The sequence below is a fragment of the Acidithiobacillus caldus ATCC 51756 genome, assembly GCF_000175575.2.
GTDB lineage: Bacteria > Pseudomonadota > Gammaproteobacteria > Acidithiobacillales > Acidithiobacillaceae > Acidithiobacillus_A > Acidithiobacillus_A caldus.
Genome location: NZ_CP005986.1, coordinates 2,685,001 through 2,739,629 on the forward strand (window position 1 = coordinate 2,685,001; position 54,629 = coordinate 2,739,629).

The 54,629-nt window shown below is 64.0% G+C and carries 63 protein-coding genes and 1 rRNA gene (2 of these 64 only partly in view); 36 read left to right on the forward strand and 28 right to left on the reverse strand.

Annotated features, from left to right (window positions below):
• From ACAty_RS13130 to tyrS, 3 genes are all read right to left on the reverse strand, one after another.
• Window positions 1-77 (reverse strand): 16S ribosomal RNA (locus ACAty_RS13130); it reaches 1,461 nt to the left of the window's first position.
• Window positions 78-315: 238 nt separating this feature from the next.
• Window positions 316-813, reverse strand: a complete 498-nt coding sequence (locus ACAty_RS13135; RefSeq protein ID WP_004873265.1) for a glutathione peroxidase — start codon at window positions 811-813, stop codon at window positions 316-318.
• A complete protein-coding gene (gene tyrS / locus ACAty_RS13140; protein ID WP_051620826.1) occupies window positions 806-2,035 on the reverse strand; it encodes a tyrosine--tRNA ligase in 1,230 nt (409 codons plus the stop codon). Before tyrS ends, ACAty_RS13135 begins: the two co-directional genes overlap by 8 nt.
• A 297-nt stretch (window positions 2,036-2,332) precedes the next feature.
• Between tyrS and ACAty_RS13145 the strand changes: the two genes are divergently transcribed.
• The 3 genes from ACAty_RS13145 to ACAty_RS13155 all read left to right on the forward strand — a co-directional run bounded on the left by ACAty_RS13145 (window position 2,333) and on the right by ACAty_RS13155 (window position 5,620).
• The gene (locus tag ACAty_RS13145) at window positions 2,333-3,595 is read left to right on the forward strand and encodes an IS256 family transposase (protein ID WP_004868469.1); all 1,263 of its coding nucleotides are present in this window, start codon (window positions 2,333-2,335) and stop codon (window positions 3,593-3,595) included.
• A 184-nt stretch (window positions 3,596-3,779) separates the two neighbouring features.
• On the forward strand, window positions 3,780-5,108 hold the full coding sequence (locus ACAty_RS13150; protein WP_004873267.1) for a hypothetical protein: 1,329 nt from the start codon (window positions 3,780-3,782) through the stop codon (window positions 5,106-5,108).
• An 11-nt stretch (window positions 5,109-5,119) separates the two neighbouring features.
• Window positions 5,120-5,620 carry a DsrE family protein gene (locus tag ACAty_RS13155; protein ID WP_004873268.1) on the forward strand — a complete coding sequence of 167 codons (501 nt, stop codon included), beginning with the start codon at window positions 5,120-5,122 and terminating at the stop codon, window positions 5,618-5,620.
• A 124-nt stretch (window positions 5,621-5,744) separates the two neighbouring features.
• Here ACAty_RS13155 and ACAty_RS13160 read toward each other — a convergent pair whose 3' ends face one another.
• The 3 genes from ACAty_RS13160 to ACAty_RS13170 form a co-directional block, all read right to left on the reverse strand.
• The gene (locus ACAty_RS13160) at window positions 5,745-6,929 is read right to left on the reverse strand and encodes a GspE/PulE/PilB domain-containing protein (protein ID WP_004873269.1); all 1,185 of its coding nucleotides are present in this window, start codon (window positions 6,927-6,929) and stop codon (window positions 5,745-5,747) included.
• Window positions 6,919-8,454, reverse strand: a complete 1,536-nt coding sequence (locus tag ACAty_RS13165) for a DUF202 domain-containing protein (protein ID WP_082179284.1) — start codon at window positions 8,452-8,454, stop codon at window positions 6,919-6,921. The genes ACAty_RS13160 and ACAty_RS13165 overlap by 11 nt, the downstream gene beginning before the upstream one ends.
• 255 nt (window positions 8,455-8,709) lie before the next feature.
• Window positions 8,710-9,375 (reverse strand): MarC family protein, encoded by a 666-nt coding sequence (locus ACAty_RS13170; protein WP_014003596.1) that lies wholly within the window; start codon window positions 9,373-9,375, stop codon window positions 8,710-8,712.
• A gap of 155 nt (window positions 9,376-9,530) precedes the next feature.
• On the opposite strand from ACAty_RS13170, the gene ACAty_RS13175 reads away from it, so the two are divergent.
• The 14 genes from ACAty_RS13175 (at window position 9,531) to tolB (ending at window position 20,676) form a co-directional block, all read left to right on the forward strand.
• On the forward strand, window positions 9,531-9,788 hold the full coding sequence (locus ACAty_RS13175; protein ID WP_014003597.1) for an FmdB family zinc ribbon protein: 258 nt from the start codon (window positions 9,531-9,533) through the stop codon (window positions 9,786-9,788).
• 70 nt (window positions 9,789-9,858) lie between these two features.
• Window positions 9,859-11,649 (forward strand): aspartate--tRNA ligase, encoded by a 1,791-nt coding sequence (aspS, locus tag ACAty_RS13180; RefSeq protein ID WP_004869354.1) that lies wholly within the window; start codon window positions 9,859-9,861, stop codon window positions 11,647-11,649.
• The gene (nudB, locus tag ACAty_RS13185) at window positions 11,633-12,082 is read left to right on the forward strand and encodes a dihydroneopterin triphosphate diphosphatase (protein WP_077272679.1); all 450 of its coding nucleotides are present in this window, start codon (window positions 11,633-11,635) and stop codon (window positions 12,080-12,082) included. Before aspS ends, nudB begins: the two co-directional genes overlap by 17 nt.
• 44 nt (window positions 12,083-12,126) lie before the next feature.
• Window positions 12,127-13,224: a quinolinate synthase NadA gene (nadA, locus tag ACAty_RS13190; protein ID WP_004869359.1), complete on the forward strand. Its 1,098-nt coding sequence runs from the start codon at window positions 12,127-12,129 to the stop codon at window positions 13,222-13,224.
• An 83-nt stretch (window positions 13,225-13,307) separates the two neighbouring features.
• Entirely contained in the window at window positions 13,308-13,844 is a 537-nt protein-coding gene (locus ACAty_RS13195) for a lysophospholipid acyltransferase family protein (protein WP_226047790.1), read from the forward strand.
• A gap of 66 nt (window positions 13,845-13,910) precedes the next feature.
• Window positions 13,911-14,663, forward strand: a complete 753-nt coding sequence (locus ACAty_RS13200; protein WP_004869364.1) for a YebC/PmpR family DNA-binding transcriptional regulator — start codon at window positions 13,911-13,913, stop codon at window positions 14,661-14,663.
• Between the two features lie 15 nt (window positions 14,664-14,678).
• Window positions 14,679-15,179 carry a crossover junction endodeoxyribonuclease RuvC gene (gene ruvC / locus ACAty_RS13205; protein WP_004869369.1) on the forward strand — a complete coding sequence of 167 codons (501 nt, stop codon included), beginning with the start codon at window positions 14,679-14,681 and terminating at the stop codon, window positions 15,177-15,179.
• On the forward strand, window positions 15,176-15,751 hold the full coding sequence (gene ruvA / locus ACAty_RS13210; RefSeq protein ID WP_004869372.1) for a Holliday junction branch migration protein RuvA: 576 nt from the start codon (window positions 15,176-15,178) through the stop codon (window positions 15,749-15,751). Before ruvC ends, ruvA begins: the two co-directional genes overlap by 4 nt.
• Window positions 15,752-15,801: 50 nt before the next feature.
• Window positions 15,802-16,839, forward strand: a complete 1,038-nt coding sequence (gene ruvB, locus ACAty_RS13215; RefSeq protein ID WP_004869376.1) for a Holliday junction branch migration DNA helicase RuvB — start codon at window positions 15,802-15,804, stop codon at window positions 16,837-16,839.
• On the forward strand, window positions 16,832-17,254 hold the full coding sequence (gene ybgC / locus ACAty_RS13220) for a tol-pal system-associated acyl-CoA thioesterase (protein ID WP_038472361.1): 423 nt from the start codon (window positions 16,832-16,834) through the stop codon (window positions 17,252-17,254). Before ruvB ends, ybgC begins: the two co-directional genes overlap by 8 nt.
• 6 nt (window positions 17,255-17,260) lie before the next feature.
• Window positions 17,261-17,962, forward strand: a complete 702-nt coding sequence (gene tolQ / locus ACAty_RS13225; RefSeq protein ID WP_004869381.1) for a protein TolQ — start codon at window positions 17,261-17,263, stop codon at window positions 17,960-17,962.
• Window positions 17,959-18,369 (forward strand): protein TolR, encoded by a 411-nt coding sequence (gene tolR, locus ACAty_RS13230; protein ID WP_004869384.1) that lies wholly within the window; start codon window positions 17,959-17,961, stop codon window positions 18,367-18,369. Before tolQ ends, tolR begins: the two co-directional genes overlap by 4 nt.
• The gene (gene tolA / locus ACAty_RS13235; protein ID WP_038472363.1) at window positions 18,366-19,409 is read left to right on the forward strand and encodes a cell envelope integrity protein TolA; all 1,044 of its coding nucleotides are present in this window, start codon (window positions 18,366-18,368) and stop codon (window positions 19,407-19,409) included. The genes tolR and tolA overlap by 4 nt, the downstream gene beginning before the upstream one ends.
• Window positions 19,402-20,676, forward strand: coding sequence for a Tol-Pal system beta propeller repeat protein TolB (tolB, locus tag ACAty_RS13240; RefSeq protein WP_004869390.1), 1,275 nt, complete (start codon window positions 19,402-19,404; stop codon window positions 20,674-20,676). The genes tolA and tolB overlap by 8 nt, the downstream gene beginning before the upstream one ends.
• A gap of 102 nt (window positions 20,677-20,778) precedes the next feature.
• On the opposite strand, the gene queC is transcribed toward tolB, so the two are convergent.
• The 4 genes from queC to pal are packed head-to-tail and all read right to left on the reverse strand — an operon-like array spanning window position 20,779 to window position 23,560.
• Complete coding sequence (gene queC, locus ACAty_RS13245) at window positions 20,779-21,465, reverse strand: 7-cyano-7-deazaguanine synthase QueC (protein WP_004869392.1); 687 nt, start codon at window positions 21,463-21,465, stop codon at window positions 20,779-20,781.
• Between the two features lie 23 nt (window positions 21,466-21,488).
• Entirely contained in the window at window positions 21,489-22,130 is a 642-nt protein-coding gene (gene queE / locus ACAty_RS13250; protein WP_004869395.1) for a 7-carboxy-7-deazaguanine synthase QueE, read from the reverse strand.
• Entirely contained in the window at window positions 22,131-22,961 is an 831-nt protein-coding gene (ybgF, locus tag ACAty_RS13255; RefSeq protein WP_004869397.1) for a tol-pal system protein YbgF, read from the reverse strand.
• A 17-nt stretch (window positions 22,962-22,978) separates the two neighbouring features.
• On the reverse strand, window positions 22,979-23,560 hold the full coding sequence (gene pal / locus ACAty_RS13260; protein WP_004869400.1) for a peptidoglycan-associated lipoprotein Pal: 582 nt from the start codon (window positions 23,558-23,560) through the stop codon (window positions 22,979-22,981).
• A gap of 124 nt (window positions 23,561-23,684) precedes the next feature.
• Here pal and hemC point away from each other — a divergent pair, with 124 nt between their 5' ends.
• The 4 genes from hemC (at window position 23,685) to ACAty_RS13280 (ending at window position 27,106) form a co-directional block, all read left to right on the forward strand.
• A complete protein-coding gene (gene hemC, locus ACAty_RS13265; protein ID WP_038472366.1) occupies window positions 23,685-24,620 on the forward strand; it encodes a hydroxymethylbilane synthase in 936 nt (311 codons plus the stop codon).
• A complete protein-coding gene (locus ACAty_RS13270; protein WP_004869410.1) occupies window positions 24,617-25,405 on the forward strand; it encodes a uroporphyrinogen-III synthase in 789 nt (262 codons plus the stop codon). Before hemC ends, ACAty_RS13270 begins: the two co-directional genes overlap by 4 nt.
• A complete protein-coding gene (hemB, locus tag ACAty_RS13275) occupies window positions 25,402-26,409 on the forward strand; it encodes a porphobilinogen synthase (RefSeq protein ID WP_004869413.1) in 1,008 nt (335 codons plus the stop codon). The genes ACAty_RS13270 and hemB overlap by 4 nt, the downstream gene beginning before the upstream one ends.
• A gap of 61 nt (window positions 26,410-26,470) precedes the next feature.
• Entirely contained in the window at window positions 26,471-27,106 is a 636-nt protein-coding gene (locus ACAty_RS13280) for an energy transducer TonB (RefSeq protein WP_004869416.1), read from the forward strand.
• Window positions 27,107-27,166: 60 nt separating this feature from the next.
• Here the strand turns inward: ACAty_RS13280 and ACAty_RS13285 are convergent, their stop codons facing one another.
• The 3 genes from ACAty_RS13285 to trhA all read right to left on the reverse strand — a co-directional run bounded on the left by ACAty_RS13285 (window position 27,167) and on the right by trhA (window position 30,517).
• A complete protein-coding gene (locus ACAty_RS13285) occupies window positions 27,167-28,426 on the reverse strand; it encodes an EAL and HDOD domain-containing protein (RefSeq protein ID WP_004869419.1) in 1,260 nt (419 codons plus the stop codon).
• Between the two features lie 102 nt (window positions 28,427-28,528).
• Entirely contained in the window at window positions 28,529-29,863 is a 1,335-nt protein-coding gene (locus tag ACAty_RS13290) for an MFS transporter (protein ID WP_004869422.1), read from the reverse strand.
• Between the two features lie 21 nt (window positions 29,864-29,884).
• On the reverse strand, window positions 29,885-30,517 hold the full coding sequence (trhA, locus tag ACAty_RS13295) for a PAQR family membrane homeostasis protein TrhA (protein ID WP_004869425.1): 633 nt from the start codon (window positions 30,515-30,517) through the stop codon (window positions 29,885-29,887).
• Between the two features lie 292 nt (window positions 30,518-30,809).
• On the opposite strand from trhA, the gene ACAty_RS13300 reads away from it, so the two are divergent.
• Together ACAty_RS13300 and ACAty_RS13305 are read left to right on the forward strand one after the other, a co-directional pair.
• Window positions 30,810-33,305, forward strand: a complete 2,496-nt coding sequence (locus ACAty_RS13300) for a heavy metal translocating P-type ATPase (RefSeq protein WP_004869429.1) — start codon at window positions 30,810-30,812, stop codon at window positions 33,303-33,305.
• A gap of 66 nt (window positions 33,306-33,371) precedes the next feature.
• Window positions 33,372-33,578, forward strand: a complete 207-nt coding sequence (locus ACAty_RS13305; protein ID WP_004869430.1) for a CopZ family metallochaperone — start codon at window positions 33,372-33,374, stop codon at window positions 33,576-33,578.
• A gap of 43 nt (window positions 33,579-33,621) precedes the next feature.
• Here ACAty_RS13305 and ACAty_RS13310 read toward each other — a convergent pair whose 3' ends face one another.
• The 9 genes from ACAty_RS13310 to nadD form a co-directional block, all read right to left on the reverse strand.
• Window positions 33,622-34,341, reverse strand: coding sequence for a hypothetical protein (locus ACAty_RS13310; RefSeq protein WP_004869433.1), 720 nt, complete (start codon window positions 34,339-34,341; stop codon window positions 33,622-33,624).
• Window positions 34,342-34,379: 38 nt separating this feature from the next.
• On the reverse strand, window positions 34,380-35,084 hold the full coding sequence (locus ACAty_RS16650) for a hypothetical protein (protein ID WP_004869434.1): 705 nt from the start codon (window positions 35,082-35,084) through the stop codon (window positions 34,380-34,382).
• Between the two features lie 240 nt (window positions 35,085-35,324).
• On the reverse strand, window positions 35,325-36,815 hold the full coding sequence (gene rng / locus ACAty_RS13320; protein WP_014003604.1) for a ribonuclease G: 1,491 nt from the start codon (window positions 36,813-36,815) through the stop codon (window positions 35,325-35,327).
• Window positions 36,808-37,422 carry a Maf family protein gene (locus tag ACAty_RS13325; RefSeq protein WP_004869436.1) on the reverse strand — a complete coding sequence of 205 codons (615 nt, stop codon included), beginning with the start codon at window positions 37,420-37,422 and terminating at the stop codon, window positions 36,808-36,810. The genes rng and ACAty_RS13325 overlap by 8 nt, the downstream gene beginning before the upstream one ends.
• Window positions 37,409-38,299, reverse strand: a complete 891-nt coding sequence (locus ACAty_RS13330; RefSeq protein WP_014003605.1) for a coiled-coil domain-containing protein — start codon at window positions 38,297-38,299, stop codon at window positions 37,409-37,411. Before ACAty_RS13330 ends, ACAty_RS13325 begins: the two co-directional genes overlap by 14 nt.
• Window positions 38,296-38,727, reverse strand: coding sequence for a hypothetical protein (locus ACAty_RS13335; RefSeq protein WP_226047572.1), 432 nt, complete (start codon window positions 38,725-38,727; stop codon window positions 38,296-38,298). Before ACAty_RS13335 ends, ACAty_RS13330 begins: the two co-directional genes overlap by 4 nt.
• Window positions 38,728-38,734: 7 nt before the next feature.
• Window positions 38,735-39,208, reverse strand: a complete 474-nt coding sequence (gene rlmH / locus ACAty_RS13340; protein ID WP_004873273.1) for a 23S rRNA (pseudouridine(1915)-N(3))-methyltransferase RlmH — start codon at window positions 39,206-39,208, stop codon at window positions 38,735-38,737.
• Window positions 39,209-39,214: 6 nt separating this feature from the next.
• A complete protein-coding gene (gene rsfS / locus ACAty_RS13345; RefSeq protein ID WP_004873274.1) occupies window positions 39,215-39,568 on the reverse strand; it encodes a ribosome silencing factor in 354 nt (117 codons plus the stop codon).
• 16 nt (window positions 39,569-39,584) lie between these two features.
• Window positions 39,585-40,247, reverse strand: a complete 663-nt coding sequence (gene nadD, locus ACAty_RS13350; protein WP_004873275.1) for a nicotinate-nucleotide adenylyltransferase — start codon at window positions 40,245-40,247, stop codon at window positions 39,585-39,587.
• A gap of 188 nt (window positions 40,248-40,435) precedes the next feature.
• On the opposite strand from nadD, the gene ACAty_RS13355 reads away from it, so the two are divergent.
• The 4 genes from ACAty_RS13355 to ACAty_RS13370 all read left to right on the forward strand — a co-directional run bounded on the left by ACAty_RS13355 (window position 40,436) and on the right by ACAty_RS13370 (window position 44,156).
• On the forward strand, window positions 40,436-41,650 hold the full coding sequence (locus ACAty_RS13355; RefSeq protein ID WP_004873276.1) for a carbohydrate porin: 1,215 nt from the start codon (window positions 40,436-40,438) through the stop codon (window positions 41,648-41,650).
• A 64-nt stretch (window positions 41,651-41,714) separates the two neighbouring features.
• Window positions 41,715-42,653: a metal ABC transporter solute-binding protein, Zn/Mn family gene (locus tag ACAty_RS13360; RefSeq protein ID WP_014003609.1), complete on the forward strand. Its 939-nt coding sequence runs from the start codon at window positions 41,715-41,717 to the stop codon at window positions 42,651-42,653.
• A gap of 51 nt (window positions 42,654-42,704) precedes the next feature.
• Window positions 42,705-43,628: a lysophospholipid acyltransferase family protein gene (locus tag ACAty_RS13365; protein ID WP_004869455.1), complete on the forward strand. Its 924-nt coding sequence runs from the start codon at window positions 42,705-42,707 to the stop codon at window positions 43,626-43,628.
• A gap of 81 nt (window positions 43,629-43,709) precedes the next feature.
• A complete protein-coding gene (locus ACAty_RS13370) occupies window positions 43,710-44,156 on the forward strand; it encodes an Hsp20/alpha crystallin family protein (protein WP_004869457.1) in 447 nt (148 codons plus the stop codon).
• Window positions 44,157-44,222: 66 nt separating this feature from the next.
• Here the strand turns inward: ACAty_RS13370 and mnmE are convergent, their stop codons facing one another.
• From mnmE to rpmH, 5 genes are read right to left on the reverse strand one after another with little or no spacing between them, the layout of a single operon-like run.
• Entirely contained in the window at window positions 44,223-45,572 is a 1,350-nt protein-coding gene (gene mnmE, locus ACAty_RS13375) for a tRNA uridine-5-carboxymethylaminomethyl(34) synthesis GTPase MnmE (RefSeq protein WP_004869458.1), read from the reverse strand.
• A gap of 12 nt (window positions 45,573-45,584) precedes the next feature.
• Window positions 45,585-47,201, reverse strand: a complete 1,617-nt coding sequence (gene yidC / locus ACAty_RS13380; RefSeq protein WP_004869461.1) for a membrane protein insertase YidC — start codon at window positions 47,199-47,201, stop codon at window positions 45,585-45,587.
• A gap of 14 nt (window positions 47,202-47,215) precedes the next feature.
• Window positions 47,216-47,434, reverse strand: a complete 219-nt coding sequence (yidD, locus tag ACAty_RS13385; RefSeq protein ID WP_004869464.1) for a membrane protein insertion efficiency factor YidD — start codon at window positions 47,432-47,434, stop codon at window positions 47,216-47,218.
• The gene (gene rnpA / locus ACAty_RS13390) at window positions 47,434-47,778 is read right to left on the reverse strand and encodes a ribonuclease P protein component (protein ID WP_004869466.1); all 345 of its coding nucleotides are present in this window, start codon (window positions 47,776-47,778) and stop codon (window positions 47,434-47,436) included. The genes yidD and rnpA overlap by 1 nt, the downstream gene beginning before the upstream one ends.
• Entirely contained in the window at window positions 47,775-47,909 is a 135-nt protein-coding gene (rpmH, locus tag ACAty_RS13395; RefSeq protein ID WP_004869469.1) for a 50S ribosomal protein L34, read from the reverse strand. Before rpmH ends, rnpA begins: the two co-directional genes overlap by 4 nt.
• A 175-nt stretch (window positions 47,910-48,084) precedes the next feature.
• Between rpmH and ACAty_RS13400 the strand changes: the two genes are divergently transcribed.
• The 8 genes from ACAty_RS13400 to pdxA are packed head-to-tail and all read left to right on the forward strand — an operon-like array spanning window position 48,085 to window position 53,362.
• A complete protein-coding gene (locus tag ACAty_RS13400; RefSeq protein WP_266098592.1) occupies window positions 48,085-48,909 on the forward strand; it encodes an ABC transporter ATP-binding protein in 825 nt (274 codons plus the stop codon).
• The gene (mlaE, locus tag ACAty_RS13405) at window positions 48,906-49,688 is read left to right on the forward strand and encodes a lipid asymmetry maintenance ABC transporter permease subunit MlaE (RefSeq protein ID WP_004869475.1); all 783 of its coding nucleotides are present in this window, start codon (window positions 48,906-48,908) and stop codon (window positions 49,686-49,688) included. Before ACAty_RS13400 ends, mlaE begins: the two co-directional genes overlap by 4 nt.
• 14 nt (window positions 49,689-49,702) lie before the next feature.
• Window positions 49,703-50,218 (forward strand): outer membrane lipid asymmetry maintenance protein MlaD, encoded by a 516-nt coding sequence (gene mlaD / locus ACAty_RS13410; protein ID WP_004869477.1) that lies wholly within the window; start codon window positions 49,703-49,705, stop codon window positions 50,216-50,218.
• Between the two features lie 19 nt (window positions 50,219-50,237).
• The gene (locus tag ACAty_RS13415; protein WP_004869480.1) at window positions 50,238-50,840 is read left to right on the forward strand and encodes an MlaC/ttg2D family ABC transporter substrate-binding protein; all 603 of its coding nucleotides are present in this window, start codon (window positions 50,238-50,240) and stop codon (window positions 50,838-50,840) included.
• A complete protein-coding gene (locus ACAty_RS13420) occupies window positions 50,833-51,177 on the forward strand; it encodes an STAS domain-containing protein (protein ID WP_004869483.1) in 345 nt (114 codons plus the stop codon). The genes ACAty_RS13415 and ACAty_RS13420 overlap by 8 nt, the downstream gene beginning before the upstream one ends.
• A complete protein-coding gene (locus ACAty_RS13425; protein ID WP_004869486.1) occupies window positions 51,167-52,099 on the forward strand; it encodes an ABC transporter ATP-binding protein in 933 nt (310 codons plus the stop codon). Before ACAty_RS13420 ends, ACAty_RS13425 begins: the two co-directional genes overlap by 11 nt.
• Window positions 52,080-52,358, forward strand: a complete 279-nt coding sequence (locus ACAty_RS13430) for an RNA-binding S4 domain-containing protein (protein WP_077272737.1) — start codon at window positions 52,080-52,082, stop codon at window positions 52,356-52,358. The genes ACAty_RS13425 and ACAty_RS13430 overlap by 20 nt, the downstream gene beginning before the upstream one ends.
• Entirely contained in the window at window positions 52,355-53,362 is a 1,008-nt protein-coding gene (pdxA, locus tag ACAty_RS13435; RefSeq protein ID WP_004869493.1) for a 4-hydroxythreonine-4-phosphate dehydrogenase PdxA, read from the forward strand. Before ACAty_RS13430 ends, pdxA begins: the two co-directional genes overlap by 4 nt.
• Here the strand turns inward: pdxA and ACAty_RS13440 are convergent.
• Entirely contained in the window at window positions 53,359-53,913 is a 555-nt protein-coding gene (locus ACAty_RS13440) for an HNH endonuclease (protein WP_004869496.1), read from the reverse strand. The two genes, pdxA and ACAty_RS13440, sit on opposite strands and share 4 nt — an antisense overlap.
• A 65-nt stretch (window positions 53,914-53,978) precedes the next feature.
• Between ACAty_RS13440 and rsmA the strand changes: the two genes are divergently transcribed.
• Window positions 53,979-54,629: the 5' portion of a 16S rRNA (adenine(1518)-N(6)/adenine(1519)-N(6))-dimethyltransferase RsmA gene (rsmA, locus tag ACAty_RS13445; protein WP_004869498.1), read on the forward strand. It continues 198 nt past the right edge of the window; only the first 651 of its 849 coding nucleotides appear in the window; its start codon is at window positions 53,979-53,981; its stop codon lies beyond the right edge, outside the window.

The window sequence follows — 54,629 nt, forward strand, 5'->3', positions numbered from 1 at the left end:
ACCTGCTGCCGTCCGACTTGCATGTGTTAGGCATGCCGCCAGCGTTCAATCTGAGCCAGGATCAAACTCTCGCGTTCAATCCATCTACTACCAAATACTTCAGGACAACCCAGAAATACCCCTCCAGGCCGCCCCAGGGCCTAAACCCCACACATCTCCACTCGGTTGGGAAAGAACGATCGGGAGGCCCTGAGGCTTCCCGCGCAGCGCCGTGCTGCGTGGTGAGGGCGCATTATACGCGGGCTCGGGGGGCTGTCAACAGTCGTCTGCACACTTCGATGGGGCTGCAGACCCGACGCAGGGAGCAGCCAGTGCTCAGGCCCGTCGGCGCAGGAGCGCCTCTATGGCGGGTGCTATCTTCTGCGGCGCAACGCGGGGGGCAAAGCGACGCTGCGGACACCCCTCGGCGTCGACGAGAAACTTGGTGAAGTTCCAGGTGATGCGGGGTCCGAACCAGCCGGGCAGGGCGCTCTTGAGGTATTGAAAGAGGGGGGCGGCGTCGGGGCCATTCACCTCGACCTTGGCAAAGACCGGGAAGGTGACGGCATAGCGACCGTAGCAGGTGTCACCGATGGCGTCGGCACTGCCCGGCTCCTGACGCGCAAACTGGTTGCAGGGGAAGGCGAGCACGCTGAAACCCCGACTACCATAGTCCTGATAGAGCTTCTGCAGCCCGGCATACTGCGGGGTAAAACCGCACAGGCTTGCGGTGTTGACGATGAGCAATACCTGGCCGGCAAAATCCCGCAGGCAGCGTTCGCGCCCATCCAAAAGCGGCAGACAGTAGTCGTACAGCGACTGCGCCTCAGCCATGGTCACTCTCCTGCGCGAGCAGACAAACGCGGGCGACGTGGCGTTTGCCAAATTGCAGAAAATATTCCGGGCCGGGCTCCAGGGCGAGGCTGGGATCTTCGATGCGGGTTTCGCCAAGGTGCACGGCCCCCTCACGGATCTTGCGCATGCCTTCGCTGCTGCTGCGCACCCAACCCAGGGCCTGCAGGGTCTTGGCCAGGGTCAGGGGTGGAGGGAGGCGCAGGGTCTGCAGGGCCAGATCGTCGGGACGTTCGCGCCGCTGGAATTGGGCGAGGAAAGTCTCGCGCGCTCGCACACCGGCGCTGCTACCGTGAAAGCGCGTGACCAGTTCTTGCGCCAGATCCAGCTTGCAGTCTCTGGGGTTGATCTCTCCGGCTTCGGCCTTTTGGCGCAGGGCCACTTGCTCGGGCTGCGATTTTGCCGAAAGCAAGGCATAGTAGCGCCACATCAGGGTATCGGAGATGGACATGAGTTTACCGAACATCTCTTCCGGGGTGTCCTCCAGGGCAATGGTGTTACCCAGGGATTTGGACATCTTCTGGACCCCGTCGAGACCCTCCAGGATGGGCATGGTTAGCACGACCTGTGGTCTTTGGCCGTATTCCTTTTGCAGTTCGCGCCCAACCAACAGATTGAAACGTTGGTCCGTCCCGCCCAGCTCCACATCGGCGCGCAAGGCCACGGAGTCATAGCCCTGCAGTAGCGGATAGAGAAATTCGTGGACAGCAATGGGCTGCTGGGCGTGATAGCGCTTGCTGAAGTCGTCCCGTTCCAGCATGCGGGCCACCGTGTAGCGCGCCGCCAGTTGGATGAGCTCCTGTGGCCTGAGACGATCGAGCCAGTGCGAATTGAAGACGACCTCGGTCCGCGCCGGGTCGAGGATACGAAATATCTGCTGACGATAGGTCTCGGCATTGGCCTGGACAGCCTCGGCGGACAGGGGTGGGCGGGTGCTGCTCTTTCCCGTGGGGTCGCCGATGCGGGCAGTGAAGTCACCGATGAGAAACAGCACCTGGTGACCGAGATCCTGGAACTGGCGTGCTTTGTGCAGCAGTACGGTGTGTCCCAAGTGCAGATCCGGCGCCGTTGGGTCCATCCCCAGCTTGACCCGCAGCGCCCGGCCCTCCTGCGCCGCCCGTTGCAGGGCCTCGTTCAGGGCTCCCTCGGGTAGGATATCGCTGCTCCCAAATGCCAGCTGCGCGCCGGCCGACTCGCCATCCATTTCCACCTCTTGGCCTCACCCGCCATCGTCACTTGGATAATGCCGAGAGGATAGCATCGAGCGGTCTGGCGGAGTAAGTCATGCCCGCACTTACCGGTGCATCACCATATCGACGGATGCTGAACAGGATGGCCTTAACTGCCCAGAGTTGCGGCGACGGATCGTGGTTCGTGGTCCAGAATCGGAGCTATGCTCGAATCTGGTGTACGGGAGGTCTACAACTAGCTTGAGGAGGGTGGCGCACTGTTGCTAGAAAAGGGTTTCTGGATCCGATTCGCAACGAATGAGGAGTGCGCCATGCAAGAGAGTACTGGTTTCGACGGAGGAATGGGAGAGTTGGGCCTGAACATCGAGGGCTTATTGCGGCGGTCCGCGCGCCAGCTGATCCAACAGGCCATCGAGGGCGAGGTGCAGGTGCTGCTGGAGGAGTATGCCGCGGTACGCATGGTCGATGGTCGCCGGGCCGTCGTGCGGAATGGATATCTGCCGGAGCGGGAGATCCTGACAGCGGTCGGCCCCGTGCCTGTACAGGTCCCCAAGGTGCGAGACCGCTCCGGTTCGGGCGTGGTCTTCCGTTCTTCCCTGGTACCGCCCTACGTGCGCAAGTCGCGGACCGTGGCCGCAGCGCTCCCCTGGTTGTACCTGCACGGGGTATCGTCGGGACGGATGCACGAGGCGCTGTCTGTTCTCCTGGGCGAGGAGGCCAAGGGGCTTTCTCCGGCCGTGCTGGGACGCTTGAAAGTCGAATGGGCGCAAGAGCATGCCCAATGGCAGCGCCGGTCTCTACAGGGAAAACGCTACGCCTATTGGTGGGCCGACGGGGTCTATACCCAGCTGCGGGCGGAGGACGATCCCCGGATGTGTCTCTTGGTCATTATTGGCGTGACGGCCGAGGGCAAGAAGGAGGTCGTGGCGGTCACCGACGGTTTACGGGAGTCCAAAGCCTCCTGGCTAGAGATCCTGCGGGACTTGCGCGACCGCGGGCTGCAGGAGGCGCCACTACTGGCCATAGGAGATGGGGCGATGGGTTTCTGGGCCGCCCTGGACGAGATTTACCCACAAACCCGTCATCAGCGCTGTTGGGTGCACAAGACGGCCAACATCCTCAACGAGCTACCGAAGCGCCTTCAGGGGAAAGCCAAGGCCGCCCTGCAGGCGATCTGGATGGCCGACACCCGTGAAGCTGCGGAGAAAGCCTGGCAAGCCTTCGTGCGGGACTACCAGGCCAAATATCCCAGAGCGGTCGCAAAGCTCGAGAAGGACCGGGACGTGCTGCTGACCTTCTTCGACTTCCCGGCAGAGCACTGGCGGCATATCCGCAGCAGCAACGCCATCGAATCGACCTTCGCCACCGTACGGCAACGCAGCAGCCGCACTAAAAACTGTGTCTCTCGAGCCACTTTCCTTGGCCTGAGCTACAAGCTCATCCAGCAGGCAGAGAGACACTGGCGCGGGATTCAGCATCCGGAAAGACTGCGCGAGCTCTTTGCCGGGGTGACATTTGTCGATGGGATGCCTGCCAACGAAACCCGGCTGGATCCTCAACAGGACGCCGCCTGAATCGTGTTAGCAAATGCTCATACACCAATCTTGACCATAGCTCCCAGAATCGGCCATTACGGCACTACCGGGGGCGTCGAGTGTTCCGGAATTTGTGGGGGAATTCCGGATTTTTGCGGAAATGGCACACAACTTGCTCTCGTGTCCGTGAAGGAATTCATTCACATACCGCGAGACGACGATCATGCACAGAATAAAACGCAAAGGCCACATCCAGAGCATACTCCCCGTAACGCTTGCCGCCCTTGCCTGGATGCCCCTGGCGCAGGCGGCGAACTGGTTTGCGCTGCAGGGCGTATCGCCACCCACAGCGCCGCTCTTTGGCGTATCGGGATTCATCGAGCCAAGCCTTTACGCCCAGTCGGGCACTGAAGATGGCTTGTATCATCAAATACCGAACATCAATCTGGTCGGCCCCAACTTCAGCCAGAGTACCACGGCGCAGATCCTGCGCGCGCGGATCATGCTGCGCGGCAATATCAATCACCATATCTCCTATTTCTTCGGTGGCGAATTCGGTAATAACGGCTTTACCAATATCCGCGGTAAATACCAGCCGGGCCTGATCGACGGTCATTTTACTTTCAGCTATATCCCCGGAGCCCGTGTCGAGGTCGGTCTGATCCGCGCGCCCAGCACCGAGGGGGCGATGCAGGGCTTCATGAGCTACAACTACGTCATCAGCCCGACCGTGGTCACCCAGCTGATGAATCAGACCATGTACGATTCGGGCAAGCCCTACAAGCCGGTCCCGACGCTGGGTGGAAATTATCTCGTGCCGGGAAGCGATACCTTGGGTATCAATGGCTTTCGTTACCCCGGGGTGATGCTGTTCGACTGGTTCCGCCATGGTCCCTGGGAGTTTACCTACGGCGCCATGGTGGGCATGTACGGCAGCGTTGCTGCCGGCAATCAATCCAACAGTCCCATGGAGGCAGCACGGCTGCAGTTGGCCTACGTCCTCGGCGGGAAAGGGCCTTTCCGCAGCGACATTCAGGGCGGCATCTGGTATCAACACGCCCAGCCGCTACTGGACGGGCAGAGCTACAACATGGATCGCTACGGTGTCGATCTGCAATACCTCCAGGGTTATATGCAGCCTTGGGGTCGACAGCTGCGCTTTGAGTACATCCGTGGTTCGGGCTGGATCGATGCGCCGGCGGCCTTCAGTAACGCTCCAGGTCTCGCGGCGCCACTGACGAACACCCAGCTCTACCCCGGTCAGGAAAATCGGGCCTGGGGTTATATGGCGGAAGTGGGCCTATTCTTTAGCCACCACATCGAGGCCAACCTGCGCTACGACTATTACAACCGGCTGCCCAACAATCCCGCACAGAACCGCATCTTCAAGACCTTTGCCATCGGCTTGCAATACCACTTTACGCCGTTGACCAAAGTCATGGCGGGTTACTATTTCCGTACCCTGAATGTGCCCCATCCCAACCCTGTCTCTGCCAGCGTTGCCAATGCCGTGGACAACGTCTTTGCCATGCAGGCCATGATCGCCTTTTAAGGAGAATGTCTATGTCACCAGTCCGCTTGCCCCGTCTGTTCGCCGCACTGGCTCTGCCCCTTCTGCTGCTGGGTGCCGTGCCGTCCTGGGCCAACGTGTCCATGCTCAAGGATTTCGATTACGCCAAGCCCACATTTATCCACGATCATCCCTTTGCCATCGCCCACGTGGTGCTGCAGGTGAGCCAGGATAACCCGGCCCGCTGGAACCTTACGCTCAACAACGCGCAGAACCTGCTGAATTACTTTGGTCAGGAAAAGGTGCAGATCGTGGTGGTGGCCTTTGGTCCTGGCATAAAGATGTACCTACCCAAAAACAAAGCCATCGCCGCTCGCATCGCGGCCATCAATGCCGAGGGGGTGGAGTTTGATGTGTGCCACAACAGCATGGAGGAATTCAAGAAAAAGACCGGACACTTGCCGCCCTTGGATCCCTCGGTGGTGATCGTACCCGCCGGAATCGTCCGTATCATGCAATTGGAGTCCCACGGTTTCAACTACGTAAAGCCCTAAGCCGTTCTCAGCCCGCTTGAGGCGCTCTGGACTTGACCAGGACGCCTTTTTTATCGTGCCGCACGTGCCCACCGCGCAACGGTCCCCACATGGAGATCCCTGCAGGACGCAGCAACAAAACTTTTCAGGGCTTGATCTCGCGCCCTATGCCGTACTTGAGGCGACGCACCGGTAGATACCAGATGAGTCCATCCACCAGCATCAGCACGCCCGCGCCCATGAGCAGATATTCCGAGAAGCCGTAGGGGCTGACTCCAAGCATCTTATGGATGGCAATACCCAAGCCGATGAAGGCGACACCGGTGCGGATGAGGGACAGGCCGGTACGGGCGCGGGCGTAGGAGGTTCGGTGGCTGCTGGCGATGGTGCGCTGCGCTGCCAGCATGTTGCGCTCACGGGCAAGGTACGTCCGCTCCTTGCTGGCGGGCACGGGTGGGATGATGGAGCAGTACGGTGGAATGGTGGCCGCCAACCGGGCCAGATGCGTGTCGTCCTGTGCCTGGCAGGGTCTTTCGGCCAGATGGTAGCGCTCGGTGAAGCGGACGTTGGCGGCGGTGATCCGGATCAGCTCTTTCTGACAGGGGAGATCCATGCGCGACCCGCGCACCTGGAGATAGTCGAAAAGACCAATGGCTGCCAGCACGATACCCACCACGAGAATGGGCAGGTAGTAGGGCGACAGGATGTTATCGCGCAGGTGCGTGAGCACATGGGCCAAGGCCACCATAGCCAAGCCCCAGCGCAAGAGCTTCATGGAAGTTCGCGCCCGGGCATGGGCGGTACGATGGGCCGCGAGCTTGGTCCGCCATAGGGCCATGGTATTGCGCCAGTAGGCGAGCCCAGTGCGCTCGATACCGATGAGCAGCGGTGCCGCAGCATGCAGATAGTCCTGAATATACCAATGGATATCCTCGCGCAGGGCAACCCGGAACTCGTAGTTCGCTGCCGACAGGGTCGTGCGCACCTGGGCGCGCATGGTGGGGCTGTCGGGTACGGCCGCTGCCACCACCACCGTATCGCCCAGCTGGCGCACCGGAAACCAGGCCTCGGCCCTGAGCATCTTGGGGTCGAGTCCAGCAAAGAGGCTCGTCGGTACCGGCAGACGCTCGTCGTACTGGACGAAGGGACAAGCGTAATGGCGGGAAAGGACCTCGAGCAGGGCACAGCGCGAGAGCCCAAAATCCCGGAGCAGGACACGCTCCACCGGAATCTGGCGGCGGCTGGCACTTTCCTGGGCTGCCTGCCATTGCGCGGGACTGAGGTGGCCCGAGTCCACCAGGCCAGCATAGGGAGAGGGCTCAGGATTCACGATGGTAGTGCTCCCGTGTCCACATGCTTTTGGGCAGGCTGTAGTCGGCATCGGCAATTTCGAAATGCGGCGCCACGAAGGGCGAACGCCGCTTGGCGCGTTCCGCCGGAAGGTACCAGAACAGGCCGTCCACGATCAGGTAGAGACCGACGAGCACGAGGCCAGCATCGAAAAGGGTCCACCAGAGATCTTCCTGCCGTGCGAAATGAAAATAGATGTAAAGACCTGCGCCCACGGTCATGAGGCTGAAGCCGGTGCGGATGAAGGCCATTCCCGTGCGCGCACGCGCCATGACCGTGCGCAGGCGCGACATGGCATTGCGCTTGTCCGCCAGGGTGGTGCGCTCCAGGGCAAGGCCGGTGGTGGCATAGACACCGGGCTGGGCCGCGACCCCGCTGGCCTCGGCGACGGGATCCACACCCTGTCGGTACAGGCAGGAGGAAGGGAAAATGCGATCCCACAGCCCCACGTGATCGCGCTTCTTGGCGACGACGGCGAGGGCATGATTGGCGGCGTGACGGCCCGGGTGATACCAGAGGAAGCCCTCGACGAGCATGACGATACCGATGCCAATGAGACTCCAGTCGAAGACCGACCAGGGCCCCGGCGGAAACTTCCGGACGAAGGCGATACCGATACCGGCAAAGGCGATCCCCGTGCGGGCGAAGGCCAGTCCAGTGCGGGCGCGGGCCATCATCACCCGCAGATACGCCAGGATGGTACGCTCCTCAGCGAGGTCCGTGCGGTCGTTGGCCAAAAAGCGGCGACGCTCTACCGGGGAAAGCGCATCCCAGTCTTCGCGCAGGGCCGTTGCCGTGGGCACCACGGGGCTGCGCCGAAAACGCCACCTGCCGTCAGCGGTGTCCACCTCCAGTGCGCTGTATTCGGGAGGGATGTCGTACGGCGGGTAATCCCGGATCTGTCGCGACTCACGCCGGGCTGGCCAGTACCAGAGAATGCCATCGATGATGGCAAGCACACCCAGCACCAGTAGCGGCAATTCGAAAAAGAGCAGGGTACCGCCACCAAAAAACCGGAGAAAGGCGACGGCGATACTGATGAAGGTCAGGCCAGTGCGCGCCAGGGCAAGTCCCGTCCGGCTCCGGGCAAAGCGCGTCCGTTGGGCGGCATAGCGGGTGCGCAGGGCGGCCAGGTAGGTGCGCACCCTGGCCAGAGGTGTGCGCCCACCGGAAACCGGGAAGTGTGCGTTGAGGTCGGCACTGTTCTCGATGAGGCGGACGAGATCTTCACGGGTGGCCACGCGAAAGCGCAGTTCCGAAACCCCGAGGACATTCCGGATGTGCTCCACCAAGGCGGGATTCTCGGGGTCACAAACGATGACCTCGGCGCGGTCTTTATCCCAGGAGATGGGTAACCAGAGTTCGCGGCGCAGAACGTCCACGCCGAGCCTGCGCAAGGTGGAGGATGCGGCGGTCAGTCCTTCTTCGTATTCTACCGTCGGCCAAGTATAGCGGGCCTGCAGTTCTTGAAGTCGTTCGTCCTTGGCTAAGGTTTGTGCGCTTATTTTTTGTCACCCCAACACATCACTGGCAGCGGGGCCGGCATCTCGCCCAGGCTCCGAGCGCGGCACGATGCCTTGCGCGCCCCGAAGCGTCCGTCCGCCCTGGAAAATCCCGCCATTGTACGCAACTCGGCGGGTTTCTTACTACCCCCTACCACGGTCCGAAGCGCGAGGCCGGTACCCTGCCGCCGCGGCGTTTGGAAATGCCGGGCCGGCGGCGCCAAAGGCGCCGCGCCACTGGCGTCGGGTCGATCCGCGTCAACTACTCTGAGCGATGAATCCGTGGGCGAGAGCGGGAAAGAGGGCGGAAAGCCCGTTGGCGATGAAGGTCACCGCAATGGAAGCGAGGACCAGCCCAAAGATACGCGTGGAGATATTGATGCCCGTGACCCCCAAGCGTCGCGACAAGGGTCCCGCCAGACGCAGGGCGACATAGGCTACCCCGGCAATGGCCAGGATATCCAGCACCAGGAGGCCGCTGGACAGCCAGGAACTGCTCTTGTGATGGGCGATGATGACGGTGATCATGGTACCCGGTCCGGCGAGGAGCGGGATGGCCAAGGGAACGACGGCAACGTCCTCCTTTTGCATGCCTTCGGCGGCCTCTTCCGGCGTGTGTCGGTAGCGACTGGATTTGGCCTGTAACATGTTGAAAGCAAGCAGCATCAGTACCATGCCTCCCGCCACCTGGAATGCGGCGATACTGATCCCGAAGAATTGCAGGATGTACTCACCGAGAAAGGCCGATATCAGCAAAACGATGGCCACCGCCCGCGCTGCCAGGCGCGCCGTGGCCAGGCGCTGTGGCGGGGTTTCATCGCTGGTCAGGGCAATGAAGATGGGGATTGCACCGACGGGATTGAGAATGGCGACCAGGGCGATGAAGGTCTGCAAAGCGGCATGAAACTGATCGGCGACGCTCATTCCTCACCCCCTCGCGGCGGCTGAGGGTGGGCACGAAAGCGCGCGTCGGGACGGTACAGCAACACGGCGGTGGACTTCCCTCTTGAAAATCGTGGCCAGTGGTCGTATTTATACTTCAGCAAATTCTGCTGTTCAGAACCGTGGAGAATACCACAATGCCAACCTACGAGTATGTATGCAAGGACTGCGGGCATGCCCTGAGTGTCGAGCAGCGCATGTCCGATGCGCGCTTGGTGGATTGTCCCGCCTGCGGCCAGCCGGGTCTGGAGCGGCAGCTGGCGGCGGGCGGCTTTGCCCTGAAGGGCACTGGCTGGTATCAGACGGACTTCAAGGGGGGAAGCAAAACGGTCAGCAGCGCGCCCAGTGAGTCGGCGGCGCCACCCTGTGCCGGCGGTAGTTGCGCCTGTCATTGACGTCGCCGGCGGCGCAGGACAACATGTACAGGCCCTTCGGGGCCTTTTTCCTTATCTGGGCCAGACTCACATGCGCACACATTACTCCAACGAAACCGGAACCGAGCTCATCGGTTCGGAAATCATTCTCTGCGGCTGGGTGCAACGGCGCCGCGACCATGGCGGTGTCATCTTCCTCGACCTGCGGGATCGCGAGGGGCTCATACAGATCGTTGTCGATCCCAGTCAGGAGGAGGCCTTTGCCCTGGCCGAGCAGGTCCGCTCCGAGTACGTGCTGCGCGTGCGCGGTCCGCTGCGGGCGCGCCCTGCCGGGAGTGAGAATCCCGACATCGCCAGTGGCGCCGTCGAACTGCAGGCGGTGGCCATCGAGGTCCTCAATCGTTCCGAGCCCCTGCCCTTTCCCCTGGACGAGGACGGCATCAGCGAAAACCTGCGTCTCAAATACCGCTACCTGGACCTGCGCCGCCCAGAGATGGCAGGGCGCCTGCGGCTGCGCCACCAGGTCAATCGCTACCTCCGCCGGTACTTGGACGAGCGCGGCTTCGTCGACGTGGAGACGCCGATCCTGACCCGCTCGACGCCGGAGGGTGCGCGCGATTACCTGGTCCCCTCACGGACCCAGCCAGGCCATTTCTTTGCTTTGCCCCAGAGCCCGCAGATATTCAAACAACTGCTCATGGTCGGCGGACTGGAACGCTATTATCAGATAACCCGCTGCTTTCGCGATGAGGATCTGCGCGCCGACCGGCAACCGGAATTCACCCAGGTGGATATCGAGGCCTCCTTCGTGGACGAGGCGGCGGTCATGGCCATTGCCGAGCCCATGATCCGCGGTCTCTTTCGAGAGCTTCTGGATGTCGATCTGGGCGATCCCTTCCCGCGCATGCCCTATGCCGAGGCCATCCGCCGCTACGGTGTCGATCGCCCGGACCTGCGCAATCCCCTGGAGCTGACCGAGCTGACGGACCTGGCCCGGACCGTGGAATTCAAGGTCTTCCGCGCCGCGGCCGAACTGCCACAGGGGCGGGTGGCCTGCCTGCGCGTACCGGGGGGAGCGGATCTCAGTCGCACCCAGATCGACGCCTATACCGAGTTTGCTGCCATCTATGGGGCCAAAGGTCTCGCCTGGATCAAGATCAATGCCCTCGATGGCGGCAGCGAGGGTCTGCAATCGCCCATCGTCAAATTTCTGCCCGAAACCTTCCTGCAGGAGATGCTCCAGCGCAGTGGCGCCCAGGTGGGGGACATTCTTTTCTTTGGCGCCGATCGCGCAAAGATCGTCAACGAGACCCTGGGTAACCTGCGCAACCGCGTTGCCGCAGATCGCGGACTGCTGGAGGGGGGTTGGCGAGCGGTGTGGATCACGGATTTCCCCATGTTCGAATACGATGACCAGGAAGACCGTTGGGTATCCACCCACCACCCCTTCACGGCCCCGCAGGAGGGGAGTCTTGGGCTGTTGCAGAGCCATCCCGAGAAGGCCCTGGCGAGGGCCTACGATCTCGTACTCAACGGCAACGAGATCGGCGGTGGTAGCATTCGCATCCACCGCCGCGAGGTGCAGGAACAGGTCTTTGCCGCCCTGGGCATCGACCCGGAAGAAGCACGCGACAAGTTTGGCTTTCTCCTGGACGCCCTCAGCTACGGTGCTCCTCCCCACGGCGGGCTGGCCTTTGGCCTGGATCGTCTGGTCATGCTGATGAGCGGGGCAGACACCATCCGCGATGTCATCGCCTTCCCGAAAACCCAGAAGGCGGGCTGCCTGCTGACGGATGCACCCAACCGCGTCGCCGAGCGCCAGCTGCGCGAGCTGGGCATTCGCCTGCGTCCCGGCGTGCTGGACGATGGCCAAGCTTCCTAGATCCGTGCTCGTGCTGGTGCACACCAGCGACGCGGTGCTGCTCCTGGAGCGGCTGCAGCCCGCAGGCTTCTGGCAATCGGTGACGGGCAGTCTCGAGCCGGGCGAGGACTGGGAGGATGCTGCGCGCCGAGAGCTCGAGGAGGAGACGGGCTTTCCCGCAGAGGGGCTGGTGGATACCGGGGTACGCAACCTCTTTCCCATCCTGCCTCCCTGGCGCGATCGTTACCCGGCGGACGTACGGGACAACGAAGAGCGGGTCTTCACCCTGGCCCTATCCAAGCAGCACCGCCCGCGACTGCAGCCGGCGGAACACTGCGCCTTTGCCTGGTTGACGCCGTTGGAGGCGGCCCGTCGCTGCGGCTCGGCCACCAATCGGGATGCCATCCTGCGGCAGTTCCATCGCGTTCTTGACGTGCGTTCCCTGGCCTCGTAGCGTGACGGATGGACCGCCATGGGTGGCGGTCCGGGAGAGCATGGATGAGTGTGGAAAGCGTGAGGCTCTATGTGGATCGGCCGGCGGTCGCTGCCGCTCTGGATGCCCGAATACGCGCGGCCAAGCGGGCCCTGGGCGAGCGCTTGGTCATTCTTGGGCACCACTATCAACGGGAAGAGGTCTATCGGCACGCCGATTTTCACGGCGACTCCCTTCAGCTGTCGCGGGCTGCGGCGCACCAGAAGGCTGAGTTCATCGTGTTCTGCGGCGTCCACTTCATGGCCGAGGTCGCCGACATTTTGAGCCGCCCGGACCAGATCAGCATTTTGCCGGACCTCAACGCCGGCTGCGCCATGGCCGACATGGCCAGTATCGAGCAGGTGGAGCGGGCCTGGACCGAACTGCGCAGCGTATTGGACCCCGACCGCGAGATCACGCCGGTCACCTACGTCAATTCTTCTGCTGCCCTGAAGGCCTTCTGCGGCGATCACGGCGGTACCGTCTGCACTTCGTCCAACGCCCGCAAGGTGCTGGAGTGGGCCTTTGCGCAACGGCCCAAGGCGCTGTTCTTCCCAGACCAGCACCTGGGGCGATGGACCGGCCACCAGCTGGGCATACCGCTGCGCGACATGCCGGTCTGGGACCCCAATCTGCCCCTGGGCGGTCTGCAGCCCGAGGAGATTCGCTCGGCCCGCATCCTGCTGTGGAAAGGACATTGTTCGGTGCATCAGATGTTCCAGCCGGCCCATATTCAGCGGTGGCGCGAGGCACATCCCGAAGGTAAGGTCATCGCCCATCCGGAATCCGCCTTCGAGGTCTGCGCGGCCTCCGATTACGTCGGTTCCACCGATTTCATCCTGAAGACCGTCAAGGCCGCCGCGCCCGGCAGCGAGTGGCTCGTGGGTACCGAGATCAACCTCGTCAGCCGTCTCGCCGAAGAGGTTCGCGGCGAAAACAAGCGGGTGGAATTCATGTCGCCCATGGTCTGCATGTGCTCCACCATGTTTCGCATCGATCCCGAGCAGCTGGCCGAGACCCTGGAGGATCTGGTGGCGGGCAAGGTGCGCAACCGCATACAGGTGCCGCCGGCGACGGCGGACTCGGCGCGACGAGCCCTGGATCGCATGCTGGAGGTCTCCTGAGCACGAGTCGGGTCCTTAGGGGCTTTGGCCCGGACAGGGCCTCCCAGTGGACCCTGAGCCAGCGCAGTCTGCATCTGCTGATCCTGGCCTACGCCCGCTGGTATCAGGCTGCCACCTGGGAGCCCAGTACCGTCCCCGATACGGGGGCCGTCATCCTCGCCTGCAATCACCTGTCCGTACTCGATCCCTTGCTCCTCATCGCCAGCAATCGCCGCGTCGTGTCTTTTCTCGTGGCCCGGGAATACTACGAGTCGCGTTGGCTTCGTCCTTTCCTGGACCTGATCCATTGCATCCCGGTGAAACGCGATGGACGCGATCTGCGCGCCCTGCGTGCCGCCGCCCAGGTGCTTGCGGCCCAGCGTGTGTTGGGGATTTTTCCGGAAGGCGGCATCGCCCGCAGCGACGTGCGCCGCGGCCTCGGTTGGCTGGTGCAGGAGAGCGGTGCGGCGGTGGTGCCGGCCAAGGTCATGGGCGTCCATCAATATCCCTCGGATTGGCGCACCTGGGCCACCCGCCAGCGGCCGCGTCTGCGCTATGGTGTACCCCTGCATTTTCTGGAACGCGCGGAACCTTCGGAGATCCTCGGCGCCACCATGAGTGCCATCGCCACTCTGGCATGACGCCCGTGCGGCGCTATGATACCTTCTTGTTTTTTCGGATACCCATAGAGGCAGCGAGGAGTTACCATGGCCGGTCACAGTAAGTGGGCCAACATCAAATTTCGCAAAGCGGCCCAGGACGCCAAAAAGGGCAAGATCTTTACCCGCCTGATCCGCGAGATCACGGTAGCAGCCCGCGCCGGCGGCGGCGACGCCAGCAGCAATCCGCGTCTGCGCACCGCTCTGGATAAGGCCTATGCCAACAATATGGCCAAGGACACGGTGGAGCGCGCCATCAAGCGCGGCACCGGCGAACTCGAGGGCGTGGATTACGAAGAGGTCACCTACGAGGGCTACGGTCCGAGCGGTGTGGCCATCCTCATCGAGACCATGACCGACAACCGGGTGCGTACCGTCGCCGAGATCCGGCACATTTTCTCCAAGCGCGGTGGCAATCTGGGGACCTCGGGGTCCGTCGCCTATCTTTTCCAGCGGCGCGGCATGATCAGCCTGGCAGCAGATGTCGGCGAAGACCGGGTCCTGGAGGCGGCTCTAGAGGCAGGAGCGGAAGACGTGGTGACGGAGGATGGGCGCATCGTCGTCTACACCGAGGCAACGGCCTTGCACGGCGTCGCCGAGGCTCTGCAAAACGCAGGACTCACCCCCGAAGAGATCGAGTTGACCATGATCCCGGAAACCACCGTGGAAGTGAGCGGTGACGACGCCGACAAGCTCATGCGCCTGCTGGAGGCCCTGGAAGAAAACGACGACGTCCAGAACGTCTACGCCAACTACAGCCTGAGCGACGAGGAAATGGCGCGTCTGGAGGCGGCTTCCTGAACGCGGCAGAATCCTTTGCGCATCATCGGGATTGACCCGGGCTCTCTGCGCACCGGTTACGGGGTCATCGAGGTAGATGGACGCGGACGTCTGCGCAGCGTCGGCTACGGTTGTCTGATGGTGGCCGGGCGTCCTTTTCTCGAGCGCATCGGCGCCATCCACGCGGGTCTGCTGGAGGTGCTGGCAGAGTTCAGACCGGACGAGGCGGCCATCGAGGCGGTCTTCATGGCACGCAATGCCGATTCTGCCCTGAAATTGGGACAGGCACGCGGGGCGGCCCTGGTGGCCCTCCTGCAGGAAGGCCTGCCCGTTCACGAATACACGGCCCTGCAGATCAAGAAGGCAGCCGTGGGCGGTGGGCACGCCGCCAAGGAGCAGGTGCAGCACATGGTACGGATATTGTTGAGCCTCAGCGAGGCGCCTCAGGCCGATGCCGCCGATGCCCTCGCCTGCGCCGTCTGCCACGCTCACCATGCCGGCACGCGCGCGGTCTGGGCACAGGGGGCGTCGCGATGATCGCCTTCCTGCGCGGGCACATCCTGGAGCGTCACCCGCCGTGGCTGTGGCTGGAGGTGAACGGAATCGGCTACGAGCTGGAGATGCCGCTGTCCGCCTTCTTCCAGCTGCCCGCGGATGGCGCCGCCCTCACCCTGCACACGCATCTGGTGGTACGCGAGGACGCGCACCTGCTCTATGGCTTTCGTGAGCGGGCCGAGCGCGATATATTCCGCCAGCTCATCAAGGTGAGCGGCATCGGCGGCAAGGTAGCCCTGGCCTGCCTCTCGGGCATGGATGTGGAGCAGCTGCGCGCGGCCCTGCGCGATGGCGATGTGCGCCGGCTGACGGCCATTCCCGGGGTGGGTGCCCGTACCGCCGAGCGCCTCATCGTGGAGCTGCGGGACAAACTGGCGAGCGGATCTGTGGGCGCGACACCAGTGGCCGGCGACCCGCGTCAGGAAGCCATTGCCGCGCTGCAGAGCTTGGGGTATAAGGCGACGGACGCGAGCCAGGCCCTCGCCGGACTCGATCCGGGACTCAGTGTCGAGGAACTCATCCGTCAGGGCCTCAAAACCCTCGCGCGGCACTGACGTGTACGGCTTTCTCGTTCCGCCCCCCCACGGGAGAATGTAGCATCGGTATGGTAGAGCGTGGCCCCTTGAGTCTCGAGGAAGATGGCAGCGACAAGCTCGATCGCGCTCTGCGACCGCGGCATCTCCAGGAGTATCTCGGCCAGGCGCGCCTGCGCGACTCCCTGGCGCTCTTCATCGATGCGGCCCGCGGGCGCGGCGAGGCCCTGGATCACGTTCTGTTGTTTGGTCCGCCCGGCCTGGGTAAAACCACGCTGGCACACATCATCGCCCAGGAAATGGGTGCCGGGCTCAAGGTGACCTCCGGACCCATTCTGGACAAGCCCGGCGATCTTGCCGCCATCCTCACGAACCTGCAGCCCTTCGATGTGCTCTTCGTGGACGAAATCCACCGCCTCAGTCCCGTGGTGGAAGAGATTCTCTACCCAGCTCTGGAAGATTACGAGCTGGACATCCTCATCGGCGAAGGCCCATCCGCCCGTTCCATCAAAATCGCTCTGCCGCCTTTCACCCTCATCGGAGCCACCACCCGGGCAGGACTCTTGACCTCGCCACTGCGCGATCGCTTCGGCATCAGCTTCCACCTGGAGTTTTACAGTGTCGACGAGCTGGCCCAGATCGTGTCGCGCTCGGCCCGCATCCTGCAGACCCCTTTCGATGCGGCGGGCGCCCGCGAGATCGCGCGCCGCTCCCGCGGTACCCCCCGCATTGCCAATCGCCTGCTGCGCCGGGTGCGCGATTACGCTCAGGTTCGCGGCAACGGCACCATCGACGAGGCAACGGCGCAAGCGGCTCTGCGGCTCATGGAGGTGGACGAGTACGGTTTCGATGGTCAGGATCGCAAGCTGCTGCAGGCAGTGATTCAGCGTTTTGGCGGGGGCCCCGTGGGAGTGGAGAGCCTGGCCGCGGCCATCGGCGAAGAGCGGGGTACCATCGAAGAGGTCCTCGAACCCTTTCTCATCCAGAGGGGCTACCTCGTACGTACGCCGCGCGGGCGTTGCGCGACCCAGCAAAGTTATCTGGCCCTGGGGCTACCCTGCCCGGACGCCATTGCCAACGGCCAGAGCGGGGACCTCTTCGATGTCTGAACCACACTTCCCGGGGTATCATCAAGTGCGTGTCTATTATGAAGATACGGATCACGGCGGGGTCGTGTACCATGCCAATTATCTGCGCTTCATGGAACGTGCGCGAACGGAAATGTTACGGACACTGGGCTTTTCGCTGGATGCGCTGGAACGGGACGAGGGCGTGGTCTTTGCTGTGCGTCGGGCAGCTCTCGACTATGTCGCACCGGCCCGCTTCAACGACCTGCTGGATGTTCTGACCCGCATCCACCGACAAAGCCCCCTGCGTACCTTTTTTACGCAGGAGGTACGCTGCGAGCGGGGCCTGCTCTGCCGCGGCGACATCGAAGTGGTTTCCCTGAGTGCCGACAGTTTCCGCCCGACCCCTATCCCCAAGGCCGTGCGCATGGCTTTTTCCCATATTTCTGCCCAGTGAGATTCTATGGACCCTCAACACAGTATTGCCGCCGCCGAATCCCTTTCCCTCACGCACTTGGTGCTCCATGCCAGTTGGGTGGTGCAAGCCATCCTCGTGCTTCTGCTCATTGCCTCGGTAGCTTCCTGGTACGTCATCTTTCAGAAGGCCCTGGTCTTTGCGCACGCCCAGCGGGCCCTGAAACGCTTCGAGAAACGCTTCTGGAGCGGCGGTGAAATGGCCCAGATCTACCAGCAGGTAACGGGCAACGCCCAATTGGAGACCGGGGCCGGGGCTATTTTCTGTGCCGGCTATGAAGAGTTTCAACGGCAGCGCAAACAGGCGCGCGGAGCCGACGCCCTGGATGCCGCGCGCCGCGCCATGCGGGGTGCCCAGATCCGCGAGGTGGGACAGTTGGAGGGGAACCTGCCGCTGCTGGCATCCATCTCGTCGGTGGCGCCCTTTGTTGGCCTGCTGGGGACGGTGTGGGGCATCATGACGACCTTCATGAACATCGGCGCCGCTCAGCAGGCGACGCTGGCCACCGTGGCGCCACCTGTGGCCGAGGCCCTCATTGCCACGCTGGCCGGTCTCTTCGCCGCCATCCCGGCGACCTTCTTCTACAACCGCTTCGTGCACCGGCTGGATGAACTGGACTCCCATTACGAGGTCTTCATGGACGAGTTCACCAACATCCTGCACCGGCAAACCCCCGAGGCCAAACCATGAAAAGACGGCGACTACTGGCGGAGATGAACGTCGTGCCCTACATCGACGTCTCCTTGGTACTGCTGGTGATCTTCATGCTCTCGGCACCGCTGCTGACCCAGGGCGTGAACGTCAATCTGCCCAAGGGCGTCACCAAGCCCGTGCCGGACAAGACCCCGCCCATCGTCATCTCCGTCAGCCGCCACGGCGCGCTGTATCTGCAGTACAAGGATGTACACCAGGCGGTGCAACTGGACGATCTGTCCCAGGTCGTCCAGCGTCTGAGCCACGGTCATGGCGACGATACACAGGTGCTGGTGGGCGGAGATGCCGCAGTGGACTATGGCAAGGTCATGGCGGTCATAGCCCGCCTACAGCAGGCCGGCATCAGCAAGGTGGGTCTGTTGACACGCCCGGAGGGACATTGAAACGGGAGCCGCGCACCGCGCCACTGGTCCTGGCCATTCTCCTCAACGCCGCTCTCCTGGTGGCCTTGTTCTGGACCTTCCACGTCAATATTCCCCGTGTTGGCTCAACGCCCATGCAGGCGCAGCTCATCAGTTCCGCCGCCACCCCCGCAGCAACGCCATCAGTAAAGCCTGCTGCCGTGGAGCCCGCCAAAGCCACAACGAAGCCCGCCCCCACTCCACCGCCTAAGCCCGAGACCAAGCCACAGCCAAAGCCGCAACCATCGCCAAAGTTGGAAGCACAGGCACAGGCTAAAGCACAGGCCAGGGAGCAAGCAGAGGAAGCCCAAAAGCAGCACAAAGCGCAGGAAAAGGCAGCGGAACTGGCCGCACAGCGGGCCGCAGCCGAGAGGCAAGCCCAAGAGCTCGCCGCCCAGAAGCGTGCCGCGAAACTCGCGGCACAGCGCCGGGCACAGGAAAAGGCTGCAGCTCAGAAGGCGGCCGCCGAGAAGGCTGCGGCGGAGAAGGCTGCGGCGGAGAAGGCTGCGGCGGAGAAGGCTGCGGCTGAAAAGGCTGCGGCTGAAAAGGCTGCGGCTGAAAAGGCTGCGGCCGAGCGCGCCGCCCAGCTCAAGAAGGAATTGGCAGAACAGGCTGCCAAAGCCGCCGAGGCGGCACGTGCCAAGGCCCTGCGCGAGCGCATGGAAGCGCAAGCCAAGCTCCAGGCCGAGGCCAACATCGCCGCTGCCCGGGCGGCCCAGGCAGCCGAAGATCAGAAGCTCAGCGCGCTTTTCAGTCAGGAGGTGCAAAGGCGGGTCTATCGCCAGTGGGACACCAATTTCGCCGCCGCCCTCTCGTGCGTGGTACAAATCCACCTGAGTCCTACGGGCGCCATCATTGGTGCACCGAAGATCCTGCGTTCCAGCGGTAATCCCCAGTTTGATCGCGCCGTCATCGCCGCCGTGGAGCAGGCCGCGCCCTTCGTACCGCCACTGGGCCTGTCGTACAATGCCTATCGCGAAGTCAACATCCAATTCAACGCCGAGGAACTCAATCATGGCTAGACGTCTATGGATCCTGCTTCTGACCTTTGGCCTGGGGTTTTTCTGGAATCCGGCAGCCCAGGCTGCACTCACCGTCGACGTCACCAAAAGTGTGTCCTCGGCCCTGCCCATCGCCATACCGTCCTTCGGACCGGGCCTGCCCGGCCAGCCTAGTGTGGCGGACGTCATCCGCAGTGACCTCAGCCACAGCGGCCTCTTTCGGGTCCTGGCGCCGGGCAGCTACCCCGGCGATCCCCATCAGCCCATCGAGGTCAAGGCCAGCAGCTGGAGCGGCATCGGGGCGACGGGCCTGGCCATCGGCGATACGCAGAAAGAAGCCAATGGCAATTATGTGGTTCAGGTCTACGTCTACAATGTGCAGACCGGTCAGGAACTGGCCGCCCGTCGGTATACTTGCTCGCCTGCGGAGCTGCACATGACGGCGCACCACGTGGCCGATCTCATCTATAAGACTTTTACCGGTAAGGCGGGGCCTTTCGCCGCACGCATCGCCTACGTGCGCCAGATCGGTAATGAGTACACCTTGCTGGTGGCGGAGTCCGATGGCTGGAACCCGCACCCAGTGGTGCGCGGCCGGATGCCCGTTTTTTCACCGGTATGGTCACCGGATAATCGACGCCTGGCCTATGTCACCTACCACGATGCACGCGCCATCATTTACGTCCAGGATCTGGCTACGGGACAACGCCAGGCCGTGGCTCCGGCGGGCGAGATCGTCAGCGCGCCGGCCTTCTCCCCCGATGGTCGAGAGCTGGCCTATGCCCGTGCCGAAGGCGGGGCGACGAATATCTTTGTCGTCGATCTGGCCACGGGGCAACGGCGCCAGTTGACCCACGGTAGCGCCATCAATACGTCACCCAGCTGGGCGCCCGATGGCCGGCATCTGGTGTTCGTTTCCGATCGCGCCGGCAGCCCACAGATCTATTCCATGGACTCCGATGGCGGGGACGTCCATCGCCTGACCTTTTCCGGCAACTACAATGCCAGCCCGGTATACTCGCCCACGGGTCAGGACATCGCTTTCATCCACCGTACTGATGGCGTCTACGCGCTGGCGGTGATGCGAGCCGACGGCAGCGGCATGCGCGTTCTGGACGCCCAGGGCAATTGCGATCACCCGAGCTTTGCCGGTAACGGTCAGATGATCCTTTATGGCACCCAGCGCGGTGGCCGCAAGGTCCTTGCCGAGGCCAGCGTCGACGGTAAGACCTTGGCGGTTCTGCGGGGCACGGCGGGTGAGGATAGCCAACCCGCCTGGTCACACTGACGCCACCGTCACCAACGGAGCCGGAGCAGGTGACGTGAGGGGTATCCCGGTGCGCCCGCCGGCATACGCGATCCGTGGCCGCCGGGTGCCCAGAAGGGCGAGCTAGATATAGGGGGCGGGGTCCCGCAGGTCGAGTTCGGCAAAACCGGCAAGACGCAGCCGGCAGCTGTCGCAGCGACCGCAGGAGCGCCCCTGGGTATCCAGTTGGTAACAGGATCGGGTGTGGGCGTAGTCGACGCCCAATTCCAGCCCGCGGCGAATGATCTGCGCCTTGCTGAGGTACTGGAGCGGGGCGTGGATGCTGAGTTTTTGGCCTTTTTCTGTGCCGAGCACCGTGGCCACCTGGGCCAGCTCCTGAAAACGTTGGATGAATTCCGGCCGACAATCGGGGTAACCGCTGTAATCCTGGCTGTTCACCCCGATGAAGATGTCCAGGACACCCAGCACTTCTGCCAAGGCCAGGGCGTAGGAGAGGAAAAGGGTATTGCGCGCCGGCACATAGGTGATGGGAATGCCCGCCGCGGCGGGTTCCTCGGGGACAGCGATGCGCTCGTCCGTGAGGGCCGATGCGCCAAATATCCGCAAATCCATCTTGAGGACGCGGTGACTGCGCACACCCGCTGCCTCGGCGAGCTTGCGCGCAAACTGCAATTCCGTGGCGTGCCGCTGCCCGTAGTCAAAGGACAGAGCGTGCAGAGCGAAGCCCGCCTCCCGGGCAATGGCGAGCACCGTGGCGGAATCCAGTCCGCCCGATAGCAAAACGATGGCTGCTTTCTCGGAATCGCCCATGCCGGCGTCTCTCCCCTGGCATTTCAGTGGCCCGGGACATCCCCCCAAATGAACTTGTGCAACTGGATCTGCAGACGCACTGGCAGACGATCTTCGAGGATCCACTCCGCCAGATCCCTGGCAGTCAATTGACCGTAGGCGGGGGAAAAAAGCAGTTCGCAGCGACCCTGAAGCTTGCGCTCCCGCACCGTGGTCCGCGCCCATTCGTAGTCATCGCGATTGCAAAGCACAAACTTGACCTGATCGCGGCTACCCAGGTAGTCCAGGTTTTCCCAAAGGTTTCGCTCGAGTTCTCCGGACCCCGGGCTTTTCAGATCGAGAATCTTGACGACCCGCGGATCCACCTCCGCGACGCTCAGGGCACCACTGGTTTCGAGGTACACCTCGCGCCCGCCGTCGCACAGAGCCGTCATGAGCGCATGCACCGCCGGTTGCGCCAAAGGCTCGCCGCCGGTGATCACCACCAGTCGGTTGTCGCGCTCGGCCACCCGCGCCAGGATCTGGTCGGCATCCAGCCACTCGCCACCGTGGAAGGCATAGGCGGTGTCGCAGTAGCTGCAGCGCAGGGGACAGCCGGTCAGGCGCACGAAGGTTGCCGGAACTCCGGAGGCGGTCGTCTCACCCTGCAGGCTATGAAAGATCTCGCTGACGCGCAGCCGGGACATTTAGCGCGACATGGCCTGCAGTCGGGCCTGAGCCTTCTGTGCCGAGGGAGTGCTGGGATACTGCTTGAGTACCTTATTGAGAACGGCGCGCGCCTTGGTCGCCTGCCCTGTGGCCTGGTAGACCTCGGCGAGGCGCAGCATCGCCTCCGGTGCCAGACTGCTTTGGGCGTACTGATTCTCGACGGTGCTCAGGCTCTTGATGGCGGCATCGTTCTGGCCCAGGACGTACTGCGCCTGGCCCAGCCAGTAGTAGGCGTTGACGACGAGACTGCTCTGTGGGTATTTACGGATGAAATCCTGCAGGGCAGTCACCGCCGAACCGTACTTGCCCGCGCGCAACAGGTCGAAGGCGCGCTGGTAATCGGCCTGGCCGAGGCCAGGAACGCTGGATTCCGAGGCGTCACCCAGGGCGCTGGCCAGCGCGTTGCTGGTCTTTGTCCCCTGGGCCGCGGACGATACCGAAGCCACCGGAGCGGCGCTGAGGTCGGCGCTGGTCGCCGGCGCAACGGTGGCCATCGCCGCCGCAAGGCTGTTCAACCGCTGTTCCGTTGCCTTCTGCTGTTGCTCCAAGGCGTGGGTTTTACTCTCCAGTTCACCACGCAGATCGCGAATCTCCGCCTCCATTCTCTGGGAGCGGTTGACGAGGTCGGCGAGGGCACTCTGGCTACCTCGCTCGGCTTTCTGCACGGCGATGAGGCTGTTGACCTCGCCCTGCAGCACCGACACCTCTTGACGCAACTGCAGCAACTGCTCGCTGGTGGACTGCGCCCACACCATGGGACTGAAGGCCCCCAGACCCAGGACCAGCAGCAGTCGGGTTGTGTTTGTCATCAGCAAACCACCTTGGCTCATCCGCCGTTGTAACCACCACTATACACAAAATCGACGCGCCGGTTCTTGGCCCAGCAGCTTTCGTCGTTCTGGTTGCACAGGGGATTGTCCTTGCCAAAACTCACGGTGCTGATACGCGCAGCGCTGACACCCTGCGCCTCCAGATACCGCTTGACCGCCTCGGCACGACGCTCACCCAGAGCAAGGTTGTATTCCTGGGTCCCGCGATCGTCGGTATTGCCTTCCAGACGCACCTTGACGTGGGCGTGATTCATCATGAACTGGGCATTCTGACTGGCAATTTCCTGGGCGCGGGCGTCCAGACTGTCGCTATTGAAGCCAAAATGCACCCGCAGATGCTGCGGTAGCGCTGCCAGCTCCGCCGCCGTGAGGCCGCTGTTGGCGCCGCCGATGGGGCCGTTGGCATCCAACTGCTGTGAGCCGATTCCGGCTCCATTGTAGGCCGCCGTATTCGCCGACTCCGCTGGCGCCACGGGTCCCGCCGCCTTGGGCGCACCACTGCCGACGTTACTGGCACAACCGGCAAGAGCGAGGATTCCCGCCGCGGTGAGGGCCACCAGCATGTATTTACGATCCATGTGTTAATCTCCAGAAAGAATGGGCGAATTGTATATTGCCGGCTCCGCCCATAGCAATGGCGTCCCTTGACAGGCCCCAATCCCCTGCTAAGGTGAGGCATTGCCCACGCACCATCGGCAGGAAATGTCCCGCACCAGCTCCGTAACGCCCCTGCGCATTGGCACACGCGCCAGTCCCCTTGCCCTTTGGCAAGCCGAGCACGTGCGCGCCGGCCTGCTGCGCGCCCATCCCGAAATACCGGTAGAGATCGTGCCCATGACCACGCAGGGGGATCGCATGCTCGCCGTCCCGCTCCACGAGATCGGCGGCAAGGGACTGTTCGTCAAGGAGATCGAGGCGGCCCTGCTCGAGGGCACGGTGGACCTTGCGGTGCATTCCATGAAGGACGTCCCGGCACAGCAGCCGGAGGGCCTGGAGATTGCGGCCATACTGGCGCGGGAGGATGTGCGCGACGCCTGGGTGTCCAATACCTTCGCAAGACCCGAAGATCTTCCCCAGGGCGGTCGGGTGGGGAGCTCCAGCCTGCGTCGGCGTGCCCAGCTCCTGCATCGGCTGCCGCAGACGGTCGTGCTGGATCTGCGTGGCAATGTCGCCACGCGCCTGCGCAAGCTGGATGCCGGTGACTACGACGGTATCGTGCTTGCGGCGGCCGGTCTCAAGCGCCTGGGACTCCTGGAGCGTATCCGCCACTATCTGGAGCCTGAACTTTCGCTCCCGGCCGTGGGTCAAGGCGCCATCGGTGTGGAGATCCGCAGCGACGATGCGCGTACGCGCACCTTGCTCAAGCCCCTGAACGATCCTACGACGAGCCGTTGCGTGGGTGCCGAGCGCCACATGAATCGTCTCCTGGGCGGCGACTGCCGCCTGCCCGTCGCGGCCCTGGCCGAAGCCGACGGAACCGGGCTGCGCCTGCGCGGTCTGGTGGCAAGCCCGGACGGGCGAGAGCTCCTGCGGGCAGAGGCAGTGGGTAGCCTTGCACACAGTGTGGGCGAGCAGGTTGCCCAGGCGCTCCTGGCCCAGGGAGCACAGCACATCATCGATGAGGTGAAACGGGCATGAGAGAGCTTCTGCGCGGCAAGGGCATCGTCGTCACCCGACCAAAGGAACAGTCCGGCGAACTCATCGCCCTGCTGGAAGCGGCTGGCGCACTTCCCATCCCCTTCCCGGCCATCCGTATCGAGGCGCCGGAGAACTGGCAATCCCTGGATGCCGCCCTGACCGATCTGGCGCGCTTCCAGTGGGCGATCTTCAGCAGCCGCAACGCCGTCCAGTTTGCCTTGAGCCGCCTGCAGGCGCTGGCGCGGCAGTGGCCCGCGTCCACCCGCATCGCTGCCGTTGGTCGGGAGACCGCGCGCGCCCTGAAGGATTTCGGCCTCGGCGTCGATCTGGTACCAGAACGTTTCAGTTCCGAGGGGCTGCTGGAACATCCCGCCCTGCTCGAGGTGCGGGGGGAGCGGATCGCCCTCTTCGCCGGTGATCAAGGACGGGAGCTTTTGGAACGTACCCTGGGTGAGCGCGGCGCTCTGGTGGAAAAGGTCTACTGTTACCGACGCAGTGTGCCCGGCGCCAATCCCACGCCACTTCTGCACGCCTGGGCTCGGGGTGAACTGCAGGCCGTGACGGTCACGAGTCCGGAGATCTTCAACAACTTCTACCAGATGGTCGGGGGTCTCGGGCAGCGTTGGCTCAAGACCACGCCCATCGTCGCCATCAGCCCCCTGACGGCCGAAGCCATTACGGCCAAGGGGCTGCCCGCGCCCTGGGTGGCTCCAGAGGCGAGTAACCAGGGTTTACTGCAGGCCCTGCAGGACTGGGCCGCGCACACGGAGGGTTCGGGAAAATGACCGCCACTTTACCCATTCCACCCCACTTCGCCCTGCGCCACCAGCCGCGGCGGCTGCGCCGTCGCGCAGCCATGCGTGCCATGCTGCGCGAGACCCAATTGCAGGCCAGCGACTTCCTCTTGCCGATCTTCTTGGTGGAGGGTACGGGTGTTCGTGAGGAAATAGCCTCCATGCCCGGAGTTTTCCGCCACAGTATCGACTCCTGCCTGCAACTGTGCGGCGAAGCGGTTGCCCGACGAATCCCCGGGGTTCTGCTCTTTGGTGTCGTCGCCGCGCAGTGCAAGGACGCCAGTGGATCTGCCTCCTGGGACAGCAATGGTCTGGTGCAACGTGCCACTCGCGCCATCCGCGAACACTACCCGGATCTGCTGGTGATTGCCGACGCCTGTTTTTGCGAATATACCGACCATGGGCACTGCGGGGTACTCGCCCCCGATGGCGATCGCGACGATCCAGCCACCCTGGAGAATTTGCAGAGACAGGCCCTGTCCTATGCCGAGGCCGGCGTCGACGTCATCGCCCCCTCGGGCATGGTGGACGGCATGGTCCTCGCCATTCGCGAGGCCCTGGATGCAGCCCGCTACGAGCGCGTCGCCGTACTCTCCTACGCCATAAAGTACGCCAGCGCCTTTTATGGCCCCTTCCGCGACGCAGCGGACAGCGCCCCAAGCTTCGGCGACCGCCGAGCCTACCAGATGGATCCCGCCAATCGCCGGGAGGCCTTTCGGGAACTCGCCCTCGACCTCGAGGAAGGTGCGGACATGGTCATGGTCAAGCCCGCCATGCCTTACCTCGACATACTCCGGGACGTGCGCGAGCGCTGCGATTTCCCGGTCCTGGCTTATCAGGTTTCCGGCGAGTACAGCATGCTGCGTGCCGCTGCCGCGGCCGGCGCCCTCGAACTCCAACGCAGCGTCCTGGAGTCCTTGCTGGCCATCAAACGTGCCGGCGCCGATGCCATCATCAGCTACTTTGCCATCGAGGTCGCAGACTGGCTGGACTGAGCCCTTACCGTGGCTACGGCCGCTCCTTGGACGTCTGCCACCGTGACGGTGTGACGCCGCCGTGAAGCGGCAGGCTCGCGGCAGGCGAGGATTCCTGCGGGATCTGCGGGCCCGTGCCCCGTGGTCTGCGTACTTTGGCCTGAGCGCCAGAGATCTGGATCGACTCTTTCCTTGGCTGCTCTTGTCAAGCCTCGGCCTTGGCGGCATCTTCCTCTTCGTCCGGGACGTGGGACTGCTGCACGTGCCGCGCGTGCCGCCCATTTCTTCCTACGTTCAGATAGACCTGGTCTCCGCACCCGCTGAAGCGACAGGCACGCCTGCTTTGCCCATGCCGACGCGCGGGCCGGGCCTCCCCGTGGTGCGGGCCCCCGCAACGCGAGCCCCCAGCACGGCGCAATCCGATCCCAAAGCGCAGCTCGCCGCCTATCTGCTGGCCTGGGAGCGACGGGTGGCCGAGGTCGCCGGGGCCAGCCTCGCCGGGCACAGCATACCTCAGGGTCGGCTGATCGTGGCCATCACCATCGATCCCACTGGGCAACTGCGTCGGGTGGAGATCCTGCGCGGTCAACAGCACCGCGATCTCGTCCTGGCTGTGGAAAGCATCCTGCAACAGGCAGCACCCTTCCCCCCCCTGCCACCATCGTGGCAGCACCCGCCGCAGGAACTGCGCATCGTGCGCACCTGGAACTTCGAGTAACGCAGGACGCCCGATACAGCCCGAATCGACCTCCCCTCACCCTTGGCCCGCACCCAGAACCTAGGGCAGGGCCGCCGACCAGGCCAAGGCATCCAGGCTCAAACCTCCCAGAATGCCGGGCGGGATGCCCAGACGTCCACAGAGTTCCTGAGCGATCTCCTCGTCCTGGCGTTCCGTGGCCTCCACCAGGGCGAGAATCTGACCATCCTCCCCACGCCGCGTCAACAATGCATCGCGCAGAGTGTCGGGCAGATGCAGTTCCTGCAGCAGGTCGGTCATGGGCTGATCCACGAGCGCGTCCAGCAGGGACAGCATACCCACGAGGAAGCTGCGATGCAGTGCCGCGGGATGCTGGTCGAGTGTAACGGAGTGCTCCCGGAGGATTTCGGCGAGTCGGGCGCGTGTGCTGGCCTGCAGCGCCAGGGAGGCTTTTGCCGGCCCTTGATTGGTGAACATCAGCAGGGTGAGCCAACGCTGTAGGGGCTGACGCCCCAGCAGAACGAGCGCGCGGCGGATGCTGTCGATGTCCTCACCGCGGCGCAGACCCGCAGAATTGAGATAGCGCAGCAACTGGTACGACAGGGCAGGATCGCGGCGGAACCCTTCCTCGATTTCCGCCAGCGGCCCTTCGGCAGCAAGTAGATTGAGGAGGTGAAACACCACCCGTTGCTGGCTGGTCAGTTTTTTGCCGGAGACGATTTCCGGGCGCATGAAGTAATAGCCCTGGGCATAATCAAAGCCGGCCTCAAAACACTGTTGCGCCAGCACCCGAGTCTCCACCCGGGTTGCCACGGTCGCCAGGTGCGCGGTGACACCACCGCCCCGCCGGATGAGGGTGAGGGCTCGCTGCCAGTCTGCCGGAGCGGTCTCGTACAGATCGATCTTCACATAATCCATCAACGGCAGGAGGGCCAACTGCCAGGACACGCCAGAAAAGCGATCCAGGGCAAGGCGAAAGCCGTGTTTTTTGAGGGCAAGGATCTTATCGAGAAATTCCTTGCCCGGTGCCACCGCCAAGGTGAATTCCGGGACGATCTGTCGCGCCGGAAACAGTTCGAGGCTTTTTTCATCAAACAGCCCGTCGGTGAAATTCACGAAAGCCGGTTTGCCGCCAAGCAGGGAGTCCACGGGGAACCAGCTGAAGGCCTTGACCAGAACCCGGGCCGAGGCCAGAAAGGGATCGGCCAGAATCGTTTCGCTATCGCGTGCGAAGAGCTCATAGGCGATGATCTCACCCTGGCGGCCAAGGATGGCTTGTCGGGCAATGCGTTCGGTACCGGAGAGCGCTGTATCCTCGGATATTTCGGGCAGCTTTGACATCGTGGAAGGATAATTGGACTCAGGTGCAGTGAGGTGAGCGGCGCCACAGACTCCGTGGCGGAATGCGGACACGATGGGAGATGGTCAAAAAAGTCCGGGATGTCAAGGTTCGGCTTTCGGCGCAGCCAAGGCCTCGCGCTCCAGGGCCTCGAGGCTTCGGGCACTGCTCTCGACCGCAAAACGGGCCGTGATGACGCGCCCAAGCCATGCCACCGCCGCCACCCCCGTGAGGAGCAACGGGACACCCAGGTGCTGCTCCAGGATCGGAAAAAGGACGGCCGAGAAAACCGCACCCAGGCGCGAAACGGAAGTGGCGAGGCCGGCCACGCTCGCCCGCCACTCCGTGGGAAAAATCTCTACGGCAAGGGCAAAGATGGTCACCGCCGGCCCCAGCCCAAGGCCAAGGGCATAAAGTGTACTCCCAAGGAAAAGGACTGCCACCGAAGGCAGGGCAACACCGAGGGCGAAGATGACAAGACCCGCGGCCATCAGCGCAAAACCTTTTTTCTGCAGGGGGATACGACCGACCCAATCGATGCGCGGCAGGATGTGGACGATGGCGGCAGCAGTCACCAGTTCGAAGAGGAGATTGATCCCTGCGGCCGCCGTATCGCTGCTGGCCACCTGGGTACTGCGCAGCACGCTCGGGAGGTAAAGCGCAATCCCGAGACTCACCACGTCCAGGCAAAACCAGGGGAGGATGCCGAGGGTCAGGCGACGGCGCCATACCCGTCTCTGCCACAACGGCGCCAGCGGCATGCGTTGGACGCCAAATTCGCGCAGGCGGTCGCGCAGAGCGTCTCCGTCCAGGGCCGGTTCGAGTTCGCGCAGGGCATGCGCCGCCGCTTCCGGCCGACCTTGCCGCAGTAACCAGCGGGGTGACTCGGGAAGGCGGCGGCGCAGCCACAGAAGGCCCAGCGCCGGCACCACCGCACTGGCCAACATCCAGCGCCAGGAATCCGTTCCCAGGGACAACAACGCCAAGCCCAAAGCGGTGGAAAAGATGGCACCACCAAACCAGGCCAGATTGACCCAGGCAAAGCCGCGACCACGGCTCGCCGTAGCACTGTATTCGGCAACGATGGTGGCCACCAGAGGATAATCGAGACCGATGGCAAGACCCGTAATGAAACGGCCGAGGAGCAAGGTTCCAAGGTCCGGACTGAGGGCACTGACCAGCGCCCCGAGCAAATACAGCGCGACATTGGGAAGCAGCAGACGCTGGCGACCAAAACGGTCCGTCACCCACCCACCCGCGAGACCGCCCACCAGAGAGCCCAGCAGGGCCATGGCCATGAGGGTGCCCACATCCGCTGGGGATGGCTGCCATTGCTGCGTCAGGGGCAGCAGGGCAATGGCGAGAATGCTGAGATCAAAGCCATCCAGAAACATGCCCAGAGTGGCCGCCCACAAGGCCCGGGTATGCTTTCCCCGCACTGGCGCCCTCATCCTCGGCCCTCAGCTGCCTACGGCAAGCCAGATACCCCAGAATTGCAGGGCGGTACCTGCCAGAACGAAGAGGTGCCAGATACCGTGAAAATAGCGTCGCGCATCCATCACAAAGAAAACCACACCAGCCGTGTACGCCAGCCCACCCGCCCCGAGATACCACAGAGAAAGGCTGGGAGCCGCCCGATAGAGAGGGCCAAGCGCCAGCAGAATGAGCCAGCCCATGAGGAGATACCACCACAGGGACAAGCCCGCAAAACGCTCGCGAAAACGCCACAGGAGCAGGGTGCCGGCGAGGGCCAGCAGCCACTCCACGACAAAAAGCCCCCAACCGAGAGGCCCGCGCAGCATCAGGAGACTCACCGGCGTATAGGTGCCGGCAATGAGACCGTAGATGGCGGTGCGGTCCAGCAGCTGCAGGCGCGCTTTCTGCGGCCCGCTGCTCCAGGCGTGATAAAGGAGGGAGCTCAGATAGAGCAGGGCCGCGGTGACCAAAAAGAGGCCCAGGGCCAGAAGCGCCCGCGTCGACAGTACCGACCAGTTGGGCACGATCAGTGCGGCAAAGGCGGCCAGCGCCAGTCCCACACCCGCACCGTGGGACACGGCGTTGACCTGCTCTTCCCTGGTGGATTGCTCCCGCATCGCCGTACCCCCGTCGCCCTGTCCACCGCGGTTATATCAGCCGCTGGACATCGAGGCAATCGGCCTTGAGTCCAACGGTGTACGCAACTATCGCCGCGGGGCGGGCAATGGCATCGGGGTGGCACAGCCAGTGTAGCCCCCGTAGTTTGCGATGACTTGCCGCCGGCTGGACCCGAAGGCGTCGGCCGTGTACACCTGTGGGGGTCGAGGAGGATGGGGTGTTTGGGCTCTTGACTCTACAGTGCTTTGTAGGATTGAAAATACGACCGTGGTGGGCTGTGTGGAGCACGACATGAGCGAAGAAAACCTGGAGCGGCTGGACATTGGCGTTCGCGGCATGACCTGCGCCTCCTGCAGCAGCCGCGTGGAGCGGGCCTTGGGACGCCTTCCCGGTGTGCAGTCGGCGCAGGTGAACCTGGCCACGGAGCGCGCCGAAGTACATTTCAGCCCCGGTCAACAGTCCGCCTCCGCCCTGGTGGCTGCGGTCCAGGCCAGCGGTTATGAGCCCATGGTGGAGGAGGCGGAGATTGCGGTGGGCGGGATGACCTGCGCGTCCTGCGTCGGACGGGTCGAACGCGCCTTGCGCCGCCAGCCGGGGATCCTGGAAGCCAGCGTGAATCTGGCCACCGAAAAAGCCGTGGTGCGCTATCTACCCACCATGATCCAAGGCGCAGATATGCTCGCCGCCATCCGCAAGGCGGGATACACGGCAAGCCTGGCCAGTGCGGCCGCTGGCCAGGGTGCCGCCCGGCGCCCCGGGAGGGAGACCACGGCACGATCCCTGTGGCTGGCCGTGGGGACAGCGCTCATCGTGCTCTTTCTTGCCATGGTGCCGCCCTGGTGGCCGAGTCTGCAGCAGTTCATGAACTCTGTCCAACCCTTCCCTGGGGCCTGGGACTGGCTGCAGATGCTCCTGACGACCTTTGTCCTGTTCGGTCCGGGGCGGCGTTTTTTTCGTGCCGGTTGGGTCGCGTATCGTCACCTCGCTCCGGACATGAATGCCCTGGTGGCCACGGGAACCGGGGCCGCCTGGCTCTATAGCTTGCTCGTGCTGCTCGTCCCGTCGATCTTTCCGGAGGCAGCGCGGCATGTCTATTTCGATTCTGCCGCCGTCGTGATCGCCGCCATCCTCGTCGGTAAATATCTCGAGGCAGCGGCCAAGGACCGCAGTGCCGCGGCCATTGCCCAGCTGGCCCGACTACAGGTCCGCAGCGCCGCGCTCCTGGACGAGACCGGCCAGACCCACGAGATTCCCATTGCCGAACTACAGCCCGGGCAGCGGGTGCTGGTGCGTCCCGGCGAGCGCATCCCCGTGGACGGACGGGTGCTGGAGGGTCGAGCCGAGGTGGACGAGGCCATGCTAACCGGTGAACCGTTGCCGCAAAATCGCCGACCGGGCGACAGCGTGGTGGGCGGCACCCTGTGTCGCGACGGTCGCCTGATCATCGAGGTCTCGGCGCGGGCCGGCGATACCGTTCTCGCCCAGATCATCCGCCTGGTGGAGAATGCCCAGGGCGGCAAACTGCCTATCCAGGGTCTTGCGGATCGGGTTGTGCGGGTCTTCACACCGCTGGTGCTGCTCACCGCCGCCCTCAGCTTTGGCGCCTGGCTGACGCTGACGGGTGATCTCAGTCAGGCATTGGTCGCCGCGGTGGCCGTGCTGGTGGTCGCCTGTCCCTGCGCCATGGGCCTTGCGACTCCGGCGGCCGTGCTCGTCGGTACCGGACGAGCGGCGGAGCTGGGGGTGCTGTTCCGTTCCGGCGAGGCTGTGGAGCACCTGGCTCGCGCCGATACCCTGATCTTTGACAAGACCGGCACCTTGACCACCGGTCGTCCAAGGCTCGTGGCCATTCACGGGGCGGACCCAGATCGTGCCCTGACGCTTGCGGCAGCGGCAGAGCAGGGCTCGGAACACCCTCTGGGACAGGCCCTGCTGGAGGCGGCGCAGGAACGGCGCTTGCACCTGCCACCACTCCAGGACTTTCAAGCCCTGCCCGGTCTCGGCCTACGGGCGCGGGTGGAGAACCGTGACGTGGTGCTGGGCTCCGCCGAGTTCCTGCGCAGCGAGGGCATTACCGTGGACGAGGAAAATGGGCAGACGGTCGCAGAAGCAGAGGCCCAGGGTGCCATCCATCTGGCAGTGGACCGGCAATTCTGGGGCACCTTCCGCTTTGCCGACCCGCTGCGCCCGGAAGCGGCCCGCGTGGTGGAGGCACTCCGTCGCCGCGGCTTCGTACTCTGGATGATCACCGGAGATGCGGCAGGCACGGCAAGCAAGGTGGCCCGTGATGTGGGTATCGAACACTGGTACGCGGGGGTCCTACCCCAGGACAAGGCGAAGTACCTGCGGGAGCTGCGTGGTGCTGGCAAGAAGATCGCTTTCGTCGGGGACGGCATCAACGACGCCCCCGCCCTGGCCACGGCCGATGTCGGCATTGCCCTGGCCAGTGCTACGGACATAGCCCGGGCGGCGGCCGATGTGACCCTGACCCATGGACGACTGGAGGCCGTGGTGACTGCCGTCGATCTGGCTCGTCGCACTCTGGCTGTCATCCGGGGAAATCTGTTCTGGGCCTTCTTCTACAATGTCCTCCTGATTCCCGTGGCGGCAGGGCTTGCGGCACCCTGGGGGCTTACCCTGAATCCCATAGCGGCGGGAGTGGCCATGGCCCTGTCCTCGGTCTTCGTCCTCAGCAATAGCCTGCGGCTGCGGCGGCTGCCGCCTTTCCCGGAGGTGCGCCCGGCGGCGAATAGCCCGCCCGCAAGGACCCTGGAGCGGTATCCGTAGCGAGGCCAAGGCGCGATACTGGTATTTTTGACCCGACTATCTTTGACCCGACTAGAGGAGGTAATCGTGCAAACACTGCATTTGAACATCCGTGGCATGACCTGCAGCCATTGTGTGCGCGCGGTGCGTGAGGCCCTCGAGGCCGTCCCCGGCGTGCATCGGGCCGAGGTCAGCCTCAAGCCATCCCAAGCCACCGTGCAGGGGGATGTCGACCCCAAGGCCTTACTGGCCGCCGTGGAAGCCGAGGGATACCACGCCGAGATCCAGCCCTGAACCACGTCCGGTCATCGCTGCGGGCCATGCGCGCCGCTGCGGTTCAGGAGCTGGGTGGGACGATCTGCAGGGCCTCGCCCCAGCGACTGTAGGTGATGGACTCCGTGAGTTGGTAGGGAATACCCGCCTGGGCCGCGGTCTCCAGGAGGTGGGCGGCACACAGGTAATGGGGCGCGGTGGCGGCCACCCAGAGGTCGCCCGAGGCCTGCTGTATCGTTCCCAGTTGCAGCGCTTGGGCGTGGCGCGAAAGGCTGGCGACCCCGGCAGGGCTCAGGGTAAAGGTGTAGCCAATACATTCCTGGCCATCCATGGGACGCGCGGGCAAGCTTTGCACAGCCCCGAGATAGGGCTCCAGATCCTGCCAGGGAATGGCCTTGGGAATCCGAATGCTGGCCGATTCCTCCCGGAAGGGACCGCCGGGAGGAGTGGTTCGATACCAGACGCGGTTTCCCAGAGTGATGCTCTGGGCCTGCAGGGTGACGCCCGGCAGAGGCTGCAGACGGGCCTCGACGGAACCGATTTTCCGCGCGAGGTCCACGGCTCCCGAGGATTCTGCCGAAATGGGCAGCATGGAAGAGCGAACCACCAGGTGAAAGTGGTACGGCGTATCCATGGCCAACTGGATGGCATCCGCCAACACGGGCGGAATGACCGCCGTCGCCGGAGCGTCGGATGACGTCGCCCCCGCCGCCCCGGCGGAGAGCGGTGCAGACAGCCAGAGGCTAGCGGCGAGCAGCGAGAGGAGGTGGAAAGCTCGGTTCACGAAGACTGCCCTCCAAACTCAGGATGCCAAAACCGGATTCAGGGACGCGGCCCACCATGCGGCCCCATGAAACCGCCCCCATCGCCCGGCCCGTGTTCACCGGGTCCATGCCCGTCCGGCCCAAATCCGTGGGGTCCGTGTCCCTGTCCATGGGGCCCAGGACCACCGGGATGGGGGCCACCACCGGGATGCGGACCACCCCCAGGACGCGGTCCCTCACCTGGACCACCACGCGGTCCCCCCGGGCCACGGAAGTCCCGATCCCCGGGGTGACCTTCCCGCTCATGGCCGTGAAATCCAGGGCCGCGCTCCGCCGGCCCAGTAAACTGGAGTCCCCGCTCGTGCCCAGCCCACAGCCATCGGCCCGGCGGCGGTCGATACCGCCCCGGTGGCGCCGGTGGTGGCGGGGCCACACCAAGGACGCGAAAGAAACGGTCCGGCGGCGGTGGCGGCGGCGGTGCGCCGTAGGGCGGTGGCGGTGGCGGTGCCGCGTAATAGCGATAATACAGTTGCGGATAGTACTGCCAGATCACGTACTGGGCATACAGCGGCGCCGGATAATAGACGGCATAGCCCGGCGGCGGCGCAAGGTAGACGTACTGCGGAAAGTTGGAAAAGCCAAGGCTGTAGCCTGGCCCCCCCAGGTTCAGTTGCAACTGAACCTCGGCCGAGGCCGGCGGAACCCCCGCCGCAGCAAGGACGGCCAGTGCCCCGGCCCACAGCAGCGATTTTCTTGGATGCATCCCTTCCTCTCTAGTCCCGATATCGGGCGGCAGTCGATGGGCATCAGCAGCATTTTTCATGCCAGAACCCGTCCAGCTCCAGTTCAGTCGTCCCTGCGCGGTGCAGGCCCGCAGGTTCACGCCCCTGACCCACACCAATGCGGGCGGGCCAGACCCGAGTGGGATGCACGGGGCGAAAAAATGTCGTCCGGAAGCGACAGAAAACTCCCCAGCTGCGGAGCGAACAACTAAAAACCACTTTTACATCAGGATGATATCGTACTGTTCCTGGGTGTAGGTCTGTTCTGCCTGCACCCGGATGGGACGGCCGATGAACTCCTCCAGCGCCGCAAGGCTCGTGCTCTCCTCATCCAGCAGTTTGTCGGCCACCTTCACCGAGGCTAATACCACAAAGCGCTCGGCAGGATAGGCCCGGGTCTCGCGGACGATCTCCCGCAGGATTTCGTAGCAGATGGTTTCGGCGGTCTTCATGAATCCGCGTCCGTGGCAGTAAGGACAGGGCTCGCAGAGAATCTGGCGCAGGCTCTCGCGGGTACGCTTGCGGGTCATCTCCACAAGGCCCAGGGCGGAAATCTGGGTGATACTGCAGCGCGTGTGGTCGCTTTGCAGGGCCTTTTCCAGGGCACGGTGCACCCGTCGCTTGTGCTCCTCGTCCTCCATGTCGATGAAGTCGATGATGATCATCCCGCCAATGTTCCGCAGCCGCAGTTGCCGGGCGATGGCCGCCGCTGCCTCTAGATTGGTTTTGAGGATGGTTTCTTCCTGATTACGTCGACCGACGAAGGCGCCGGTATTGACGTCCACGGTGGTCAGGGCCTCCGTCTGATCGATGATGAGGTAGGCCCCGGACTTGAGTGTGACGCGGCTCTGCAGGGCACGCTCGATTTCGTCTTCGACGTTATACAGGTCAAAGAGCGGGCGGTCCCCGGCATAGTGCTCGATGCGCTCCACCACCTCCGGAATCACCTCGGCACAGAACTGGCGCGCGGCTTCAAAGGTCTCGCGGCTGTCGATGCGAACGCGCTGAATGTCATCGGACATCACGTCGCGCATGACGCGCAGGGCGAGGTTGAGGTCCTGGTGAATGAGCTGGGGAGCGCGTGCGCTGGCGACCTGCTCGTGCACGCTTTGCCAGAGCCTCCCCAGAAAATCCAGGTCGCTGGCGAAGTCTTCGGCCTCGGTCCCCTCGGCCAGGGTGCGGATGATATAGCCACCATCCTCATCGGCAGGAATCATCGCCTTCAGAATTCCCTTCAAACGCTCGCGTTCCCCGGGGTCCTCGATCCGGCTGGACACGCCCAGGCGCGGAACGTACGGCATGTAGACCAGATAGCGGCCCGGCAGGGTGATGCGGGTGGACAGTCGCGCTCCTTTGCTGCCCACGGGATCCTTGATGACCTGCACCACCACCTCCTGGCCCTCGTGCAACAGTGTGGCGACACTGCGCACCTCGTGGGCCATGTCGGCGCGGGTCTCCAGATCCGTATCGCCGTTATCCATCTCCTCGTCCTGAATATCGCCTGCGTGCAGGAAGGCGGTACGCTCCAGGCCGATATCGATGAAGGCGGCCTGCATGCCCGGCAGCACCCGCCGTACCACCCCCTTGTAGATATTCCCGACCAGCCCCCGATGGCTGCTGCGCTCGATCTGCACTTCCTGAAGCACCCCATTGTCCACCAGTGCCACGCGAATCTCTTGGGGGGTGACGTTGATCAACAGCTCTTCACTCATGTCGATCTCGCAAAAAGGGAGGTGGGAGTCCCGCGGCACCCAACAGCTCCGCCGTCTCGAAAAGGGGCAAGCCCATGACACCGCTGTAAGAGCCGCGCAGACTGCGCACGAAACTCGCGCCCAAACCCTGAATACCGTAGCCGCCGGCCTTATCAAAGGGCTCGGCGCTGGTCCAGTAGGCCGTCACCTCGGCGCTGCTGAGGGGACGCAGCCAGACTGCGCTGCGACTCAGGCAACGATACCACTGCCGACCGTCGTATACGGCAACGGCCGTCAGTACCCCATGCCAACGGCCGCCGAGGGCCGCATACATGCACCGCGCCGCGTCCAGATCGCGCGGTTTGCCAAAAACCTGCCCGTCCACCACCACCACGGTATCCGCGCCCAGGACGATGCCCCCTTGAAGCTCTCGCCAAGCCGCCGCGGCTTTTTCCTGCGCCAGCCGCCGAACCAGGGACTGCGGTCGTTCCAGCGGGCGGGGGGTTTCGTCTATGGCGGCAGCCCGCACCTGTGGGTCGTAGCCCAGCTGCCGCAACAGTTCGAGCCGCCGCGAAGAGGCCGAGGCCAGGGTCAGAATGGGCGTGCCGAGCGCGTCAGGGCTGGGCACCGAGGCCTACGAGCAGCAATTCAGCCGTCCCCGCTGGCACCCCCGCGCCGCTGGCCAAGGCCAGTCGCTGATCGGGAATCCCGTTCTGACGCAGCGCACGCAGAATGACCTCGGCCTGCCGGGTAGCGGCATTGGTCCCCTCGGGCTGGGGAGACACCCGCACCAGGATCTCACTGGCGCTGCTCGCCCGCAGGCTGTTCGCGAGGGATCGCAAACGCTGCAGGCCATTGGCCGTGAGCTGATGACTGGATGGGGCGAAGAGCTGGGCAACGGGCATCTGCAGTCGGAGCCCGTCCTTGCCGGCGCTGACCTGGGCGTATTGACCCAGTCCAGCGGGGATGCCCGGGACCGCAGGGCTCGGACTGGACGCGGTACTGGGTGCCGACGGTGCTTGCTTGGACAATTCCTCGAGGCGCTGCTGCTCCTGGCGCAGGATCTGCTTCTGCTGCGCAATCTCCTGCTGCAGACGCTGGCTCTGGGCACCGCTGGCGGTCTGCTGCGCCAGCTGCTGACGCAGACGCGCGTACTCATCCTGAAGGTGCTGACTTTGGCTTTGCAGCTTTTGCAGCTCGCGCCGCAGCGTAGCGATGTTCTGGCCCTGCTGGTCATTGTCCCGTTCGATGCGGATGCCCTCCAGCTGTGCCGCAAAGATGGCCCGGTCCACGGCAAAGAGCGCCGGATTGACCTGATCACTGGTCATCTGCTGTAGGGTCGAGCGCAGGGGGGCGAGGCGGTCGGCCGGTACTTGCTGCTGTTCGAGTTGCGCCAGGGCGCGCATATCGCTCTGCAGCTCTTGAGTCGTACGGAGGTCTGCCTGGACCAGCACGGGGCAGATGAGCAGTGCCGTGCCCAGGGTGAAGGTGCCGAGAACTTTCATGGTGTGGTATCCCCCAATTGCTTACGGGTAGCCGCGACCTTTTGCTGCAGTTCCGCCACGCGCTGCTGCTCCTCGCGAATCTGACGCTTGAGCTGCTGTTCCTCGGCGCGGCCAGGCGCGCCGTCGAGGCGCGCCTGAACGTTGTCCAGGAGCAACTTGGCCAGCTGGGTCTGACGATCGGCATAGAGGTAATCGCCACGGGCATCGGCCGCGCGCGCCGCCGCCAGTGCCCGCTGGGCGGGCACCAACTCCGCCGGCTTGACCTGGGGAGACAGGGAAAAGATGTGCGCCCGCCCCTCCTGCACGGCGATGGCGTTGTTTGTCACCTGTGCCGGCGTGGGGGTCACCATCTGGGCACAAGCGGCGAGGCTCAGCAGGCTCGCCAGGAACGCTCCGCGCCCCAGCAGGCCGAGTGTCGAGATCTTCACCACAGCATCACTCCTTTTCACCTCGATGATAGGGGAGTCCGGCCTGAATGCTCCAAGCCCGGTACCATTGCTCGGCCAGAACGACACGCACCACCGGGTGCGCCAGGGTCAGGGGCGACAGGGACCAGCGCCAACTGGGCGCGAGCCCCGGATCCAGGCCGTCGGGTCCACCTATCCAGAATACCAGATCCTGCCCCCGTTCCCGCCAGTCCTCCAGTCGCTGGGCCAGCTCCTCACTGCCCAAGGCACGGCCACGAACATCCAGCGCAATCACCTCGGCACCCTGGGGAGTCGCCGCCCGTAGCCTGCGCCCTTCCTCGGCACGCCAGCGCGCCACGCTGCCGCCGGGCCGGCGGCTCGCCAGAGGCAAGGACTGCCACATGGGCCGCAGCGGCGGCGGAATCCGCGCCGAGTACTCCGCTACGGCCTCCTGCACCCAACGGGGCATTCGAGTACCCAGAGCCAGAACCTGAACCCGCATGGGCCGTTAGCGCCCGTCCTGCTCCCGCGTTCGCGGCAGGTCACCCCAGAGGCGCTCCAGCTGATAAAAGTCGCGCGTCTCGGGACGCATGAGGTGTACCACGACGTCACCCAGATCCACCAACAGCCAGTCGCCGCCGGCCCCGCCCTCGGTACCCAGCGGCCGTACTCCCCGCCCCCGCAAGGCCTCCACCACCGCCTCCGAAAGCGCCCGCAACTGGCGATCCGAGGTGCCGGAAGCGATGACCAGATAGTCGGTGATATCGGTCTGGCAACGGACATCGATGGTCTCTATGGACTGGCCCTTGTGCTCATCCAGGGCATGCACGACCAGATCACGCACTTCTTCAGCGGTTGGCAATGGCCAGAATCCTCATTCAGGGGCTGCAGTACAGCCGTTCCGCCACAATATATTCCAGGACGGCGTCGGGCAACAGAAAAGCGGCGCTGCGACCCTCCGCAAGCAGGCTGCGGATGCGGGTGGCCGAAATCTCCAGGGCGCTGACATTGAAGAAGGCGATCTTGCCCGCGCGCTCGCGCCGCAGGGCCGCGAGATCGTCACAGCGTCGCCGATACAGGGCCTGGCGCAGCGCCTCCGGCAGCTCGGCCGCCGGCCATCCCGGCCGACCGGTGACGACGAGGTGAGCGAGATCGAGAATCGCCTCCCACTCGCGCCAGGTATCGAAGCGCAGAAAGGCATCCATACCGATGACCATGGACAGCGAGGCCGCACCGTGTGTCTCGCGCAGGTGGCGTAGGGTATCGACGGTGTAGGAGGGGCCGTCCCGCTCCACCTCGAAGCTACAGACCTCCAACTGCGGGTATCGGCTCACGGCCCGCCGTACCATTTCCAGACGATGACGAGCCGGCGCCCAGGGGCTTTGCCGGTGCGGCGGGCTGCCGGCCGGGATCAAGAGCGCCTTGGGCAGGCCGAGGGCCTCCCGAACCTCTTCCAGGGCACGCAGATGACCGTAGTGCACCGGATCAAAGGTGCCGCCGAGGATGACCAGGTCATGCTTCATGGGGGCACTATAGTCCATGGCCGGAGTCCGTGGAAAGGTGCCGCGACCAGGGAAAGGGCTGGGCGCGGCGTAGGACGTCCTTGATAACTGCAACTAAGTTGCATATATTCCGCACGACCACTCCGCGCGTCCCTGGGGAGCTTGACCGGTAAGTCTATTTATTGAATGATAATGATTCGCATTTATATTATTTGGAGAGATTGTCCATGCGTCGTATACCCCTCTGTGCGCTGCTGAGCACCATGCTTGCTTCCAGCGCCGTTTTCGCCACCCCGGCGGATCGAGGACAGGGTCCCGTGGAGCAGGTCCCGGGCATCGCCAGCAAGCTCCTGCCCGGCTACAACCGCCTGAACGATGGCTGGTCCTGGGCTGGTCATCTGGATGCCGAGAGCTACAGCAATCTCGCCGGCGGCGCGGCCCAAGGGAGCACGGCCAATCTGCTCGGGCAATTGGGTGGCCGTCTCGACACCGGTCGTGCCGGCCTCTGGCCCGGGGGACAGTTCACGCTCAGCGGAATTGGCATCCTTGCCGGCGCCGATCCAGAGGGCTATAGCGCCGCCTTACAGACACCAAGCAATATCTACGCGCCCTCAGAACTGCGCCTCTACGAGCTCAGCTTTCGCCAGCAGCTCGGGGCTGGAGTGCAGCTGCGTCTGGGCTATGACGACATCAACCACTACTTTGGCGTGGTCGGTCCCGCCGAAAATCTGGTGAACAGTGCCTTTGGCTTCACGCCGACCATCACGGAGAATGTGCCCGGCAACGGCAGTTACCCCTACAGTGCCCTTGGAGCCATGCTGGGGGTGCACGGCGATATCTGGGGATCCAAGCTCGGTATATTTCAGGGCGATGCCCAGCACCAGTTCACCCACACCTTTGCCCGCGGCTATCTGGCGCTGTGGGAAGGTGGGCTGCGCTGGGGGGACGCGGAGCCGGACGAGGACAGTGGCTATGTCGTGAAAGTGGGGGCCTGGCACTACCAGCAACCCCATCCCGACCTGCCGGGGCTCAGTCCAAGCACCTCCGGCGTCTACACCGTATGGGAGGCGCGCCGGGAGCTGGACCGGGGGCGCCGTCTCGGACTGTTTCTGCAAGGAGGGGCGGCACCGCAATCCGTCAATCCCGTGCCCTGGCAGCTGGCGCTGGGCCTGCGCCTGGAGCAGCCCTTTCTCGGACGGCCCGGCGATAGCCTCAGTCTGGGCATGACCCGATCCTGGCTGCGCAGCGCGGTGCTGCAGGCGGATGAGGAGCTCCCCGCAGGCACCGTGCATCCCGCCGAAATGGCCTATGAACTGACCTATGTGGCGCAACTGCGTCCACATCTTAGCATTCAGCCGGATATCCAGTTCATCCATCGCCCCCAGGGAGTCTATCCCGACGCCACGGCGGCCCTGCTGCGCGTGCACCTCGAGTTCTTCTGAGACCCTTGACAGGGGTGGGACTTCATCCATAATGCAACTCACTTGCACTTTAAGGAGTAACCCCATGGTCCTGCGCGGCCTCATCCCTTCCCTCCGGCGCATCCTGAGCAGCGCCCAGGCGCTGTCGTGGTTTGGCCTCGCTCTCTGTCTTGGTCTCGCTACACCGGCCCTTGCGCAGCCCGTTCACGCCGTCGGCGCCGAGAATGAATACGCCGACGTCATTGCCCAGATCGGCGGACCCTACGTTACGGTGCGCGCCATCGAGAGCAACCCCAATACCGATCCGCACAGTTTCGAGGCGAGCCCATCGGTGGCCCGAGAACTGGCCAAGGCACGTCTCGTGGTTCGTAATGGCCTCGGCTACGACGATTGGGCAGGCAAGATCCTGGCGGCCAATCCCGCCCCCGGGCGGCAGGTGATCGTGGTGCAGGAACTGCTGGGCTTACCGCGGAATACCCCCAACCCGCACCTCTGGTACCGACCCGATACCATGCCCAAGGTCGCCCAGGCGGTGGCTGAGGCCCTGAGCCGGCTCGATCCGGCCCATGCCGCTTACTTTGCGGCGCGGGTCAGGGCGTTTGACCGGTCGCTGCAGCCGTGGTTCTCCGCCATCGCCGAGTTCAAGGCCCGCTACGGCGGTACCCCCGTCGCCGTGACGGAGCCCGTGGCAGACTATCTTCTCGAGGCAGCGGGCTGCCGAATCCAGACCCCCTGGGCCCTGCAGGCAGCCATCATGAATGGAACCGATCCGGCACCCCAGGATGTGAGCTACCAGAACCGCCTGCTCGATCGCCGCGAGGTCAAGGTGTTCCTGTACAACCAGCAGGTGACGGATCCCCTCACCCGATCCTTCCTAGATCGCGCGCGTCAGCACGGTATCCCCGTGGTGGGCGTGTACGAGACCATGCCGGCGGGCTACCAGTACCAGAGCTGGATGCTCGCCGAGACCCGGGCACTGATGGCGGCTGTGGCCCAGGGGCGGTCCACTACGGTGTTGCACTGAGGCAGCGCCGCGGCGCGTGGACTGGCGCTGGGCTTTTGTCATAATGCCGCCATGTTTGCCTCGACTTCCGCGCCTTCACCAAGCCTTGGGCAGCGTTTCACTGCCGGCACCGCCGTGGCGCTCATGCACCTTTCCGCGCGCCTGCCGCGGCGGGCGCGCCTCGGTCTTGCCCACCGGCTGGGGGACCTTGCCTGGGTACTGGTACCGCGGGCGCGCCGGGTCGCCCGCCGCAATCTGGAGATTGCCTTTCCGGAGTACACCACGGTGCAACGGCGGCGGCTCTTGCGAGCGCATTTTCATGCCCTGGGCGAGGCGCTCCTGGAGCTCGGGCCACTCTGGCTGTGGCCGCTGCCGCGCGCCCTCGGTCTCATCCGCGAGGTAAAGGGAGCGGAGGCCGTGGATGCCGCCCTGGCCACCGGCAAGGGGGTAGTGCTGTTCACCGCCCATCTGGGCTCCTGGGAGGCGGCGGTGCAGTACATTGGCCAACGCTGGCCGGTGACGGTGCTCTACATGGCCACCCGTAACCCGCTGATCAATGACCACCTCGTGACCGGCAGGTCCCGCAGCGGCGCCCGCCTGGTGGCCAAGGAAGGCGGCATCCGACCTTTACTCCAGGCCCTGCAGCGCAGTGAGATCGTCGGCATCCTGCCCGATCAGAACGTTGACCCGCGGGAGGGCGTCTTTGCCCCCTTCTTTGGCCGTCCGGCCTGTACCACGCCGTTGCTGGGGCGCCTGGCGGACCGGCGGCAGAGCGCCGTCTTTGGTCTTTTCGCCTACCGCCTGGAGGGGGGCGCGGGTTTCCGACTGGAGATCCTGCCCATGCCCGAGGGTTTTCCCAGTGGCGACCCAGAGGCCGATGCGACGGCCATGAACGCCGTACTGGAGGGCGCCATACGCCAGGCGCCGGCTCAGTACTGGTGGGTACATCGACGCTACAAGGACCCCGCTCCCGGCTGGGACTACCCCTACGGTTGACCCCGTCGCCCCCCTTGAAAAGCTCCACGACCATCCCCAGTTTCCGGGTGTGGTTGGGTTTTTCAGGAAAGGAGATGAACCATGAGCGAGGACAACAAGGTAGTCAGTGCCCCGGCGAGGGCCGTGGACCCGGTGGAACAGCTCTTCGATGCCATGCTGCCCGGGTTCTTCCGGCCCGTGAATCTGTCCGCGGGAATGAGTCGCCCCAATGTGGCGCACATCGACGTCATCGACCGCGACAATGAGATCGTCATCAAGGCGGAAGTGGCGGGTGTCGACAAGGATCATCTGGACATCCAGGTCCACGGCAACCAGGTCTACATCAGTGGCAACAAGACCGAGGAAGTGGAAAAAGGCGAGGGCAAGTACATCTACCGCGAGCGTCGGTACGGCGATTTCTCGCGCACCATTCAACTTCCGGTGGACGTGGATGCTGCCCAGACCCGCGCCGTCTACAAAGATGGCGTTCTCGAACTGACCCTGCCCAAGGCGGAATCTGCCAAGCGTCGCCGGATCACCGTCGAATAAGGCAATACCGGGCAGCAAACCAGGCCCGAGCGTCCGAGTGTATGGGCGCCCGGGCCTTTGCTTTGGTCATTTGCCGATACAGAACTGGGAGAAGATCGCTCCCAGGATCTCTTCCACGTCCATGGCACCGGTGACCGTAGCGAGGCTCGCGCCGGCAGCGCGTAGGCATTCCGCAAGGAGTTCCTCGTTGCCCATGGACAGGGCCGTCGCTGCCTCGGTCAAGGCATTGCCACACTCCTCCAGGGCGTGAACGTGGCGATTGCGGGCACTGAAGGGAGCCGCTTCCACTGCCCCCAGACTCCGTTGCAACTCCATGCGCAGCGCGTCCAGTCCGGCCCCGGTGCGGGCGGAGACGACCAGCTGCGGCCGGGGCTCCGGCAACACCGGCGCCTTTGCCACCAGATCCCCTTTGTTCCAGACGATGGTCAGGCGTTGCGAGTCCAACTCGGCAAGGATGCGGGCGTCGTCGCTTTTCCAACCGGCAGCGGCATCGGCTACCAGCAGTACCCATTGGCTGCTGGCGACGGTGGCGCGACTGCGGCGAATGCCCTCGCGTTCCACCGGATCCGCACTGTCCTGCAGGCCGGCGGTGTCCACTAACTCCACCGTCAAGCCGCCGATCTGCAGCTCCTCGCGGACGAGATCGCGCGTCGTACCCGCTATCGCCGTGACGATGGCGCTTTCGCGCCCGGCCAGCGCATTGAGCAAGCTGGACTTGCCAACATTGGGACGGCCGATCAGGGCAACGCGAGCACCCCGGGCAAGGCGTGCCCCCTGACGAGCCTGCTGCAACAGGGATTCGAGGCGGCGCTGGCTCGTCTTCAGGGCCTGCTCCAGCGCGTCGCGGTGGGCGCTCCCAAGATCCTCCTCACTGAAATCGAGGCCAGCCTCGCACAGCGCCAGTACTTGCAGGATGGCCTCGCGCAGTTCGTTGATCTTCTCCGAAAAACGGCCTTCGAGGCTAGCCAGGGCGGCGCGGGCCTGGCTCTCGCTCTGGGCATGGATGAGATCGGCGAGTCCTTCGGCCTGGGCAAGATCCATGCGGCCATTGAGAAAGGCACGCTCACTGAACTCCCCCGGACGGGCGTCACGCGCACCCAGGCGCCGGGCACTCTGCTGCAGAAGCTGGAGGACGAGGGGGCTACCGTGGCCCTGTAGTTCAACGACGTCTTCGCCGGTGAAGCTATTGGGGGCGGGAAAATAGAGGACGATCCCCTGATCCAGGGCGCCTCCACGATCGTCGTAGAAACGTTGCAGGTAGGCGCGGCGCGGCTCCCAGGGACGCTGCCGCCGGCAGAGGGCGCGGGCAATGGCCAGCGCCCTGGGTCCCGACAGACGCAAGATACCCACTCCCGCCTCCCCCATGGCTGTCGCGGGGGCCACGATGGTGTCCCCCAGACGGTAGTCCAAGGCCATGGGCACGCTTCCTCAGACTTCCTTCATCACGTGGCGGGTGATGAGATACTGCTGGGCGATGGAGACCACGTTATTGGTCAACCAGTACAGCACCAGGCCCGCCGGGAAGAAGGAGAAGAAAATTGCGAAAATCACCGGCAGCGCCGAAAGGATCTTTTTCTGCATGGGATCCATGGGCGCCGGGTTGAGGCGCTGCTGGATGAACATGGAAACTCCCATCAGCAAGGGCAGGATGTAGTAGGGGTCTGGTGCCGCCAGATCGTGAATCCAAAGCACGAAGGGGGCCATGCGCAGCGATACGCTCTCCACCAGCACCCAGTAGAGGGCAATGAACACCGGCATCTGGATGACAATGGGCAGACAGCCGGCCATGGGGTTGACCTTCTCGCTGCGGTAGAGCTCCATCATGGCCGCCCCCATCTTCTGGCGGTCCTCACCGTACTGCTTCTTGATCTGCTCCAGCTTTGGCTGCAGCTTGCGCATGTTGGCCATGGAGCGGTAGCTGATGGCCGAGGGGTAGAAAAAGAGGATCTTCACCGCCAGAACCAGGAGCACGATGGCCAGGCCCCAGTTACCGGTCCAGCTGTGGAACCAGCTCAGGACTCCGTGCATGGGTTCGGCAATGATGGCGAACCAGCCATAGTCCACGGTCTGCTCCAACCCACGACCGAGGCTCGAGAGCGTTTTCTGTTCCTTGGGGCCAAGGTAGAGATCCTGCTCGATGGTCGTGCTCTGTCCCGGAGCCAGGCGCGGCAGCGCCACGGCCACCCCAGCGACGGAATTCGGTCCCTCGGCTCGGGCATAGATCTGGCCGGTGGCCTTGGGCTCGGGGAGAATCGCTTCCAGAAAATAGTGATCGGTCATACCGGCCCAACCGGAACCACTCCAGTCCTCCGGGTGACTGCGCAGGTCCGAAAAGGATTTCTCCGAGAAGCTGCCGTTGTGCATGAGCACGGCACCGGTAAAGATGGACATGAACCAGTGGCTCTCACTGCGATCGTTGCGCAGGATCTGGTCGAGATAACTGCCGTTCCAGTCCGAGCTACCGCCATTGGTGACTCGGACGGTCTCGTGGATGAGGTAGCTGTCCGGTGCAAATTCCAGAGTTTTCTCGATACGCAGGGGGCCCGCCTCGCCCTGGAAAATCAGGGTATGGCCGGTATCCTGCAGCAAGCGATAGCGTCCCTGCAGGATCTGCCCATCGAGGGCGCGAAAACCACTCTGCTGCAGGGTGAGACGTGCGCTCTCTGGGGTCAGGATCGGATAGGGCGCCTTGTCGCTGCTGCTGGTGGGATAGTGTTTGAGGCCGAGGTGGACGATATCGCCACCGAGCAGGCTAACGGACCCCTGGTACACCTGGGTGGCAAAGGGAACACTCGGCGCTGCCGCAAGTTCCGCTGGACTCGCGAGGCCCGACGTCACGGTGCCGGACAGGGTCGCCGCCGCGCTGGTGCTGGGCGCCGTAGCCGTCGCCGAGGTCGGAGCGGGTGCGGGCTTGGCCGTGGCGCTCTGGGTGACGGCGGTGGGGGCGGCGGCAGGATGCGTGGGCTTGGGCGCCATCCACTGCTCGTAGAGCACGAGGACAATGATGGAGAGCACGACGGCAAGGAGGGTTCTTTGCGTATCCATGGGGCTCCACAGCTTCAGGGAACGGGGTCGAAGCCACCCGGATGCCAGGGATGACAGCGACCAAGACGTTTGATGCCCATCCACGAACCCCGCAGCAGTCCGTAACGGGCGATGGCCTCACAGGCGTACTCGGAACAGCTGGGATGAAAACGGCAATTACTGCCGAGAAAGGGGCTCAGGAGCAGCTGGTACGCACGGATGAGCAGGATCGCCCCGCGCCGCAGCCACACCATCAAGGGCGCAGCACCGCATCGACGCGCATCGACAGGGTTTGATAGCTGCCCTGGGCGCTCGCAGGCTTTGCCACCACCATGAGATCCTTACCCTGATCGCGCCAGGGAGACTGGCGAAAGGCCTCCCGCAACCGCCGTTTGACCCTATTGCGCAGCACCGCGTTGCCGACCTTGCGACTGACCGCCAAGCCAAGGCGGGCGAAGCCTCGATCGTTGGCGAGGACGTAGCAGGCGAGCTCCGGAAAGCTGCGCTTACGGCCTTCGCTCAAGGTACGCCGAATCTCTGCCTTGTGCCGCAGACGGTAGCGGCGTTCGAAACCGTGGGGCTGCGCCTTCGCCGTCACGGGCAGAGACGGGCACGACCCTTGGCACGTCGACGCTTCAGCACCAGACGACCGGCCTTGGTCGCCATACGCGCGCGGAAACCGTGGGTGCGCTTGCGGTGAACGACGCTGGGTTGGAAAGTACGCTTCATGGGGCTTTATCCTGGTTCTCTCAAGAGCCGAGAAGATAAGGAGATGATCCCTCGATGTCAAGCCGCCGCAGGCCTTTGCCGTGGCCAGGAAACAAGGCTCCCGGTCTGCGCTGGTTGGCCAGCACTCGGATCCTCGGGCTATAATGCCGCGGTCTAATGTGCAAGGGTGTGGAGTGTGGCAGCGGGCGACCTCATCGAAATTGAACAGCTGCGCTTTTCCCGTGGCAGTCATCGCGTGCTGGACGGCATCGATCTACGGGTGCCGAGGGGTGCCGTGGCCGCCATTCTGGGTGCCAGTGGTGGCGGCAAGACGACCCTGCTGAACCTCATTGCCGGCACCCTCCGCCCCGATGCCGGCCGAGTTCGGGTGCAGGGCCAGGAACCGTCAAAACTGGATCGGGCCGGGCTCTTCGCCCTGCGCCGCAGCATGGGCATGCTCTTTCAGCACAGTGCCCTGTTCACCGATCTCTCGGTCTTTGAGAATGTCGCCTTTCCCTTGCGCCGGCATTTCCGGCTGCCCGAGAGCCTGCTACGCAAGTTGGTCCTGATGAAGCTCGAGGCCGTCGGGCTGCGGGGCGCCGCGGAGCTTGGGCCGGGCGAACTCTCCGGCGGCATGGGCCGGCGGGTCGCCCTGGCGCGGGCAGTGGTCATGGATCCCATCCTCATCCTCTACGACGAGCCTTTCACGGGCCTCGATCCCATCAGCGTCGGTATCATCGCCACCCTCATCCGCCGCCTCAACGATGCCCTGGGCGCCACCAGCATCGTCGTCAGTCACGACATCGATGAGACCTTCGCCATTGCCGACCTTGGCTTCATCCTCGGCGGTGGCAAGATCATTGCGCACGGAACACCCGCGGAGCTGCGCGCCAGCGACTCGCCGCTGGCGCAGCAGTTCCTCAGCGGGCGACCGGATGGGCCGGTGCCCTTCCATTACCCGAGTAACCAGAGCTTTCTGGAGGTCATGGGTCTAGGAAAACTGGGGGGGGTGCGGCCGTGACCGCCCTGGAGTTCATTCCGGAGCTCGGTCGAGTGGTGCGCGAGAGCGTGCCACGGCTCGGTGCCGCCAGCCGTTTTCTGCTACTGGGTCTCGGCCGGGTGGTGCATCGCCACTTCAGCATCCAGCAATGGCTGCGCCAGGTCTACGGATTTGGGGTACTGTCCCTGGCACTGATGGTCGTGGCCGCCTTTTTCACCGGCATGGTGCTCGGCTTTCAGGGGTACTACGCGCTGGTACGCTTCGGTGCCACCTCCGCCCTGGGGACCCTGGTCGCCCTGTCCCTGCTGCGGGAACTGGGTCCGGTCCTGACGGCACTGCTCTTTGCCGGACGCGCCGGCTCGGCCTTGACGGCGGAAATCGCCACCATGAAGGCTACGGAGCAATTGTCGGCCATGGAAATGATGGCCGTCGATCCCTTGGCCTGGGTAGTCTCCCCGCGTTTGTGGGCTGCCGTGTTCACGGTCCCCATCCTGTGCGTGATCTTCGATCTGGTGGGCATTTTTGGCGGCTACCTCATTGCCGTTCCGGTATTGGGCGTGGACAGCGGGACCTTCTGGTCGCAAATGCAGTCCAACGTGTCCTTCCGCGGCGATATACTCAACGGCCTGTTCAAGGCCCTGTGTTTTGGGCTCGTGGTGGCCTGGATTGCCGCTTGGCAGGGCTACAGCGCCAAACCCACCGCCGAGGGGGTAGGTAACGCCACCACCCGCAGTGTGGTGGCGGCGTCCCTGGCGGTACTGGGCTTGGATTTCATTTTGACGGCCTTACTCTTTTCATGACGGGTGACCCTTCAATGCGTAATCGTGCAGTGGACTGGTGGGTGGGGATTTTCGTCCTGCTCGGGATTGCTGCCCTGGCGGTGTTGGCCTTTCGGGTAGGAAACCTGTCTGGATTCCAGTACGGCGAGGGTTATGTTCTCCACGCCGACTTCAACAACGTCGGCAGCCTCAAGGTGCGCAGCCCCGTCAAACTGGGCGGAGTGACCGTGGGCGAGGTCACGGGTATCCGCATCGACCCCAAAACCTTCCAGGCCGAGGTCAGCATGCGCATAGAGCCGCAGCTCAAGCTGCCGGTGGATACCGGCGCCTCCATCTATACCCAGGGATTGCTGGGCGAACAGTACATTGCCCTCCAGCCCGGTGGCATGCCCCAGGACCTCAAGCCCGGCGGTACCATCACCCTGACCCAAAGTGCCGTCAACATCGACCAGCTCATCGGTCAGATGGTCTTCAGCAAGGCTGAGGGCGGGAGTGGCAGTTCGGGCTCGGGCTCCGGCGCAAGTGCCATTCCCAACCCCCCAGGACAGTGACCCATTCCAGGAGATTGCCATGAAATCCCTAGCGTACGCGTTGATGTTTTTGGTACTGGGCTGGATCCTGCCGGTGCAGGCGGCCGACGTCACGGAGCCAACCCAGGTCGTGGAGCAGATGACCGACTCGGTGCTCACCGTGCTGCAGAAGAACGAGGGACGTCCCGTGGATCGGGCCCTCAAGAAGGAGGTGGCCAACATCATCCTGCCGCACATCGACTTCACCACCATGTCGCAGTACGTCATGGCACAGTACTGGCGACAGATGACCAGCGCCCAGCAGGATCAGTTTGTCAAGCTCTTCAAGGAGCTTCTGGTCAAGACCTACAGCAATTCCCTGAATCACTATCACGGTCAGCGGGTGAAGATCACCGGCAGTCAGCAGATCTCCCAGAATCCGCCGGTGGCTCAGGTCAACATGGTCATCCAGCAGCCCGACGGCGGTCCCGACATTCCGGTCATCTATGCCCTGCTTCAGCAGGGCAACACCTGGCGGATCTATAACGTCTATATCGACGGGGTAAGCCTGGTGCTCAACTATCGTCAAAGTTTTGGCCAGATCGCCGCGAGTCGGGGCATTCCCGCACTTCTGCGGGATCTCAAGGCGAAAGTGGATGACTGAAGGACGCCGCGCCCGCTGGCAGGTCGGCCAAGAAGACGACCAGTCCGTACTGCGCCTGTCGGGTGACTGGCGTCTGGACGCCCTCGACGAAGCGCTACGCAGCGAGGAACTGCGGTCACTGGCCGTGGATCGGGTCCGTCTCGACGATGTGGACGCGGCCGACAGTGCCACCCTGGCACTGCTCCTGGATTGGCAGGAGCGGGCACTGCAGCGCAAGCGACCGCTGGTTCTGACAGGACTCGGGCCAGGCCTGCGGGAGCTGGTGCACCTCTACGGTCTGGAGGCGCTCCTCACCGAAGCACCGGGCGAGAAGGACGAAGGGGACCGTGGGCACTGACCTCGCCATCCACGTCCGTAGTTTGCGCAAGGCCTACGGCAACGGTTTCCTCGCCCTAGGCGGCATCGATCTGGACGTGCGCGCCGGCGAGTTTTTCGGCCTCCTGGGGCCCAACGGCGCCGGCAAGTCGACACTCATCAACATCCTCGCCGGGATCGTCCGGCGCAGCAGCGGGGTAGCCGAGATCTTCGGTTTCGACGTCGAGCACGATTATCGACACAGCCGGCAAATGCTGGGTGTGGTGCCCCAGGAACTGGCCTACGATCCCTTTTTCACAGTGCGCGAGTTCTTACGCTGGCAGTCCGGTTACTTTGGCATTCGGCGCAACGACGACTGGCTCGATGTGCTGATGCAGGAACTGGACCTGGCGGACAAGGCCAACACCAATCTGCGCGCCCTGTCCGGGGGCATGAAGCGCCGGGTGCTCATCGCCCAGGCCATGGTCCACCGTCCGCCCGTCGTGGTTCTGGACGAGCCCACCGCCGGCGTGGATGTGGAACTGCGCCAGGGACTTTGGCGCTTCATGCGCCGTTACAACGAAGAGGGGCACACCGTCATCCTCACCACCCACTACTTGGAAGAGGCGGAAGAACTCTGCGGTCGCATCGCCATTCTCGACCACGGTCAGGTGCTTGCCCTGGACAGCAAGGAAGCCCTGCTGGCTCACAGTCGTCACCGGGTTTTGTCGGTGAGCTTTGAACGCGACCCTGGCCCTCTGCCCAGCGAACTGGAGGACGCCCTCATGCGTGCCGACCAGCGCACCTGGGTACTACGCGTCCAGCGCGATCAGGGACTTGGGCCCATCTTGCGCCAGTTGCAGGCGCTCCCGGCGCAGATTGTCGATCTGCACGTGCAAGAACCGCGTCTGGAGGACGCCTTCACCGAACTCCTCGCCCAAGGCCATGACCAAGCCCGCCCCTGACGGCCTACGCCTGGACCTCTTCTTGAAAATGGCGCGCCTCATCAAGCGTCGCAGCTTGGCCAAGACCATCTGCGACGGCGGCTGCGTCACCCTCAATGGGCGTACCGCCAAGGCCGCCACGGAAGTCCGGGTCGGTGACCAGCTGTGCATCGATATCCGTGACCGTTATCTCGAGCTCCGCGTGCTCCGTCTGCCGACCCGCGTCGAAGGTCCCGAAGGCGTGGTGGACATCCTTCGTCGTGAGGAAGCATCGCAGTGAGCGCGCCACGGCTGCTCATCACCATGGGCGAGCCCGCGGGGATCGGTCCCGATCTCTGTCTCGCCCTTAGCGATCACCCCCTGCCGGGGACTCCGGTGGTCATCGGCAGCCACGCCTGTCTCCAGCGCCGCGCCGCCGATCTTGGTCTGGGACTGCGTCTGCGCCGCTGGAGCGCAGACCAAGCCTGGCCCAAGGCCGAGGCGGGTACCCTGGCTGTTCTGGATCTGCCCCTGCCCATTCCCTGCCGCGCCGGGCGGCTCGAGCCCGGCAATGCCGAGGCCGTGCTGCGCGGGCTCGCACAGGCGGTGGAGCTGATTTCCCTGGGACTCGCCGATGCCCTCGTTACCGCGCCCATGCACAAGGGGGTGATCAACGACGCCGGGATTTCCTTTGCCGGACACACGGAGTACCTGGCGCAACTCTGCGGTGTCGAGCGGGTGGTGATGATGCTGGCCGGTCGCGGTCTGCGGGTTGCCCTGGCGACCACCCACCTGCCTCTGCGCGCCGTAGCCGATGCCATCCAGGTGGAGGCCTTGAGCGCCACGCTGCGCATCCTGCATCGCGCCCTGGGTACGGACTTTGGTCTTGCGGATCCGCGTATCGTCGTCGCCGGATTGAACCCGCACGCGGGCGAAGGCGGACATCTGGGTCGTGAGGAACTGGACATCATCGATCCCGTCCTGCGTTCCCTGCGGTCGGAGGGACTGCGGCTGCTGGGGCCCTTGCCGGCGGATACCCTGTTTCAGCCGCGTTACCTGGAAGAAGCCGATGCGGTATTGGCCATGTACCACGACCAGGGTCTCCCGGTCCTCAAGTACCATGCCTTCGGTGCCGCGGTGAACGTTACCCTGGGTCTACCCATCGTGCGCACCAGCGTCGATCACGGCACGGCACTGGATCTGGCGGGGACCGGTCAGGCAGAGGTCAGCAGCCTGCTCGCTGCTATCCAGATGGCGGCCGATATCCACCGCAACCGCCGCGCTCGAGATCGGGGAGCGACCTAGAAAACGTGCTGTCGGTCCGCCGGCACCTGAGCCAGCAAGAACTCCATCTGATCGGCAAGGATGCGCCGATTGCTCAGCAGCAGGTACTCTGCCCAGGTGGGCGCGAAGGGCACGGCGAGTAAAGGCATGCCCGCTTCTTCTGGGGTGCGGTTGTCCTTACGACTGTTGCACCAGCGGCAGGCCGTGACCACATTGGTCCAGATGTCGCGGCCCCGGCGCGAAAGGGGGATGATGTGGTCCCGGGTCAGTTCACGTTGCGGAAAATGGCGACCGCAATACATGCAGAGGTGGCGATCGCGATGAAAGAGGGTAGGATTGCTCAGCGCCGGCGGCCGTACCTTGCCCAGGTGGCGGCCGCGAACGGCGATGACCGGGTGGATCTCCAGGGAAGAGGGCAAGCCGCTCAGCCTGCTGATGCCACCGTGAGCCGTGAAGAAAGGGTTCCCCAGGGTCCAGGCCACGTTGCCCCGGACATAATGGGCTGCAGCCTCTTCCCAGGTTTCCCAGGCCATGGGACGGCCACTCACGTCAAGACGCAGCACGAGGTGCATAGACTTTCCGTTCGGTAGCGCCTGAATAAGGCGTCACTTGAATATAGCATGAAGGACCGAGAAGGGTGCAAGCAGAGTCTGTCCCCCAGGCCAAAAAACGATTTGGCCAGAATTTTCTGGTGCAGCCAGCCATCGTCCAGCGCATCGTCGCTGCGGTCGGTCCAGGCAGCAGCGATGCCCTCGTGGAGATTGGTCCTGGCCGTGGCGCCCTCACCCGTGCACTCCTGGCCGCATTGGCCCCGGCACAGCGGCTGCGGGTGATCGAGTTGGACCGCGACCTGCTGCCCATCCTGCGTAATCTCGCCCCCCCTGAGCGTCTCGAGATTCTCGCTGCCGACGCCCTGAAAGTGGATTTCCTGAAGATTGCCGATACTGCGGGTGCCAGACTGCGCATCGTCGGCAACCTTCCCTACAATATCTCCACGCCCTTGCTCTTTCATCTGCTGGGCCAAGCCGAGGCCATCACGGACATGCATTTCATGCTGCAGAGGGAGGTGGTGGAGCGCATCGTCGCCAGACCCGGTAGCGGCACGTATGGGCGTCTGTCGGTCATGCTCCAGGCCTATTGTCTCGTGGAAATGCTCTTTCCCGTGGCCCCCGGGAATTTTCATCCCGTACCCAAGGTGGATTCGGCTTTTCTGCGCCTGGTGCCCCGCCATCCCACACCCATTGCCCCGGCACGGCAAGCGCTTTTTGCCGAGGTCGTCCGGCTCGCC

Coding starts and splice junctions, on each gene's coding strand:
- ACAty_RS13135 (WP_004873265.1), bottom strand. CDS start 813: ATGGCTGAGGCGCAGTCGCTGTACGACTACTGTCTGCCGCTTTTGGAT.
- tyrS (WP_051620826.1), bottom strand. CDS start 2,035: ATGGATGGCGAGTCGGCCGGCGCGCAGCTGGCATTTGGGAGCAGCGAT.
- ACAty_RS13145 (WP_004868469.1), top strand. CDS start 2,333: ATGCAAGAGAGTACTGGTTTCGACGGAGGAATGGGAGAGTTGGGCCTG.
- ACAty_RS13150 (WP_004873267.1), top strand. CDS start 3,780: ATGCACAGAATAAAACGCAAAGGCCACATCCAGAGCATACTCCCCGTA.
- ACAty_RS13155 (WP_004873268.1), top strand. CDS start 5,120: ATGTCACCAGTCCGCTTGCCCCGTCTGTTCGCCGCACTGGCTCTGCCC.
- ACAty_RS13170 (WP_014003596.1), bottom strand. CDS start 9,375: ATGAGCGTCGCCGATCAGTTTCATGCCGCTTTGCAGACCTTCATCGCC.
- ACAty_RS13175 (WP_014003597.1), top strand. CDS start 9,531: ATGCCAACCTACGAGTATGTATGCAAGGACTGCGGGCATGCCCTGAGT.
- aspS (WP_004869354.1), top strand. CDS start 9,859: ATGCGCACACATTACTCCAACGAAACCGGAACCGAGCTCATCGGTTCG.
- nudB (WP_077272679.1), top strand. CDS start 11,633: ATGGCCAAGCTTCCTAGATCCGTGCTCGTGCTGGTGCACACCAGCGAC.
- nadA (WP_004869359.1), top strand. CDS start 12,127: ATGAGTGTGGAAAGCGTGAGGCTCTATGTGGATCGGCCGGCGGTCGCT.
- ACAty_RS13200 (WP_004869364.1), top strand. CDS start 13,911: ATGGCCGGTCACAGTAAGTGGGCCAACATCAAATTTCGCAAAGCGGCC.
- ruvA (WP_004869372.1), top strand. CDS start 15,176: ATGATCGCCTTCCTGCGCGGGCACATCCTGGAGCGTCACCCGCCGTGG.
- ruvB (WP_004869376.1), top strand. CDS start 15,802: ATGGTAGAGCGTGGCCCCTTGAGTCTCGAGGAAGATGGCAGCGACAAG.
- ybgC (WP_038472361.1), top strand. CDS start 16,832: ATGTCTGAACCACACTTCCCGGGGTATCATCAAGTGCGTGTCTATTAT.
- tolQ (WP_004869381.1), top strand. CDS start 17,261: ATGGACCCTCAACACAGTATTGCCGCCGCCGAATCCCTTTCCCTCACG.
- tolR (WP_004869384.1), top strand. CDS start 17,959: ATGAAAAGACGGCGACTACTGGCGGAGATGAACGTCGTGCCCTACATC.
- tolB (WP_004869390.1), top strand. CDS start 19,402: ATGGCTAGACGTCTATGGATCCTGCTTCTGACCTTTGGCCTGGGGTTT.
- queC (WP_004869392.1), bottom strand. CDS start 21,465: ATGGGCGATTCCGAGAAAGCAGCCATCGTTTTGCTATCGGGCGGACTG.
- queE (WP_004869395.1), bottom strand. CDS start 22,130: ATGTCCCGGCTGCGCGTCAGCGAGATCTTTCATAGCCTGCAGGGTGAG.
- ybgF (WP_004869397.1), bottom strand. CDS start 22,961: ATGACAAACACAACCCGACTGCTGCTGGTCCTGGGTCTGGGGGCCTTC.
- pal (WP_004869400.1), bottom strand. CDS start 23,560: ATGGATCGTAAATACATGCTGGTGGCCCTCACCGCGGCGGGAATCCTC.
- hemC (WP_038472366.1), top strand. CDS start 23,685: ATGTCCCGCACCAGCTCCGTAACGCCCCTGCGCATTGGCACACGCGCC.
- ACAty_RS13270 (WP_004869410.1), top strand. CDS start 24,617: ATGAGAGAGCTTCTGCGCGGCAAGGGCATCGTCGTCACCCGACCAAAG.
- hemB (WP_004869413.1), top strand. CDS start 25,402: ATGACCGCCACTTTACCCATTCCACCCCACTTCGCCCTGCGCCACCAG.
- ACAty_RS13285 (WP_004869419.1), bottom strand. CDS start 28,426: ATGTCAAAGCTGCCCGAAATATCCGAGGATACAGCGCTCTCCGGTACC.
- trhA (WP_004869425.1), bottom strand. CDS start 30,517: ATGCGGGAGCAATCCACCAGGGAAGAGCAGGTCAACGCCGTGTCCCAC.
- ACAty_RS13300 (WP_004869429.1), top strand. CDS start 30,810: ATGAGCGAAGAAAACCTGGAGCGGCTGGACATTGGCGTTCGCGGCATG.
- ACAty_RS16650 (WP_004869434.1), bottom strand. CDS start 35,084: ATGCATCCAAGAAAATCGCTGCTGTGGGCCGGGGCACTGGCCGTCCTT.
- rng (WP_014003604.1), bottom strand. CDS start 36,815: ATGAGTGAAGAGCTGTTGATCAACGTCACCCCCCAAGAGATTCGCGTG.
- ACAty_RS13330 (WP_014003605.1), bottom strand. CDS start 38,299: ATGAAAGTTCTCGGCACCTTCACCCTGGGCACGGCACTGCTCATCTGC.
- rlmH (WP_004873273.1), bottom strand. CDS start 39,208: ATGCGGGTTCAGGTTCTGGCTCTGGGTACTCGAATGCCCCGTTGGGTG.
- nadD (WP_004873275.1), bottom strand. CDS start 40,247: ATGGACTATAGTGCCCCCATGAAGCATGACCTGGTCATCCTCGGCGGC.
- ACAty_RS13355 (WP_004873276.1), top strand. CDS start 40,436: ATGCGTCGTATACCCCTCTGTGCGCTGCTGAGCACCATGCTTGCTTCC.
- ACAty_RS13360 (WP_014003609.1), top strand. CDS start 41,715: ATGGTCCTGCGCGGCCTCATCCCTTCCCTCCGGCGCATCCTGAGCAGC.
- ACAty_RS13365 (WP_004869455.1), top strand. CDS start 42,705: ATGTTTGCCTCGACTTCCGCGCCTTCACCAAGCCTTGGGCAGCGTTTC.
- ACAty_RS13370 (WP_004869457.1), top strand. CDS start 43,710: ATGAGCGAGGACAACAAGGTAGTCAGTGCCCCGGCGAGGGCCGTGGAC.
- mnmE (WP_004869458.1), bottom strand. CDS start 45,572: ATGGCCTTGGACTACCGTCTGGGGGACACCATCGTGGCCCCCGCGACA.
- yidC (WP_004869461.1), bottom strand. CDS start 47,201: ATGGATACGCAAAGAACCCTCCTTGCCGTCGTGCTCTCCATCATTGTC.
- yidD (WP_004869464.1), bottom strand. CDS start 47,434: ATGGTGTGGCTGCGGCGCGGGGCGATCCTGCTCATCCGTGCGTACCAG.
- rpmH (WP_004869469.1), bottom strand. CDS start 47,909: ATGAAGCGTACTTTCCAACCCAGCGTCGTTCACCGCAAGCGCACCCAC.
- mlaD (WP_004869477.1), top strand. CDS start 49,703: ATGCGTAATCGTGCAGTGGACTGGTGGGTGGGGATTTTCGTCCTGCTC.
- ACAty_RS13415 (WP_004869480.1), top strand. CDS start 50,238: ATGAAATCCCTAGCGTACGCGTTGATGTTTTTGGTACTGGGCTGGATC.
- ACAty_RS13420 (WP_004869483.1), top strand. CDS start 50,833: ATGACTGAAGGACGCCGCGCCCGCTGGCAGGTCGGCCAAGAAGACGAC.
- ACAty_RS13430 (WP_077272737.1), top strand. CDS start 52,080: ATGACCAAGCCCGCCCCTGACGGCCTACGCCTGGACCTCTTCTTGAAA.
- ACAty_RS13440 (WP_004869496.1), bottom strand. CDS start 53,913: ATGCACCTCGTGCTGCGTCTTGACGTGAGTGGCCGTCCCATGGCCTGG.